The 56,736-nt window shown below is 62.3% G+C and carries 51 protein-coding genes, 1 other RNA gene and 1 pseudogene (1 of these 53 only partly in view); 15 read left to right on the top strand and 38 right to left on the bottom strand.

Going from position 1 to position 56,736, the window contains the following annotated elements; translation table 11 throughout:
- From H620_RS0109190 to H620_RS0109160, 7 genes are all read right to left on the bottom strand, one after another.
- Positions 1-679, bottom strand: partial view of an ABC transporter permease subunit gene (locus H620_RS0109190; RefSeq protein ID WP_023382944.1) — the 5' portion only. It extends 215 nt beyond the left edge of the window; 679 of the gene's 894 nt are visible here — the first part of the coding sequence; its start codon is at positions 677-679; its stop codon lies off the left edge, out of view.
- Positions 676-1,596 (bottom strand): ABC transporter permease subunit, encoded by a 921-nt coding sequence (locus H620_RS0109185; RefSeq protein WP_023382945.1) that lies wholly within the window; start codon positions 1,594-1,596, stop codon positions 676-678. The genes H620_RS0109190 and H620_RS0109185 overlap by 4 nt, the downstream gene beginning before the upstream one ends.
- Positions 1,593-2,735, bottom strand: coding sequence for a polyamine ABC transporter ATP-binding protein (gene potA, locus H620_RS0109180; RefSeq protein WP_023382946.1), 1,143 nt, complete (start codon positions 2,733-2,735; stop codon positions 1,593-1,595). The genes H620_RS0109185 and potA overlap by 4 nt, the downstream gene beginning before the upstream one ends.
- Positions 2,736-2,795: 60 nt before the next feature.
- Entirely contained in the window at positions 2,796-3,890 is a 1,095-nt protein-coding gene (locus tag H620_RS0109175) for a polyamine ABC transporter substrate-binding protein (RefSeq protein WP_023382947.1), read from the bottom strand.
- Positions 3,891-4,065: 175 nt separating this feature from the next.
- On the bottom strand, positions 4,066-5,163 hold the full coding sequence (locus H620_RS0109170) for a polyamine ABC transporter substrate-binding protein (RefSeq protein WP_027907214.1): 1,098 nt from the start codon (positions 5,161-5,163) through the stop codon (positions 4,066-4,068).
- A 169-nt stretch (positions 5,164-5,332) separates the two neighbouring features.
- Positions 5,333-6,694, bottom strand: a complete 1,362-nt coding sequence (locus H620_RS0109165; protein ID WP_023382949.1) for an aspartate aminotransferase family protein — start codon at positions 6,692-6,694, stop codon at positions 5,333-5,335.
- 48 nt (positions 6,695-6,742) lie between these two features.
- The gene (locus tag H620_RS0109160) at positions 6,743-8,101 is read right to left on the bottom strand and encodes a glutamine synthetase family protein (protein ID WP_023382950.1); all 1,359 of its coding nucleotides are present in this window, start codon (positions 8,099-8,101) and stop codon (positions 6,743-6,745) included.
- Between the two features lie 574 nt (positions 8,102-8,675).
- Between H620_RS0109160 and H620_RS0109155 the strand changes: the two genes are divergently transcribed.
- Positions 8,676-10,052, top strand: coding sequence for a glutamine synthetase family protein (locus H620_RS0109155; RefSeq protein ID WP_016712594.1), 1,377 nt, complete (start codon positions 8,676-8,678; stop codon positions 10,050-10,052).
- 64 nt (positions 10,053-10,116) lie between these two features.
- Here the strand turns inward: H620_RS0109155 and argA are convergent, their stop codons facing one another.
- Positions 10,117-11,415: an amino-acid N-acetyltransferase gene (gene argA, locus H620_RS0109150; RefSeq protein ID WP_023382951.1), complete on the bottom strand. Its 1,299-nt coding sequence runs from the start codon at positions 11,413-11,415 to the stop codon at positions 10,117-10,119.
- A gap of 125 nt (positions 11,416-11,540) precedes the next feature.
- On the bottom strand, positions 11,541-12,683 hold the full coding sequence (gene argE, locus H620_RS0109145; RefSeq protein WP_023382952.1) for an acetylornithine deacetylase: 1,143 nt from the start codon (positions 12,681-12,683) through the stop codon (positions 11,541-11,543).
- A gap of 180 nt (positions 12,684-12,863) precedes the next feature.
- On the opposite strand from argE, the gene H620_RS0109140 reads away from it, so the two are divergent.
- On the top strand, positions 12,864-14,231 hold the full coding sequence (locus tag H620_RS0109140; RefSeq protein ID WP_023382953.1) for a CYTH domain-containing protein: 1,368 nt from the start codon (positions 12,864-12,866) through the stop codon (positions 14,229-14,231).
- 69 nt (positions 14,232-14,300) lie between these two features.
- Here H620_RS0109140 and H620_RS0109135 read toward each other — a convergent pair whose 3' ends face one another.
- Positions 14,301-14,771 carry an Lrp/AsnC family transcriptional regulator gene (locus tag H620_RS0109135; protein ID WP_023382954.1) on the bottom strand — a complete coding sequence of 157 codons (471 nt, stop codon included), beginning with the start codon at positions 14,769-14,771 and terminating at the stop codon, positions 14,301-14,303.
- 126 nt (positions 14,772-14,897) lie between these two features.
- Here H620_RS0109135 and H620_RS0109130 point away from each other — a divergent pair, with 126 nt between their 5' ends.
- From H620_RS0109130 to H620_RS0109120, 3 genes are all read left to right on the top strand, one after another.
- Entirely contained in the window at positions 14,898-15,209 is a 312-nt protein-coding gene (locus H620_RS0109130; protein ID WP_023382955.1) for a hypothetical protein, read from the top strand.
- A gap of 122 nt (positions 15,210-15,331) precedes the next feature.
- A complete protein-coding gene (locus H620_RS0109125; RefSeq protein WP_027907213.1) occupies positions 15,332-17,017 on the top strand; it encodes a GspE/PulE family protein in 1,686 nt (561 codons plus the stop codon).
- 90 nt (positions 17,018-17,107) lie between these two features.
- Entirely contained in the window at positions 17,108-17,422 is a 315-nt protein-coding gene (locus H620_RS0109120) for a DUF2388 domain-containing protein (protein WP_027907212.1), read from the top strand.
- A gap of 30 nt (positions 17,423-17,452) precedes the next feature.
- Here the strand turns inward: H620_RS0109120 and gcvP are convergent, their stop codons facing one another.
- The 10 genes from gcvP to H620_RS0109070 form a co-directional block, all read right to left on the bottom strand.
- Positions 17,453-20,326 carry an aminomethyl-transferring glycine dehydrogenase gene (gene gcvP / locus H620_RS0109115; protein WP_023382958.1) on the bottom strand — a complete coding sequence of 958 codons (2,874 nt, stop codon included), beginning with the start codon at positions 20,324-20,326 and terminating at the stop codon, positions 17,453-17,455.
- Positions 20,327-20,465: 139 nt separating this feature from the next.
- The gene (gene gcvH, locus H620_RS0109110; RefSeq protein ID WP_027907211.1) at positions 20,466-20,849 is read right to left on the bottom strand and encodes a glycine cleavage system protein GcvH; all 384 of its coding nucleotides are present in this window, start codon (positions 20,847-20,849) and stop codon (positions 20,466-20,468) included.
- A 47-nt stretch (positions 20,850-20,896) separates the two neighbouring features.
- On the bottom strand, positions 20,897-21,979 hold the full coding sequence (gene gcvT, locus H620_RS0109105) for a glycine cleavage system aminomethyltransferase GcvT (protein WP_023382960.1): 1,083 nt from the start codon (positions 21,977-21,979) through the stop codon (positions 20,897-20,899).
- A 124-nt stretch (positions 21,980-22,103) separates the two neighbouring features.
- The gene (locus H620_RS0109100) at positions 22,104-23,684 is read right to left on the bottom strand and encodes an ABC transporter permease (protein WP_023382961.1); all 1,581 of its coding nucleotides are present in this window, start codon (positions 23,682-23,684) and stop codon (positions 22,104-22,106) included.
- A gap of 206 nt (positions 23,685-23,890) precedes the next feature.
- A complete protein-coding gene (locus H620_RS0109095; protein ID WP_027907209.1) occupies positions 23,891-24,892 on the bottom strand; it encodes an extracellular solute-binding protein in 1,002 nt (333 codons plus the stop codon).
- A gap of 151 nt (positions 24,893-25,043) precedes the next feature.
- Positions 25,044-26,261, bottom strand: a complete 1,218-nt coding sequence (locus H620_RS0109090) for a 2-octaprenyl-3-methyl-6-methoxy-1,4-benzoquinol hydroxylase (RefSeq protein WP_167332797.1) — start codon at positions 26,259-26,261, stop codon at positions 25,044-25,046.
- A 9-nt stretch (positions 26,262-26,270) separates the two neighbouring features.
- Complete coding sequence (locus H620_RS0109085) at positions 26,271-26,753, bottom strand: DUF4442 domain-containing protein (RefSeq protein WP_023382964.1); 483 nt, start codon at positions 26,751-26,753, stop codon at positions 26,271-26,273.
- The gene (ubiH, locus tag H620_RS0109080; RefSeq protein WP_023382965.1) at positions 26,750-27,949 is read right to left on the bottom strand and encodes a 2-octaprenyl-6-methoxyphenyl hydroxylase; all 1,200 of its coding nucleotides are present in this window, start codon (positions 27,947-27,949) and stop codon (positions 26,750-26,752) included. Before ubiH ends, H620_RS0109085 begins: the two co-directional genes overlap by 4 nt.
- Complete coding sequence (pepP, locus tag H620_RS0109075) at positions 27,946-29,280, bottom strand: Xaa-Pro aminopeptidase (RefSeq protein WP_023382966.1); 1,335 nt, start codon at positions 29,278-29,280, stop codon at positions 27,946-27,948. Before pepP ends, ubiH begins: the two co-directional genes overlap by 4 nt.
- Positions 29,281-29,309: 29 nt before the next feature.
- A complete protein-coding gene (locus H620_RS0109070; protein WP_023382967.1) occupies positions 29,310-29,864 on the bottom strand; it encodes a YecA/YgfB family protein in 555 nt (184 codons plus the stop codon).
- Positions 29,865-30,018: 154 nt separating this feature from the next.
- On the opposite strand from H620_RS0109070, the gene H620_RS0109065 reads away from it, so the two are divergent.
- From H620_RS0109065 to H620_RS0109055, 4 genes are all read left to right on the top strand, one after another.
- Positions 30,019-30,228, top strand: a complete 210-nt coding sequence (locus H620_RS0109065; RefSeq protein ID WP_023382968.1) for a TIGR02449 family protein — start codon at positions 30,019-30,021, stop codon at positions 30,226-30,228.
- Positions 30,225-30,542 carry a cell division protein ZapA gene (locus H620_RS0109060; RefSeq protein ID WP_023382969.1) on the top strand — a complete coding sequence of 106 codons (318 nt, stop codon included), beginning with the start codon at positions 30,225-30,227 and terminating at the stop codon, positions 30,540-30,542. The genes H620_RS0109065 and H620_RS0109060 overlap by 4 nt, the downstream gene beginning before the upstream one ends.
- A gap of 17 nt (positions 30,543-30,559) precedes the next feature.
- Positions 30,560-30,739: non-coding RNA, 6S RNA (gene ssrS / locus H620_RS26345), on the top strand.
- Positions 30,740-30,820: 81 nt separating this feature from the next.
- On the top strand, positions 30,821-31,429 hold the full coding sequence (locus tag H620_RS0109055) for a 5-formyltetrahydrofolate cyclo-ligase (protein WP_023382970.1): 609 nt from the start codon (positions 30,821-30,823) through the stop codon (positions 31,427-31,429).
- A gap of 18 nt (positions 31,430-31,447) precedes the next feature.
- On the opposite strand, the gene H620_RS27175 is transcribed toward H620_RS0109055, so the two are convergent.
- Positions 31,448-31,597, bottom strand: coding sequence for a hypothetical protein (locus tag H620_RS27175; protein WP_023382971.1), 150 nt, complete (start codon positions 31,595-31,597; stop codon positions 31,448-31,450).
- 177 nt (positions 31,598-31,774) lie between these two features.
- On the opposite strand from H620_RS27175, the gene H620_RS0109045 reads away from it, so the two are divergent.
- Positions 31,775-32,227, top strand: a complete 453-nt coding sequence (locus tag H620_RS0109045) for an EVE domain-containing protein (RefSeq protein WP_023382972.1) — start codon at positions 31,775-31,777, stop codon at positions 32,225-32,227.
- Positions 32,228-32,500: 273 nt separating this feature from the next.
- On the opposite strand, the gene H620_RS0109040 is transcribed toward H620_RS0109045, so the two are convergent.
- The gene (locus H620_RS0109040) at positions 32,501-32,905 is read right to left on the bottom strand and encodes a flagellar basal body-associated protein FliL (protein WP_023382973.1); all 405 of its coding nucleotides are present in this window, start codon (positions 32,903-32,905) and stop codon (positions 32,501-32,503) included.
- Between the two features lie 157 nt (positions 32,906-33,062).
- Between H620_RS0109040 and H620_RS0109035 the strand changes: the two genes are divergently transcribed.
- Positions 33,063-34,040, top strand: a complete 978-nt coding sequence (locus tag H620_RS0109035) for an NADPH:quinone oxidoreductase family protein (RefSeq protein WP_023382974.1) — start codon at positions 33,063-33,065, stop codon at positions 34,038-34,040.
- A gap of 91 nt (positions 34,041-34,131) precedes the next feature.
- Here H620_RS0109035 and H620_RS0109030 read toward each other — a convergent pair whose 3' ends face one another.
- From H620_RS0109030 to trxA, 5 genes are all read right to left on the bottom strand, one after another.
- Positions 34,132-34,782 (bottom strand): gamma-glutamylcyclotransferase, encoded by a 651-nt coding sequence (locus tag H620_RS0109030; RefSeq protein ID WP_027907207.1) that lies wholly within the window; start codon positions 34,780-34,782, stop codon positions 34,132-34,134.
- 279 nt (positions 34,783-35,061) lie between these two features.
- Positions 35,062-36,030: a CDP-6-deoxy-delta-3,4-glucoseen reductase gene (locus tag H620_RS0109025; RefSeq protein WP_023382976.1), complete on the bottom strand. Its 969-nt coding sequence runs from the start codon at positions 36,028-36,030 to the stop codon at positions 35,062-35,064.
- Entirely contained in the window at positions 36,030-37,496 is a 1,467-nt protein-coding gene (gene ubiD, locus H620_RS0109020; RefSeq protein ID WP_027907206.1) for a 4-hydroxy-3-polyprenylbenzoate decarboxylase, read from the bottom strand. The genes H620_RS0109025 and ubiD overlap by 1 nt, the downstream gene beginning before the upstream one ends.
- A 203-nt stretch (positions 37,497-37,699) precedes the next feature.
- Positions 37,700-38,959: a transcription termination factor Rho gene (gene rho / locus H620_RS0109015; RefSeq protein WP_023382978.1), complete on the bottom strand. Its 1,260-nt coding sequence runs from the start codon at positions 38,957-38,959 to the stop codon at positions 37,700-37,702.
- 328 nt (positions 38,960-39,287) lie between these two features.
- Complete coding sequence (trxA, locus tag H620_RS0109010) at positions 39,288-39,617, bottom strand: thioredoxin TrxA (protein ID WP_016392405.1); 330 nt, start codon at positions 39,615-39,617, stop codon at positions 39,288-39,290.
- A 243-nt stretch (positions 39,618-39,860) separates the two neighbouring features.
- On the opposite strand from trxA, the gene ppx reads away from it, so the two are divergent.
- A complete protein-coding gene (gene ppx, locus H620_RS0109005; protein WP_027907205.1) occupies positions 39,861-41,363 on the top strand; it encodes an exopolyphosphatase in 1,503 nt (500 codons plus the stop codon).
- Here the strand turns inward: ppx and ppk1 are convergent.
- Positions 41,350-43,584, bottom strand: coding sequence for a polyphosphate kinase 1 (gene ppk1, locus H620_RS0109000; protein WP_027907204.1), 2,235 nt, complete (start codon positions 43,582-43,584; stop codon positions 41,350-41,352). The genes ppx and ppk1 overlap by 14 nt on opposite strands.
- Positions 43,585-43,798: 214 nt before the next feature.
- On the opposite strand from ppk1, the gene H620_RS26340 reads away from it, so the two are divergent.
- On the top strand, positions 43,799-44,443 hold the full coding sequence (locus tag H620_RS26340; protein WP_162144444.1) for a DedA family protein: 645 nt from the start codon (positions 43,799-43,801) through the stop codon (positions 44,441-44,443).
- Between the two features lie 501 nt (positions 44,444-44,944).
- On the opposite strand, the pseudogene H620_RS27380 reads toward H620_RS26340, so the two are convergent.
- Positions 44,945-45,571, bottom strand: a pseudogene (locus tag H620_RS27380) (sterol desaturase family protein); the annotation flags it as partial.
- 112 nt (positions 45,572-45,683) lie between these two features.
- Here H620_RS27380 and elbB point away from each other — a divergent pair.
- A complete protein-coding gene (gene elbB / locus H620_RS0108985) occupies positions 45,684-46,352 on the top strand; it encodes an isoprenoid biosynthesis glyoxalase ElbB (protein WP_023382983.1) in 669 nt (222 codons plus the stop codon).
- A gap of 94 nt (positions 46,353-46,446) precedes the next feature.
- Here elbB and H620_RS0108980 read toward each other — a convergent pair whose 3' ends face one another.
- The 8 genes from H620_RS0108980 to H620_RS0108945 form a co-directional block, all read right to left on the bottom strand.
- Positions 46,447-46,899, bottom strand: a complete 453-nt coding sequence (locus H620_RS0108980; RefSeq protein WP_023382984.1) for a YaiI/YqxD family protein — start codon at positions 46,897-46,899, stop codon at positions 46,447-46,449.
- 86 nt (positions 46,900-46,985) lie between these two features.
- Positions 46,986-48,914, bottom strand: a complete 1,929-nt coding sequence (locus tag H620_RS0108975) for a cytochrome c/FTR1 family iron permease (RefSeq protein WP_027907202.1) — start codon at positions 48,912-48,914, stop codon at positions 46,986-46,988.
- 333 nt (positions 48,915-49,247) lie between these two features.
- Positions 49,248-50,666 (bottom strand): efflux transporter outer membrane subunit, encoded by a 1,419-nt coding sequence (locus H620_RS0108970; protein ID WP_027907201.1) that lies wholly within the window; start codon positions 50,664-50,666, stop codon positions 49,248-49,250.
- Positions 50,663-51,538 carry an efflux RND transporter periplasmic adaptor subunit gene (locus H620_RS0108965; protein ID WP_023382987.1) on the bottom strand — a complete coding sequence of 292 codons (876 nt, stop codon included), beginning with the start codon at positions 51,536-51,538 and terminating at the stop codon, positions 50,663-50,665. The genes H620_RS0108970 and H620_RS0108965 overlap by 4 nt, the downstream gene beginning before the upstream one ends.
- Positions 51,535-51,747, bottom strand: a complete 213-nt coding sequence (locus tag H620_RS0108960; RefSeq protein WP_023382988.1) for a DUF1656 domain-containing protein — start codon at positions 51,745-51,747, stop codon at positions 51,535-51,537. Before H620_RS0108960 ends, H620_RS0108965 begins: the two co-directional genes overlap by 4 nt.
- Positions 51,744-53,831, bottom strand: coding sequence for an FUSC family protein (locus H620_RS0108955; RefSeq protein WP_023382989.1), 2,088 nt, complete (start codon positions 53,829-53,831; stop codon positions 51,744-51,746). Before H620_RS0108955 ends, H620_RS0108960 begins: the two co-directional genes overlap by 4 nt.
- On the bottom strand, positions 53,828-54,280 hold the full coding sequence (locus tag H620_RS0108950) for a MarR family winged helix-turn-helix transcriptional regulator (RefSeq protein ID WP_023382990.1): 453 nt from the start codon (positions 54,278-54,280) through the stop codon (positions 53,828-53,830). Before H620_RS0108950 ends, H620_RS0108955 begins: the two co-directional genes overlap by 4 nt.
- Positions 54,281-54,435: 155 nt before the next feature.
- Positions 54,436-55,230 carry a tetratricopeptide repeat protein gene (locus H620_RS0108945; RefSeq protein WP_027907200.1) on the bottom strand — a complete coding sequence of 265 codons (795 nt, stop codon included), beginning with the start codon at positions 55,228-55,230 and terminating at the stop codon, positions 54,436-54,438.
- Positions 55,231-55,436: 206 nt separating this feature from the next.
- Between H620_RS0108945 and H620_RS0108940 the strand changes: the two genes are divergently transcribed.
- Positions 55,437-55,994 (top strand): WYL domain-containing protein, encoded by a 558-nt coding sequence (locus H620_RS0108940; RefSeq protein ID WP_023382992.1) that lies wholly within the window; start codon positions 55,437-55,439, stop codon positions 55,992-55,994.
- Between the two features lie 56 nt (positions 55,995-56,050).
- Here H620_RS0108940 and ycaC read toward each other — a convergent pair whose 3' ends face one another.
- The gene (gene ycaC / locus H620_RS0108935) at positions 56,051-56,680 is read right to left on the bottom strand and encodes an isochorismate family cysteine hydrolase YcaC (protein WP_023382993.1); all 630 of its coding nucleotides are present in this window, start codon (positions 56,678-56,680) and stop codon (positions 56,051-56,053) included.
- Positions 56,681-56,736: the final 56 nt, after the last annotated feature.

Below are 56,736 nucleotides of genomic sequence, written 5' to 3'. Positions count from 1 at the left end.
AGAACACTTCCATCGGCAAGGTGGTCGAACCGGGGCCGGACACGAAGCTGGCCAGCACCAGGTCATCCAGCGACAGGGCGAACGACATCATGCCGCCCGCCGCCAGCGAGGGCGCGATCATCGGGATGGTAATCAGGAAGAACACCTTCCACGGCTTGGCACCCAGGTCCATCGCCGCTTCCTCGATCGACAGGTCCAGCTCACGCAAGCGCGCCGACACCACTACCGCCACATAAGCCGCACAGAACGTGGTGTGGGCGATCCAGATGGTGACGATGCCACGCTCCTGCGGCCAGCCGATCATCTGCGCCATGGCCACGAACAGCAGCAACAGCGACAGACCGGTAATCACCTCAGGCATCACCAACGGCGCGGTCACCAGGCCACCGAACAGCGTGCGGCCCTTGAAGCGTGTCACACGGGTCAGCACGAAGGCCGCCAGGGTACCCAGCGCCACCGCTGCCACCGCCGTGTAGCAGGCGATCTCCAGCGAGCGCATCACCGAACCCATCAACTGGCTGTTGTCCAGCAGGCCAACGTACCACTTCACCGACCAGCCGCCCCACACCGTCACCAGCTTCGAGGCGTTGAACGAGTAGATCACCAGGATCAGCATCGGCAGGTAGATGAACAGCAAGCCGAGCACCAGCATCAGCTTGGAGAAACTGAAGCGCTTCATGCCCTGCCCTCCATTTCTTTGGCCTGGCTGCGGTTGAACAGCAGGATCGGCACGATCAGGATCGCCAGCATCACCACCGCCAAGGCAGATGCCACCGGCCAGTCACGGTTGTTGAAGAACTCCTGCCACAGCACCTTACCGATCATCAAGGTTTCCGGGCCACCCAGCAGTTCAGGAATCACGAACTCACCCACGACCGGGATGAACACCAGCATGCAGCCGGCGATGATGCCGTTCTTCGACAGCGGCACGGTGATCTTCCAGAAGCTGTTGAAGGTGCTCGAACCCAGGTCAGACGCGGCCTCCAACAAGCTCGGGTCGTGTTTGACCAGGTTCGCGTACAGAGGCAGGATCATGAACGGCAGGTACGAATAGACCACGCCGATATACACCGCCAGGTTGGTGTTGAGGATCTGCAGCGGCTGGTCGATCAACCCGGTCCACAGCAGGAAGCCATTGAGCAGGCCGTTGTTGCTGAGAATGCCCATCCAGGCATAGACGCGGATCAGGATCGCGGTCCAGGTCGGCATCATGATCAGCAGCAGCAGTACTGTCTGGGTTTCCTTCTTGGCGTTGGCAATCGCATACGCCATGGGATAGCCGATCAGCAGGCACAACAGCGTGCTGAAGAACGCCATCTTCAACGAACCCAGATAGGCCGAGATGTACAGCTCATCCTCGGTCAGCAGTCCGTAGTTGGCCAGGTTCAGCACCAGTTGAACCTTGTCTTCGACGTAGCTGTAGATCTCGGTGTACGGCGGGATCGCCACGTCGGCTTCGGCAAAGCTGATCTTCAGAACGATGAAGAACGGCAGCATGAAGAACAGGAACAGCCAGATGAAGGGCACGCCGATCACCAGATGCCGCCCCTCCGGGGTGATGCGCTTGAAGGCTCGCTTGAGCTTGCTCGGTTTCATGACCGCAGTACCACGCCGCTGTCGTCTTCCCACCATACGTACACTTCGTCGCCCCAGGTCGGGCGGGTACCCTGGCGCTCGGCGTTGGCAACGAACGACTGGACGACCTTGCCACTCGGCAGTTCGACGTAGAACACCGAATGGCCACCCAGGTAAGCGATGTCATGCACCTTGCCACGCGACCAGTTGTGCTCGCAGGTCGGCTGGGTGGTGGTGACCAGCAGCTTCTCCGGGCGCAACGCGTAGGTGATGTGCTTGTCTTCTACCGAGGTAGTGACACCGTGGCCGACATAGATTTTACGTTCGAGCTCCGGGCTTGCGATGATCGCGTGGCCTTCGGCGTCGTCGACCACCTCACCTTCGAACAGGTTGACGTTGCCGATGAACTCGCAGACCAGGCGGCTGGTCGGGGTCTCGTAGACGTCGATAGGGCTGCCGATCTGGGCGATCCAGCCCAGGTGCATGATGGCGATACGCTGGGCCATGGTCATGGCCTCTTCCTGGTCGTGGGTCACCATCACGCAGGTCACACCGACCCGCTCGATGATTTCGACCAGTTCAAGTTGCATCTGCGAGCGCAGCTTCTTGTCCAGAGCGCCCATCGGCTCGTCGAGCAGCAACAGTTTTGGGCGTTTGGCCAGCGAGCGGGCCAGTGCCACACGCTGACGCTGACCACCGGAAAGCTGGTGCGGCTTGCGCTTGGCGTACTGGGTCATGTGCACCAGCTTGAGCATCTCCGCCACGCGGGCTTCGATCTCGGCCTTGGGCATCTTGTCCTGCTGCAGGCCGAAGGCGATGTTCTGCGCCACGGTCATGTGCGGGAACAGCGCATAGGACTGGAACATCATGTTGATCGGCCGCTCGTAGGGCGGCATGTCGGTGATGTCGACGCCATCGAGGAAAATCCGCCCTTCGGTCGGACGCTCGAAGCCCGCCAGCATACGCAGGAGGGTCGATTTACCGGAACCGGAGCCTCCCAGCAGGGCGAAGATTTCACCCTTGCGGATTTCCAGGGACACATCGTCCACGGCTACCGTTTCGTCGAATTTTTTCGTGACCCGGTCGATCTTGACCAGCACCTGCTTGGGTTGCTGGCCACCCTCGAGGGCTTTTTTATAGGCACCGGAGGCAACTGCCATGAGTGAAACTCCCAACAAGATTTGTGTGCCCGCCCCGTCTGGCGCGGCAGGCCTGGATTGTTACTTGCCCGACTTGACCTTGGTCCAGCTGCGGGTCATCAAACGTTGCACCTTGGGTGGCAACTCACTGTTCACGAACATCTTGTCCAGCACTTCCTGCGGTGGGTAAACCGCAGCGTCAGTCCTCACGGCCTGGTCCATCAGGTCGCCAGCCTTGGGGTTCGGGTTGGCGTAACCGACGTAATCACTGACCTGGGCGATAACCTCAGGCTTCAGCAAATAGTTGATGAAGGCGTGGGCCTCTTTCACGTTCTTGGCGTCCTTGGGAATCGCCAGTACGTCGAACCAGAGGTTGCCGCCCTCCTTGGGAATCGCGTAGGCCAGGTTCACGCCTTTCTTCGCTTCTTCAGCGCGGGTCTTGGCCTGGAACACGTCACCGGAGAACCCTGCCGCGACGCAGATGTCGCCGTTGGCCAGGTCGGTGATGTACTTGGAGGAGTGGAAATACGTCACGTAGGGGCGTACCGCCAGCAGCTTCTTCTCAGCCTTGGCGTAGTCCTTGGCATCGGTGCTATTGGGGTTCAAACCCATGTAGTTGAGCACCGCCGGCAGCATTTCGTCCGCCGAGTCGAGGAAGGCCACACCGCACTTGGACAGTTTCTTCATGTTCTCGGGCTCGAACAGCACCGCCCACGAGTCGATGGTGTCCACGCCGAGCGCGGCCTTGACCTTGTCGACGTTGTAGCCGATTCCATTGGTGCCCCACAGGTACGGCACGGCGTACTGGTTGCCCGGATCGTTCTTTTCCAGGCGCTTCATCAGCGCCGGGTCCAGGTTGGAATAATCAGGCAGCAGGCTCTTGTCGAGCTTCTGGAACGCGCCCGCCTTGATCTGCTTGCCCAGGAAATGGTTGGACGGCACGACTACGTCGTAGCCGGTGTTACCGGCCAGCAGCTTGCCTTCCAAGGTTTCATTGGAGTCGAAGACGTCCTGCACCGGCTTGATACCGGTCGCTTTCTCGAAATCCGCGAGGGTGTTAGGGCCGATATAATCGGACCAGTTGTAGAAGTGCACCGTAGGCGCCGCTTGGACGCTGCATGCCAGCGTCAGGCCCGCTCCAGCCATCAAGGCCTTGCGTAAAACAGAAATAGACAAGTGGGTGGTCCTCACAATCAGTGCCTCGGTGACGGCTCGCTTCATGGGTACGAGCGCTGCCGCACACGTAAAACCGGCGCGCAACTTACCTTCGCAGCCTCGATGCCGCAATCATCAATTGCCTTTCACTGCCTCTGGGCCGGAAAGCCCCGGCCCAGAGGGTTCAGCATCAGGTTTACTTGCCCGACTTGATCTTGGTCCAGCTGCGAGTGATGACGCGCTGGGCGGCGGCTTCTGGAGCAGCAATCGCGTACAGCTGTTTCTTCACTTCGGCAGGCGGATAGATGCTTGGGTCGCTGGTGATGTCCTTGTCCACGAACTGGGTCGCGGCCTTGTTGCCATTCGGGAAGCGCACGGCGTTGGTGATCTCGGCCATGATCTCCGGCTGCATCAGGAAGTCCATGAACTTGTAGGCAGCGTCCTTGTGCTCGGCATCCTTCGGCATGGCGACCATGTCGTAGAAGGTACCGGCGCCTTCTTTCGGAATGACGTAGTCCAGCTTGACCTTGTCGCCCGCTTCATGGGCACGCGCCTTGGACTGCTCCAGGTCACCCGAGTAACCGACGGCGACGCAGATGTTGCCGTTGGCCAGGTCACCGATGTACTTGGACGAGTGGAAGTAGGTGATCGAAGGACGGATGCTCAGGAACAGGTCCTCGGCGGCCTTCAGGTCTTCCTTCTTGGTGCTGTTGGTCGGCTTGCCCAGGTAGTGCAGTGCGGCCGGCAGCATTTCGGTCGGCGCATCGAGGAAGCTCACGCCGCAGCTCTTGAGCTTGGCGATGTTCTCTGGCTTGAACACGGCGTCCCAGGAGTCGATCTTGTCGACGCCCAGCGCGGCCTTGACCTTCTCAGGGTTGTAGCCAATACCGATCGAACCCCACATGTAGGGGAAGGCGTATTTGTTACCCGGGTCGCTGGCATCGCCGACGGCCTTGAGCAGGTCTTCGTCGAGGTTTTTCCAGTTCGGCAGCTTGGAACGGTCCAGTTCCTGGTACACACCAGCCTTGATCTGCTTGGCCAGGAAGTTGTTGGACGGCACAACGATGTCGTAACCGGACTTGCCCGCCAGCAGCTTGGCTTCCAGGGTTTCGTTGCTGTCGAAGACGTCGTACTTGACCTTGATGCCAGTCTGCTTCTCGAACTTGGCGACCGTTTCCGGAGCGATGTAGTCCGACCAGTTGTAGACGTTCAGGACTTTGTCTTCAGCCTGCACAGCGGTGGCCATGGCACCCATCAGGGCTGCGGCCAGCAACGTCTTGCCCATTTTCTTCATGCGTCATGCTCCAGATTTTTTTGATTAGCCATCCGTTCAGCTGCCAGGTCCCGCAGTACACGCGTTGGGCGACTGAAACAGTCGCTAGTCTGGCAAGTTCCAAGGCGCTGTTTCAAGGAAAGCAGAGCCTTGTCCGCAACTAATGTCACAACGCTAGCCTAGCAGGCGCTCACTTGATCGCTTCATAGGTCAGGTCCAGGCACTTGCGCGCCTTCTCTACCAACTCGTCCACCTCTGCATGGCTGATGACCAGGGGCGGGGCGATGATCATGGTGTCGCCGACCGCACGCATGATCAGGCCGTTCTCGAAGCAGAAGTTGCGGCAGATCATGCCTACGCCCTTGCCTTCGTAACGGCTGCGGGTGGCTTTGTCCTTGACCAGCTCGATCGCACCGAGCAGGCCCAGGCCGCGCACTTCGCCAACCAGCGGGTGGTCTTGCAGCTCTCGCAGACGCTTTTGCAAGTAGGGTGCCACATCTGTGCGAGCCTTCTCGACGATCTTCTCGTCGCGCAGGATGCGCAGGTTTTCCAGGCCCACCGCCGCCGCAACCGGGTGGCCGGAGTAGGTGAAGCCGTGGTTGAAGTCACCACCTTCGCTGAGCACCTGGGCGACCGTGTCACGCACGATCACACCGCCCATGGGGATGTAACCGGAGGTCAGGCCCTTGGCGATGGTCATCAGGTCTGGCTTGAGGTCGTAGTAGTCCGAACCGAACCACTCGCCGGTACGGCCGAAACCGCAGATCACTTCGTCGGCGACGAACAGGATGTCGTACTTGGCAAGGATCTCCTTGACCTTCGGCCAGTAGGTCACTGGCGGAATGATCACGCCGCCAGCGCCCTGAATCGGCTCGGCGATGAAGGCCGCGACGTTGTCTTCGCCAACCTCCAGAATTTTCTTCTCCAGTTGCTCGGCAGCCCAAACCCCGAATTCATCAGGGGTCATGTCGCCGCCCTCGCCGAACCAGTACGGCTGAGGGATGTGCACGATGCCCGGGATCGGCAGGCCGCCCTGCTCGTGCATGCCGCTCATGCCACCCAGGCTTGCACCGGCGACAGTGGAGCCGTGGTAACCGTTGATGCGGCCGATGATGGTCTGTTTCTGCGGCTTGCCCTTGAGCGCCCAGTAATGACGGACCATGCGCAGCACGGTGTCATTGCCTTCGGAGCCGGAACCGGTGAAGAACACATGGGTCATGCCCTTCGGCGCCACGTCGGTAATGGCCTTGGCCAGCTCCAACGCAGGTGGGTGGGCGGTCTGGAAGAACAGGTTGTAGTACGGCAGTTCTCGCATCTGCTTTTCTGCCGCCTGCACCAGCTCTTCACGGCCATAGCCGACTGCAACGCACCACAGGCCAGCCATGCCGTCGAGGATCTTGTGCCCCTCGCTGTCCCACAAATGCACACCCTGCGCCTTGGTGATGATGCGCGGCCCTTTCTCCTTCAACTGCTTGTAGTCAGAGAAAGGTGCAAGGTGGTGCTCGCCGCTCAGGGTTTGCCATTCACGGGTTTGCGGGTTGTTGACGCTCATGTGCCTCTCCATTTTCCAGCGGCCGCCCTTGAGCGGCCTCAGGGTTGATCAGACAGCGAACAGCAGGAACTCACGTTCCCAGGAGCTGATGACGCGTTTGAAGTTTTCATGCTCGGCGCGCTTGGTGGCGACGTAGCCGGTGATGAATTTCTTGCCCAGGTACTGGGTCAGCGCGCGGCTGATTTCCATACGCTCAAGGGCATCCTCGATGGTCAGCGGCAGGCGCAGGTTACGCCGCTCATAGCCTCGGCCCACCACCGGTGCGCTGGCTTCGATACCTTCGACCATGCCGATGTAGCCGCACAGCAGGCTCGCCGCGATGGCCAGGTAGGGGTTCGCATCAGCACCGGGGAGGCGGTTTTCGACACGCCGGCTCTGTGGCCCGGCATCCGGCACCCGCAGGCCAACCGTGCGGTTCTCTTCGCCCCATTCGACGTTCACCGGCGCCGAGGTATCGGGCAGGAAACGACGGAACGAGTTGACGTTGGGAGCGAACAGCGGCAGCGCTTCGGGAATGAATCTCTGCAAGCCACCGATGTGGTGGAGGAACAGCTGACTCATGCTGCCGTCTTCATTGGAGAAGATGTTCTTGCCGGTGTGCACGTCAACCACGCTCTGGTGCAAGTGCATGGCACTGCCCGGCTCGCCGGTCATCGGCTTGGCCATGAAGGTCGCGGCCACATTGTGCTTGAGCGCCGCCTCGCGCATGGTGCGTTTGAACACCAGGATCTGGTCGGCCAGGTGCAGGGCGTCGCCATGACGGAAGTTGATCTCCATCTGCGCCGTGCCGTCTTCGTGGATCAGCGTGTCGAGGTCCAGCTGCTGCAGCTCGCACCAGTCGTAGACATCTTCGAACAGCGGGTCGAATTCGTTGGCTGCCTCGATGGAGAACGACTGCCGACCGGTTTCCGGGCGGCCCGAACGGCCCACCGGGGGCTGCAGCGGGAAGTCCGGGTCTTCGCTACGCTTGGTCAGGTAGAACTCCATCTCGGGCGCGACGATCGGCTGCCAGCCCTTGTCGGCATAGAGTTTGAGCACTTTTTTCAGGACGTTGCGCGGCGATAGTTCGACCGGGTTGCCCTTCTTGTCGTAGGTGTCGTGAATGACCTGGGCGGTTGGCTCGATGGCCCACGGCACCAGGAACACGGCGTTCTCGTCCGGGCGGCAGATCATGTCGATGTCGGCAGGATCGAGCAGTTCGTAATAGATGTCGTCGTCGACGTAGTCGCCGGTCACGGTTTGCAACAACACGCTCTCGGGCAGGCGCATGCCTTTTTCGGCGATGAACTTGTTGGTGGGCGATATCTTGCCGCGCGTGATGCCGGTCAAGTCGCTGATCAGGCACTCGACTTCGGTGATCTTGTGCTCTTTCAACCAATCGGTGAGCTGGTCGAGGTTGTTACTCATAAATACCTCAGGAGGTAAGGTGGTCCGCGCTCTGATTCTGGATGGAGTACATTGCTAAAGCAAAAACCCGCGCGCAGGACCGCAGTGGATACACTGGAAACAGGCGTATCCGTAATGAGTTCGATGGGCAGAAAGGCGAAAAGAGGTGCGATAGACCGCTACGGGGCGTGGTCCGCGAAGGCCAGGCGTCAATTATTGCGGCCAGTGCAGCCGACCAATCGTCGGGGCGCGCAAATAGGACGGAGATACCCGATGGTGCTGCACTGGCAGCACGTACAGGTCGCGACAAGCGGACCATGTGACCCTCGTATTATTGTGTTCTGGGTTGAGACCGAGCTTAGCCTTGTTCATTTTTTTACACAACACCTCCGTAAAAAATAAAACACGGCGTGTCGGAGATAGCCCTTCGCAGCGGAAATAGCGGATAATGGATTGCCCCGATATGCAGCAAATCTGCCGTCGATGTGCCATTTCAGGGCATCATGGGGTTGGCTTGACATCAGTATGTCTTTTCGATTGACTGGACCTGCAAGCCCCCCTTGATTGATATTTTTAACAACAAAGGTGTTGCATCATGTCGGTACCCCCGCGTGCCGTTCAGCTTAACGAAGCGAACGCGTTCCTTAAGGAACATCCTGAGGTTCTCTACGTTGACCTTCTGATTGCAGATATGAATGGTGTGGTTCGTGGCAAGCGAATCGAACGCACCAGCCTCCACAAGGTTTACGAGAAAGGCATCAACCTGCCGGCCTCCCTCTTCGCCCTGGATATCAACGGTTCCACCGTTGAAAGCACCGGGCTGGGCCTGGACATCGGCGATGCCGACCGCATCTGCTACCCGATTCCCGGCACCCTCTCCAACGAACCCTGGCAGAAGCGCCCCACCGCTCAGCTGCTGATGACCATGCACGAGCTCGAAGGCGAGCCGTTCTTCGCCGACCCGCGCGAAGTGCTGCGTCAGGTAGTGAGCAAATTCACCGAGATGGGCCTCACCATCTGCGCAGCCTTCGAGCTGGAGTTCTACCTGATCGACCAGGAGAACGTGAACGGCCGTCCACAGCCACCGCGTTCACCCATTTCGGGCAAGCGTCCGCAGTCGACCCAGGTGTACCTGATCGACGACCTCGACGAATACGCCGACTGCCTCCAGGACATCCTCGAAGGTGCCAAGGAGCAAGGTATTCCGGCCGACGCCATCGTCAAGGAAAGCGCCCCGGCGCAGTTCGAAGTCAACCTGCACCACGTCGCCGACCCGCTCAAGGCCTGCGACTATGCCGTGCTGCTCAAGCGCTTGATCAAGAACATCGCCTACGACCATGAAATGGACACCACCTTCATGGCCAAGCCCTACCCGGGCCAGGCAGGCAACGGCCTGCATGTACACATCTCCGTGCTGGACAAAGATGGCAACAACATCTTCACCAGCGAGGATCCCGAGCAGAACGCCGCGCTACGTCACGCTGTCGGCGGTGTGCTCGAGACCCTGCCCGCGTCCATGGCGTTCCTCTGCCCGAACGTCAACTCGTACCGCCGCTTCGGCGCCCAGTTCTACGTGCCGAACGCGCCGAGCTGGGGTCTGGACAACCGCACCGTGGCCCTGCGCGTGCCGACTGGCTCGCCAGATGCCGTGCGCATCGAGCATCGCGTTGCCGGTGCCGATGCCAACCCGTACCTGATGATGGCGGCCGTCCTGGCGGGCGTGCACCATGGCCTGACCAACAAAATCGAGCCAGGCGAGCCGATCGAAGGCAACTCGTACGAGCAGCTGGAACAGAGCCTGCCGAACAACCTGCGCGATGCCCTGCGCGAGCTGGACGACAGCGAGATCCTGAACAAGTACATCGATCCGAAGTACATCGACATCTTTGTCGCGTGCAAGGAAAGCGAGCTGGAGGAGTTCGAGCACTCGATCTCCGACCTCGAGTACAACTGGTACCTGCATACCGTGTAAACGAAAACGCCGCCCACAAGGGCGGCGTTTTTCATTGCGGGCCGCGAAGCCGGCAAGCACAGGCTTACAGGGATTTCTCGAAAATCTTCGAATTGCGCTGATAGTTGTACAGCGAAGCTCGCGCCGCCGGCAGCCGCTCGACCCCACTGGGCGCGAACCCACGCTCGCGGAACCAGTGCGCGGTACGCGTCGTCAACACGAACAAGGTATTCAACCCCAACTGCCGCGCCCGGCTCTCGATGCGCTCCAGCAACTCGTCCCCGCGCCCGCCATGGCGGTACTCTGGGTTGACCGCCAGGCACGCCAGTTCGCCCGCTTCGGAATCGGCTATCGGGTACAACGCCGCACAGGCGATGATCATGCCCTCACGCTCGACCACGCTGAACTGCTCGATCTCCCGCTCCAGCACCTCGCGCGAACGACGTACCAGAATGCCCTGCTCTTCCAGCGGACTGATCAACTCCAGCAAGCCGCCGACGTCGTCGATGGTAGCCTCGCGCACCACCTCGAACTGTTCCTGGGAAACCAGCGTACCGCCACCCTCACGGGTGAACAGCTCGGTCAACAGCGCGCCATCTTCGGCATAACTGACGATATGACTGCGCGCCACGCCCCCCTTGCACGCCTCGGCGGCAGCATCGAGCAACTCGCCCTGGTAATCGCTGCCCAGACGGGCCAAATGCGGTGCGACCTGTTGCGGGCGCAGCTCGCGCACCAGCTTGCCGTTCTCGTCCAGCAAACCCGGTTCGGCGCCGAACAACAGCAGCTTGTCAGCACCCAATTCGATGGCCGCCCGGGTGGCGACGTCTTCGCAGGCCAAATTGAAGATTTCACCCGTAGGCGAATACCCCAGGGGCGACAGCAGCACGATGGAGCGCTCGTCGAGCAAGCGGCTGATGCCCTTGCGGTCGATCCGACGCACTTCGCCGGTGTGGTGGAAATCGACCCCTTCGAGTACGCCGATCGGCCGTGCGGTGACCAGGTTGCCGCAGGCCACACGCAAGCGCGAGCCCTGCATCGGTGAGGCGGCGATATCCATCGACAGCCGCGCCTCGATGGCAAGACGCAAGGCGCCGACTGCATCGATCACGCAGTCCAGGGTGGCCGCGTCAGTGATGCGCAAGCCGCGGTGGTAGTGCGGCGTCAGCCCGCGAGCCGCCAGGCGGCTTTCGATTTGTGGACGCGAGCCATGCACCAGTACCAGCCGCACGCCAAGACTGTGCAGCAGTACCAGGTCATGGACGATATTGCCGAAGTTCGGGTGCTCCACACCATCGCCGGGGAGCATGACCACGAAGGTGCAATCGCGATGAGCATTGATGTACGGGGAGGCATGACGCAGCCAGTTGACGTATTCGGGCATGACAGGGCCTGTGGATAAAGTGGACGGAGAACGGTGGATCACACGGCGTTCAGGATCATCGTCGGAACAGGCTTGCGGTCACGCGCGGTCTCCTCTAGGCAAGAACGAATCAGCTCGATTGACGTTTAATTCAGGCAATAGTGCCGGATCAGGTCACGCAATAGACGCACGGTAGGCTCGATTCGTGACATTTCAAGGTATTCGCCCGGCTGGTGAGCACAGGCGATGTCACCGGGGCCGAGCACGATGGTCTGGCAACCCAGCTGCTGAAGATAAGGCGCTTCGGTGCCGAACGCCACCGCTTCGGCGCGATGCCCGGTCAGACGTTCGGCTACCTGTACCAGCTCGGCATCGGCGGCCTGCTCGAACGGTGGCACTTCCGGGAACAGCGGCGCGTAGTCGATACGCACCTCATGGCGCTCAGCCAGCGGCACCAACTTCTCGCGGATGGCCGCGCGCAACTGCTCCACGTCCATGCCAGGCAAAGGACGCAGGTCGAACTCCAGCGCGCACTGGCCACAGATGCGGTTAGGGTTGTCGCCACCGTGGATGCAGCCGAAGTTCATGGTCGGTGTCGGTACGGAGAACTGCGGGTTGCGGTAGGTTTCCTGCCATTGCCGGCGCAAGCCCATCAACTCGCCCATGACCGCATGCATGGCCTCCATGGCGCTGCGCCCCAGGCTTGGGTCGGAGGAGTGGCCGCTGCGCCCGAGGATGTCGATTCGGTCCATGAGAATGCCCTTGTGCATGCGAATCGGCCGCAGGCCCGTGGGCTCGCCAATCACCGCCGCACGCCCAAGAGGCTGCCCGGCTTCTGCCAGGGCGCGGGCCCCAGACATGGAGCTTTCTTCGTCGCAGGTGGCCAGGATCAGCAACGGCTGCTTGAAGTCGTGCTCCAGCAACGGCAGCACCGCTTCGATCACCAAGGCGAAAAAGCCCTTCATGTCGCAACTGCCAAGCCCGACCCAGCGACCATCGACCTCGGTCAGCTTGAGCGGATCACTCGCCCACAGCTGCGGGTCATAGGGCACCGTATCGCTGTGACCTGCCAGTACAAGGCCGCCAGGGCCGGTGCCACGACTGGCCAACAGGTTGAACTTGCCGGGGCTGACTGGCTGAATGTCGCACTTGAACCCCAGGTCGGCCAACCAGCCTGCCAGCAGGTCGATGACCTGGCGGTTGGACTGGTCCAGCGCGGGCTGGGTGCAACTGACCGAGGGCGCGGCAACCAAGGCGGCGAACTGGTCTTTGAGCGTCGGCAACGGCATGCGCATACTCCTCGAAAGCGTTGCCCATCATAGCAACGCATTCCTGCTCGCGGGCAACCCGCTGGCCCTGTGGAAGTCCCCTTGCGTCGCCAAAGCAGGGCAAAGCCCTGGCAAACTCAACAGTCCACAGCCGACTCCTGTAGACTCACCGCCAACCACGCCCCTCCCTTCGAGCCTGTGATGCACAAAGAAACCGAACTCAAGCTCCGCGCCAGCCGCGAGACCCTTGCCGCCCTGCGCGAGCACCCCCTGCTGAAGAAGCGCAACAAGTCCGGCTGGCAGACCCGCGAGCTGCTCAACCAGTACTTCGATACCCCCGAGCGCGACCTCTCGGCTGCCCGCGTCGCCCTGCGCCTGCGCCGTGACGGCGATGTGATCATCCAGACCCTCAAGTGCCGTGGCCAAAGCGTTGCCGGCCTGTCCGAGCGCAACGAATTCGAATGGCAGCTGGACAAGGTCAAGCTGGACCTGAAAAAGCTCGACGCCACCTGCTGGCCCGAGCAACTGGCCGACCTGGACAAGAAAACCATCAAGCCGCTGTTCACCACCGACTTCACCCGCGAATACGCTGAAATCGCCTGGGGTCGGGGCAAGAGCAAGGTGGTGATCGAAGCCGCGCTGGACCAGGGCTTCGTGATCGCCGGCAAACGCAAGGAAGAGATCTGCGAGCTGGAACTCGAACTGCGCGAAGGTGCCCCGGAGGCATTGCTCGAACTTGCCGCCGAGCTGGCCGCCAGCCTGCCACTGATGCCCTGCGACATCAGCAAGGCCGAGCGCGGCTACCGCCTGCTGGATCCCGACAGCTACGAGTTGGGCCTGCCCCACACCGAGCTGGACGCCGAAATGGCCGTGGACGATGCCTACGCCGCACTCGCCTGGCAACTGCTGGGCAGCAGCCAGCGCCTGGCTGAGCAATACCGCCACAACGGTCACTGGCGCTTGTTGCAGGAATGGGTCCTGTGCCTCAGCGAACTGCGCGCCCTGACCAGCAGCCTGGGCCAGGCCGCACCACGCCCGACTACTCGCGCCCTGCGCACCCGCCTGGACGCACTGCTGGAAGACTGGCGCCCGCTGGTTCAGGCCGGCAACGATGACGAAGACATCCGCCGCGCCGCGCCCGAGCAGTTCGCCGAAGAGCTGGAAGACATCCGTTGGGGCCAGTTCTCGCTGGAAACGTCTCGCTGGCTGCTAGCCCGTAGTTGGACTCTGGATCGTAAAGGCCGTGGCGAGCGCCAGGGCAAGGCGCAACTGGCCAGCTGGCTGGGCCACCTGCTGGGCGAGGAAGGCCGCGCCCTGAAGCTGCCGCTCTACACTCAGCGCCCAGAAGACCTGGCCGAGCAGTTGCCGCGTCTCGAACAGCTGCTGGCCTGGCTGCACCACGCACGCCAGGTGCTCGAAGCGCCGCAGATGGACCGCCTGTATGGCGACCTGAAGAAACTGCACGAGCTGGCCGAACAACCCCTGTCCGATGAGCTGCTCGAAGCGCGCATCGAGCAGGCCCGCGCGGTGGATCAGAGCCGCGGTTGGAAGTATCTGATCAAGGCTTGAGTCAGCGTAAACCCCGCCGGCTAGCCGCTCCTGCAGGGGCTGCGATGATTTGCGGATCATCGCAGTCACTCAACGCGCCAGCGGCAGGCTGGTCGTGGACTTGATCTCGGACAAGGCCACGATCGAATTGACCTCCTGGATCCCCGGCACATTCGACAGCTTCTCGAAGAAAAACCGTTCGTAGGCTTCGATGTCCGGCGTGACGATGCGCAACAGAAAGTCCACCGACCCCATCAGCACATAACACTCCAGCACTTCCGGAAAGCCGCGAATCGCCTCGGTGAACTCGGTAAAGTTGGAGCGCCCGTGAGCGTTGAGTTTCACCTCGGCGAAAATCTGCGTGTTGAGCCCGACTTTCTTGCGATCGAGCAAGGTCACCTGGCCCCGAATCACCCCCTCCTCCTTCAGGCGCTGAATGCGACGCCAGCACGGCGATTGCGAAAGCCCGACACGCTCGGCGATCTGTGCGCTGGACAGCGAGGCGTCCTCCTGCAGCAGCTCAAGAATGCGTCGATCGTAGGCGTCCAGCTCGCCATGCATTTTTAATTCTCTCATAGAGTGGTTTTTGAATTGATCAATTCGCCTCAACGGCGAAATCCACCCATCATAGCGAAAAAATGCCTTTGGAAACGTGCAAGAATTCTTCCCACTCTTGCGGAGAACAGCATGAACGCACAGCCCCGTACCGACGTCTGGGCGGCCAACAACGCCCACAGCACCGTCAACTATCGCCTGCAGGCCGAGGCCGAACCCGACAGCCTGTGCCGGGTACTCAACCTGTTTGCCCTGCAGTTCCTCACGCCACACAGCGTGCAGGTCAGCCAGCAGGATGACTGGTTGAATATCGAGGTGGGCATCGGTGGACTGAGCTGGCACCGGGCCGAGGTGATAGCGCAAAAACTGCGTAACCTGGTGTGTGTGGGTGAGGTGAGCCTGACCAACCAGCAGTGGCTCGTCAGGTCGTCACGATCACTGTAAGCGCCGTCTCGCCAATGACCGGGCAGTGACAGGCCCTGCAAGATCCAGAAACCCTTCATGTTCGGCAACCTCCCCCCGCCCGGCTAGCCTGAGCAGCACCTCCATCAGGCACGGACGCCTCCATGCATACCCAAGACAATCCGGCACTCGACCTCAGGCGCGTGCTCGAAGCCCTGCTCACCGACCAGCACCTGCACGCCAACGACACCCTGCAGGTGCTTAGGCACGCCGCCACCCAACCCGCCCGCCATCCGTTGGAACAAATCGCCGCCTGTGGCCTGCAAGATCGCCAGCAGCCAGGCCAACGCCTTGATCTGGACCGCCTCTGCCAATGGCTTGCGAACAAGGTCGGCCAGCCCTACATGCAAATCGACCCCATGCAGCTCGACCTGTCCCAGGTCACGGGTCTGGTTTCCCCAGCATTCGCTCAACGCCATGGCATCCTGGTCGTGCACGCCGATGCCCAGCGCGTCACCGTCGCCAGCGCCCAACCTTTTCAGGACAGTTGGCAGGCCGACCTGGCGCGCAGCCTGGGTAAACCCATTCGCCGCGTGCTGGCCAACCCGGTGCAACTCCGCCAGCTAGGCCAGTCGCTCTTTCGCCTGGCCCATTCGGTAAAGGGCGCGCAGCATCAGCAATCGGCCAGCCTGGGCGACCTGGAGCAGTTGCTGGAGCTGGGCAAGCGCCAGGCCGAAGCCTCGGCTGACGATGCCCATATCGTGCACATCGTCGATTGGCTGCTGCAGTACGCCGTCGAACAACGGGCCAGTGACATCCACCTGGAGCCCCGCCGCGACCAGGGCCGACTGCGCTACCGCATCGACGGCCTGCTGCACACGGTCTATGCCTTCCCTGCCGGCGTGACCCTGGCGGTCGTCAGCCGCCTCAAGCACCTAGGGCGCATGGATGTCGCGGAAAAACGCCGGCCTCAGGATGGTCGACTTAAGAGCCGTCTGCCTGGCGGCGAAGAAGTCGAGCTGCGCCTTTCGTCCCTCCCTACCCCGTTTGGCGAAAAACTGGTGCTGCGCCTGTTCGACCCGCAGCAATTGCATGAGCGCTTCGACAGCCTGGGTCTTGAAGGCGAACAGCTTGCCCTGTGGCAAGCACTGTTGCGTCGACGACAGGGCATCATCCTGGTCACCGGACCCACCGGCTCCGGCAAGACCAGCACCCTGTACGCGAGCCTTAAGTCGCTGGCCACGCCCGAGGTCAACCTGTGCACCATCGAAGACCCTGTCGAGCGCCTGGAGCCTGCGTTCAACCAGTTGCAAGTCCAACCAAGCCTTGACCTGAGCTTCGCCAACGGCGCCCGCGCCCTGCTGCGCCAAGACCCGGATATCATCATGATCGGTGAAATTCGCGACCGCGAAACGGCGCTGGTGGCGGTTCAGGCGGCCTTGACCGGGCATCTGGTGCTGTCCACGTTACACACCAACGACGCCTGTAGCGCCATCACTCGGCTGCAAGAGCTGGGCGTCGCCGATTACCTGATCAAGGCAACCCTTATCGGCGTCATGGCCCAGCGTCTGGTGCGCACCTTGTGCGACGAGTGCAATGGACGTCCGACGATGGGAGAAGGCCAGCCATGCCGCCGCTGCCGTGGCACTGGTTTCCAAGGCCGAACCGGTCTTTTCGAGCTGCTGACCCCAAGCGACGAGCTTCGCGCGCGGATAAGCCCGGGCACCGACCTTGCAGCATTGCGTGACCAGGCCAGGGAGGATGGACTAAAGGATCTTCGAAGCTGCGGGGAAGCGAAAGTGGCGCTGGGTCTGACCAGCCTCGAGGAGGTCCTGAGGGTCTGCACCTGAGCAAAAAAAGCCTTGTATTCAAGGAACTTGCGTCAGTGCGGCAGGATCAAAGCGGGCATCTTCAACCCCCACCCTTTGAGGTGTTTCATCATGCGTCTCAAAACCGCCATCGCAGCTGCTGCCTTGCTGTCGCTGCCGATTGGCTCCGCCATGGCCGATGAGTTCTTGCGTAACCTCATGACGACAGGTGCGACCACAGCGTCGAGCTACCTGACGTCCAGAGATCACAAGCTGGTATTGGCGGCACAGGATGATGCCGGCAGCTTCGTCGCCAGTGAAGGCGCCATTCGCGGACCTTTCCTGGAGGCAGCCCTGCACCAGGTACGCGCCGAGAACCCAGGGATTGAAGCCAGCGACATGGAACTGGCCAATGCCATTCTTGCCAAGAATGCAGTAGCCGAGTAAGCGTGGGGGGCTGCAACGCAGCCCCTTCTCTCAGCGGTAGGCCTCCACCGGCACACACGCACAGAACAGATTCCTGTCCCCATAGACATTGTCGACCCGGTTCACCGCTGGCCAATACTTGTGCTGGCGAACGTGGCCACTGGGGGCGACGCCTTGCTCCAGGCTGTACGGCCGATTCCACGGTGCGAGGACATCAGCCAGCGTATGCGGCGCGTGCTTGAGCGGGTTGTCCTCCGCCGGCCAATTACCCTCCTGCACCTCGCCGATCTCGGCGCGAATTGCCAGCATGGCATCGACAAAGCGATCCAGCTCCGCCTTCGACTCGCTTTCGGTCGGCTCCACCATCAACGTGCCAGGCACCGGGAACGACATGGTCGGGGCATGGAAACCGTAGTCCATCAGGCGCTTGGCCACGTCTTCCTCGGTGATGCCGGTCTGCGCCTTGAGCGGGCGCAGGTCGAGAATGCATTCGTGCGCCACCCGCTGGTTGCGGCCGCGATACAGCACGGGGAACGCGCCACTCAGCTGGCTGGCCAAATAGTTCGCCGAGAGGATCGCCACCTCGCTGGCGTCAGCCAGCTGCGGGCCCATCATGGCGATGTACATCCAGCTGATCGGCAAGATGCTCGCGCTGCCCCACGGCGCGGCGCTGACCGCGCTGTTGTTCGGGTCCAGCCCAGGCACCGGCACTACCGGGTGGCTGGCGACGAACGGCTTGAGGTGGGCGCGAATCCCAATTGGCCCCATGCCTGGGCCACCCCCGCCGTGGGGAATGCAAAACGTCTTGTGCAGGTTCATGTGCGAAACGTCTGCGCCGATGTCCGCCGGCCTGGTCAGGCCAACCTGGGCATTGAGGTTGGCGCCATCCATGTACACCTGGCCGCCGTGCTGGTGGATCACGTCGCAAATCTCGCGAATACCCTCCTCGTACACCCCATGGGTGGACGGGTAGGTGATCATCAGGCAGGACAGCCGGTCGCCAGCCGCTCGGGCTTTGGCCTTGAGGTCGTCGAGGTCGACGTTGCCCTCGTCATCGCATTCGACGATCACCACCTCCATCCCCGCCATCTGCGCCGAAGCCGGGTTGGTGCCGTGGGCCGATGAGGGTATCAGGCACAAGGTGCGGTGGGGCTGATGACGGCTGTGATGATATCGGGTGATGGCCATGAGCCCGGCATATTCACCCTGGGCGCCCGAGTTGGGCTGCATGCAGATGGCGTCGAAGCCGGTAATGGCGCACAACCAAGCCTCCAGCTCGTCGATCATCGCCTTGTAGCCCGTCACCTGGGCGGCCGGCGCGAAGGGGTGGATGTTGGCAAAGCCCGGCCAGGTGATGGGAATCATCTCGCTGGTGGCGTTGAGCTTCATGGTGCATGAGCCCAGTGGGATCATCGACTGGTTCAGCGCCAGGTCCTTGTTCTCCAGGTGCTTGAGGTAACGCAACATCTCGGTCTCGCTGTGGTGCAGGTTGAACACCGGGTGAGCGAGCAAGGGCGTGCGCCGTACCAACGCGGCAGGAATACCCTCGGGCAAGGCATGCTTGTCGAGTTCAGCGATGTCCAGGCCATGGTCCACACCGAGGAAGATGTCGAACAGCCGCAGTACCGTCGCTTCGTTGCAGGTCTCGTCCAGGCTCACGCCCAGGTGCCCGCGTCCAAGAATTCGCAGGTTGATCCGGGCATGTTCGGCACTTTCGATGATCGCGGCCTGGGCGCCACCGACATCCAGTGTAAGGGTGTCGAAGAAATGCTGGTTGAGGCGCTTTATACCCTTGGCCTCAAGCCCTGCTGCCAGGATAAACGTCAACCGATGGACCCGCTGGGCGATGCGCTGCAGGCCTTCCGGGCCGTGGTAGACGGCATAGAAACCGGCGATGTTGGCCAGCAGCACCTGGGCCGTGCAGATGTTGGAGTTGGCCTTCTCACGGCGAATGTGCTGCTCGCGGGTCTGCAGCGCCATGCGCAGCGCGGTGTTGCCGCGGGCATCGCGGGAGACACCGATGATGCGCCCCGGCATGGCGCGCTTGTAATCATCGCGGCAGGCGAAATAGGCCGCATGGGGGCCGCCGTAGCCCATGGGCACGCCAAAGCGCTGGGTCGAACCCAGCACTACGTCCGCACCCCACTCGCCGGGCGGTGCCAGCACCACCAGGCTCAACAGGTCGGCCGCTACACAGGCCAATGCCTGCTGGCTGTGGAGCTGGTCGACCAGCGGACGCAAGTCGCGCACCTCGCCGTGGGTATCCGGGTATTGCAGCAGCGCGCCGAATACCGAGTGCTTGGCGAGGTTATCCACGCAGTCCACGATCAGCTCGAAGCCAAACCCTTCGGCGCGGGTTTTCAGCACCGAGAGGGTTTGCGGGTGGCAATGCTCATCAGCGAAGAACGCGTTGCTCTTGCTGCGCGCCACACGCTTGGCCAAGGCCATGGCTTCGGCGGCAGCGGTGGCCTCGTCGAGCAACGACGCATTGGCCAGGGCCAGCCCGGTCAGGTCGATGATCATCTGCTGGAAGTTCAACAGCGCCTCCAGCCGGCCTTGGGCGATTTCCGGCTGATAGGGCGTGTAGGCGGTGTACCAGCCGGGGTTCTCCAACACGTTTCGCAGGATCACCGTCGGCGTGACCGTGCCGTGATAGCCCATGCCGATCAGACTGGTCCATACCTGGTTCTGCTCGGCATAGCCAGCGAGCTTGGCCAGTGCAGCCTGTTCATCCAGGGCCGGCGGAAGGTCGAGCGGACGGTTCAGTCGGATTCCAGGGGGGACAGTCTGCTCGATCAGCTCACTGCGGCTGGCAACGCCCAACGTGGTGAGCATGGCCTGCTGCTCCGAGGCATCAGGCCCCAGGTGGCGACGCAGGAAAGGGTTGAGCTCTTGCAGTTGATGCAGGGATGGCGACTGGGACATGACGACGCTCTCTTCCTAGACCAGGCCTCATGGAGACTTATAAGTCTAGGAAGGATTGCCGATTCTGCGGGAATTCTTGGGGTTGCAGTACCGGGCTCCTGCAGGAGGGTGCCTGCTGCAGGAGCCAGCGACCAGGCGATTACTCGCCGATGGCAGCCTTGTAGCCGGCGGCATCCAGCAGCTTGTCCAGCTCGGACGTGTCGCTTGGCTTGAGCTTGAAGATCCACGACTCGTAAGGTTTTTCGTTGAGCAGCTCGGGGCTGTCGGCCAGTTCTTCGTTGACGGCGATGACTTCGCCACCGACCGGGGCGTAGATGTCGGAAGCGGCCTTGACCGACTCCACAACGCCGGCAGCGTCGCCAGCGGCGAACACCTTGCCGACTTCCGCCAGCTCTACGAACACCACATCACCCAGGGCTGCCTGGGCGTGATCGCTGATGCCCACGGTGACGGTCCCGTCAGTTTCCAGGCGTGCCCATTCATGGCTTTCGGCATAACGCAGGTCGGCGGGGATATTGCTCATGTCTTGTATTCCTCGATTGGCTCAGCGGTCGGTCCGCCGTTGATTGTTCAGATCAGAATCTTGCCGTGGCGCACGAAAGTGGGTTTTACCACACGCACCGGGTACCACTTGCCGCGAATTTCGACTTCGGCGCGGTCGCCAGTGGCCATGGGCACGCGCGCCAAGGCGATGGACTTGCTCAGCGTAGGCGAGAAACTACCACTGGTGATCTCTCCTTCGCCAATGCCAGCGACACGTACCACCTGATGGGCACGCAACACGCCACGTTCTTCGAGCACCAGCCCAACCAGTTTTTCCTTCACGCCACTCTTGATCTCGTCCTGCAGCGCAGTGCGGCCAATGAAGTCGCGCTCGGCAGGTTCCCAGGCAATGCTCCAGCCCAGGTTGGAGGTGAGCGGCGTGTGGTTTTCGTCGATGTCCTGGCCGTACAGGTTCATGCCGGCTTCCAGTCGCAGGGTATCGCGGGCGCCAAGGCCGCTGGGGGCGATGCCGGCACCGACCAGGTCGTTGAAGAATGCAGGGGCCTGATGACCGGGCAAGATGATCTCGAGGCCGTCTTCACCGGTGTAACCGGTTCGGGCGATGAACCAGTCACCTTCGGCCATGCCTTCGAACGGGCGCAATTCGCGGATCAGCGCGGCACGCGAGGCACTGACCAGCGCGGCGACCTTCTCGCGGGCGTGGGGGCCCTGAATGGCAAGGATGGCCAGGTCGGAACGCTCATCCACACCCACCTCGAAACCCGCGCTGCGTGTCGTCAGCCAGGACAGCACGCTGGCTCGGGTCGCGGCATTGGTCACCAGGCGGTAGCCGTCCTCGGTGCGATAGACGATCAGGTCATCGATGACCCCGCCTGCGTGGTTCAGCAGCGGGCTGTACAGGGCTTTGCCGGGGCTGTCCAGGCGAGCGACATCGTTGGCCAGCAGCTGTTGCAGCCAAGGCGTGGCGGCCCTGCCATCGATGTCGATGACGGTCATGTGGGACACGTCGAAAACCCCGCAGTCGCTACGCACCTGGTGGTGCTCTTCGACTTGCGAGCCATAGTGCAGGGGCATATCCCAACCGCCGAAATCGACCGTCTTGGCGCCGAGCGCCAGGTGCAGGTCATACAAAGGCGTGCGCTGTCCCATGGGTTTCTCCTTCCGGGCTTGGCGAAGCGGCAGCGGGCGATGACGTTTGGTCGTCAACTCTTGTTATAGGACCCGCCGCTGCGAATGCCGCGCATTGTAGCCGCAAGGGCGCGGGCTGGCATCCTTACTGACTGTGACCGGGACGTCTGGCCGAACGGCGGATCAAGCCGATGACCGGTAGCAGCCCAACCAGCACAAGGGTCAGCGCGGGTAACGAAGCACGCGCCCACTCCCCTTCGCTGGTCATCTCGAACACCCGCACCGCCAACGTATCCCAGCCGAAAGGACGCATCAGCAAGGTTGCCGGCATTTCCTTGAGCACATCGACAAATACCAGCAAGGCCGCGCTGAGAGCACCTGGAACCAGTAATGGCAGATACACCTTGCAAAACAATCTCGCGCCACCGACACCCAGGCTGCGCGATGCCTCCGGCAGCGAAGGCCGGATACGCTCCAGGCTGCTTTCCAAGGGTCCGTAAGCCACTGCGATGAAACGCACCAGATACGCCAGCAGCAGCGCCGCCAGGCTGCCCAGCAACAGTGGCTTGCCTGCGCCCCCCAGCCACTGGGACAGCGGCACCACCAACTGGTTATCCAGATAGCTGAAGGCCAGCATGATGGACACCGCCAACACCGACCCCGGCAACGCGTAACCCACGTTGGCCAGGCTCACGCCAGCACGGATGACGTGCGTCGGCGCCTGACGTCGGGCAAAGGCCAGCACCAACGCCACGCCAACGGTGATCAGCGCCGCCATGGCGCCCAGATACAGGGTGTGCAGTACCAGGCTGACGTATCGCTCATCCAGGTCATACCGCCCGCGCTGCCAGAACCACGCCAGCAATTGCAGCAGCGGAATGACGAAGGCACAGGCGAATACGAGCAGGCACCAGCCACTGGCCAGCAGCGCCTTGCCGCCGCGTAAATGGTAAAGCGCCCGCCCTCGTGGCCGCTCGTTGCCATGGTGACTGGCACCCCGGGCACGACGCTCGCCATACAGCACCAGCATCACCGCCAGCAGCAGCAGGCTGGCCAACTGCGCCGCGCTGGAGAGGCTGAAGAAACCGTACCAGGTCTTGTAGATGGCCGTGGTGAAGGTGTCGAAGTTGAATACCGCAACTGCGCCGAAGTCGGCCAGTGTCTCCATCAACGCCAAGGCAATACCCGCACCGATGGCGGGTCGGGCCATTGGCAACGCGACCCGCCAGAACGCTTGCAGCGGCGACAGCCCCAGCACCCGCGCCGCTTCCATCAGGCCCTTGCCCTGGGCGAGGAACGCCGTGCGCGCCAGCAGGTAGACGTAGGGGTAGAACACCAGCACCAGCACGACGATCACCCCGCCCGTGGAGCGCACACGGGGCAAGCGCATCGGCCCAAACATTTCGCGCAGGGCAGTCTGCACCGGGCCGGAGAAATCCAGCAGGCCGACGAAGACGAAGGCCAGCACATACGCCGGAATGGCGAATGGCAGCATCAACGCCCAGTCCAGCCAGCGTCGGCCGGGGAATTCACAGAGGCTGGTGAGCCAGGCCAGGCTGACGCCTAACACGGTGACCCCGACGCCGACCCCGAGTACCAGGGTGGCCGTGTTGCCCAGCAAGCGGCTCATCTGGGTATCGAGCAGGTGCGACCATATTTGCGGGTCGATCGACTGCCACGACAGCAACAGCACGCTCAGGGGCAAGAGCACCAGGGCGGCGGTCATCAAGACCGGGAGGTACCAACGGCGTTGGGGCGTGTGCGGCAAGTTGACTGTCTCTGAGGCTGAATTGCGACCGCTTTGGGGTCATTCGCGGGTAAACCCGCTCCCACAGGGTGCGGCGCCGCTCTTGATGACGGCGAAATACCTGGGGGAGCGGGTTCACCCGCGAAAGGGCCTTCGCAGGCCCCCGAAAGGATAAGGCCTGGGGCTTAGTTCCAGCCAGCCCGGTCCATCAAGCGAATCGCTTCGGCCTGGCGCTTGCCGGCGACTTCAACCGGAATGCTGTCGGCCTTGAAGCTACCCCAGGCCGCCACCTCGTCCGATGGCTTGACCTTTGGGTTGGCCGGGAATTCCTGGTTGATATCGGCGAACAGCTTTTGCGCTTGCTCGCCGGTCATCCACTCGACCAGCTTCTTCGCCGCTTCAGGATGCGGCGCATGCTTGGTCAGGCCGATACCCGAGAGATTGACGTGCACGCCTCGGTCGCCCTGGTTTGGCCAGAAGATCTTCACCGGCAGTTGTGGATTCTGATTGTGCAGACGCCCGTAGTAGTAGGTGTTGACCACCCCCACATCGCACTGGCCTGCCGCGATGGCCTGGATCACCGCGTTGTCGTCGGAGAACACGTCCGTGGACAGGTTATTGACCCAGCCTTTGATGATTTGCTCGGTCTTGGCCTCACCGTGTGTCTCGATCATCGTGGCGGTCAGCGACTGGTTATAGACCTTCTTCGCCGTCCGCAGGCACAGGCGGCCTTCCCACTGCTTGTCGGCCAGAGCTTCGTAGGTGCTCAACTCTTCAGGCTTGACCCGCTCGGTGGAGTAGATGATGGTCCGCGCACGCAGGCTCAGGCCGGTCCAGTCATGGGACGACGCGCGATACTGCGGGGGGATGTTCTTGTCGATGATGTCCGACTTGATCGGCTGCAGGATGCCCATCTGCTCGGCTTGCCACAGGTTGCCGGCATCGACGGTAAGCAGCAGGTCGGCCACACCATTCTCGCCCTCGGCCTTGATGCGCTGCATCAGCGGGGCTTCCTTGTCGGTGATGAACTTGATCTGGGTGCCGGTCTTGGCGGTATAGGCGTCGAAAACTGGCTTGATCAGCTCGTCGATGCGCGAGGAGTACACCACCACTTCGTCCGCTGCCTGGGCAGTGCCGCCCAGCAGGGTCAAGGCCAGAACGGCCAGTAGGGGCTTGCGTGGCAACATGAAAAGCACTCCTCGAATGGTATGAGAGGTGCAAATGGTAGTGAATCCCATTTTGCAGCTCATCCTCGGAGCCGTTACCGGATGTTGCAAAGCCCCAGCACCACCAGAAGCCGGCTTGCCGGCAATGAGGCCGCCAAGCGGCACCCACGCATCAGGCCTTGGCCAACTCAGGCAGATCCCCACTCAAGCCCAACGCCTGGCGCACGAACACCGCCTTGGCCTCCGGCATCTGCTCCACCAGCTTCAAGCCGGTGTTACGCAGCCAGCGCAACGGCAGCGGATTGGCCTGGAACAGCCGCTCGAAGGCCTCCATGGCCGCCATCAGCGCCAGGTTGTGCGGCATACGCCGGCGCTCGTATCGGCTCAGCACCTTCACATCCGCCAACCGCTCACCACGCTCACAGGCATTGACCAACACCTCGGCCAGCACGGCGGCGTCGAGGAACCCCAGGTTGACGCCCTGCCCGGCCAACGGATGAATGGTGTGCGCGGCATCGCCAATCAGCACCAGGCCTTCATCCACGTAGCGCTTGGCATGGCGTTGGCGCAGCGGCACGCAAACACGCGGGTCGGCCTCCAGCACATCGCCCAGTCGCCCCTCGAAGGCTTCCTGCAGCGCCCTGCGGAAGGCGTCGTCCTCCAACGCCATGATCTGCTCGGCTTGTTCAGGCGTGGTCGACCATACGATCGAGCACCACTGCTGGTTGCCATCGCGCGATAAAGGCAGAAACGCCAGCGGCCCTTCGTCGGTAAAACGCTGCCAGGCGGTGGCTCGATGCGCCGCGCTGCAGCGCACACTGGTCACGATAGCGTGGTGCAGGTAATCCCATTCACGGGTCTGGCAACCCGCCAGGCGTCTCACCGCCGAATTGGCGCCGTCGGCGGCCACCACCAGAGGAGCTCGCAGGCTGCGACCGTCGGCCAAGGTCAGCAGCCACTCGTCACCGGAGCGGCGCAGCTGCTCCAGGCGTGCATTGGGCAAGAGGCCGATATCGCTGTCGTGCAGGCGCTCCAGCAACCCATCCTGCACCACCCGGTTCTCGACGATGTGGCCAAGTACCTGGGCATGCACGCTGGCCGCCGAGAAATGAATCTGGCCGGTGCCGCTTCCGTCCCAGACCTGCATGTCCGAATAGGGCGACACGCGTCGCCCAGCGATGCCTTCCCAGGCCCCCAGGCGCTCCAGAATTCGCTGGCTCGCTGCGGACAAGGCGCTCACCCTGGGCTCGAACGGCGCCTGGGCATCGAAGGGTTTGACCGACAGCGGGCTGCCGTCGAGCAGGAGAATATCCAGGCCACTGTGGCGCAAGGCCAGGGCCAGGGCGCTACCGACCATACCGGCACCGACAATCAGTACATCTGCGCGCATTTCCATGCTTTACGCCTGCCTCGCTTGCGGCTTGAGCCGCACGTATAGGGTTTTATCGACCCGCGCCACCAGCTCGCCGGCGCCATCGCGTACATCCACCTGCAAACGCGGCAGGTACTTCTTGCCGGAAGCGGTTTGCTGGCGAATGTCGTCCAGCAACGCATCGTCGAGGTGGAACTCGGCGTACACCGGTCCTTTGCCCGGGGCGATGAAGTCGATGCTGGCAGCCTTGTCCCAGACGATGTACTCGCGGCCCAGCTGTTCGATCAGCAGCAACATGTAGAACGGATCGACCATCGAGTACAGACTGCCACCGAACTGGGTACCGACGTAGTTGCGGTTCCAGCGGGTCAGTTTCATGCGGACCTTGGCGCTGCGCATGTCCGGGCTGATGTGCTGCACGCGGATACCGGCGCCGAGGTAGGGAGGGTACAGGTTCAGCAACCAACGCAGCATGCGAGCCCGGCGAGCCAGGCGGCGTGAATCGCTCATGCCTGGCCCCGCGCGTCAGGGCGGGTGCCCAGGCCCATGGCCTGGCGCGCGAACCAACTTTTCGCCGGCGGCAGCAGGTCAAGCCCGAGCAATCCGATGTTTCGCCCTGCCGCCAGCAATGGCTGGCTGCTGCCGAACAGGCGGGTCACCTGGTCGGAAAAGCCGATGGTCAGCGCCTGGTCGAGTCGCTGGCGCTGGTGATAGGCCTGCAGTGTCGCAAGGTCGCCCGGATGTTGCGGGCCAGCCAACAGCGCGTCGGTCAGTGCCTGCACATCGCGCAATGAAAGGTTGAAGCCCTGGCCGGCTATCGGGTGCAGGCTGTGCGCAGCATTGCCCAGTACCACCAGGTGCGGTCGCACCTGTTCCTCGGCCTCCACCAGCGCCAGCGGATAAAGGTGCCGCGCCCCCACCTGACGCAGGGCGCCGAGGCGATAGCCAAAGGCGTCCTGCAGCTCACGCAGGAAATGGCGCTCGTTGATATCCGCCAGGCGCTGGGCGTCCATTCCCTGGCGGGTCCAGACGAGCGCGCAGCGATTGTCCGGCAATGGCAGCAGGGCCATCGGACCTTGTTCGGTGAAACGCTCGAAGGCTTGCCCGCGATGGGCCTCACCCGGTGTGATATTGGCGATCAGTGCACTTTGTTCGTAGGGCCTGCGACGCACATGGATGCCCAATTGCTCACGCAGACCCGAGCGGCCGCCGTCGGCCAGAATCGCCAGGTCGCATTCCAGGCTGGTGTCATCGTCCAGTCGCAATCGGTATCCACCGTCGATGGCCTGCATCGACCGGACCTCCGCCGGACAGCGCCAGCTCACCACCTCGCTGTCCAACCCTTGCCACAGGCACTGGCCAAGCCAGGCGTTCTCCACCACGTAGCCCAGTGCCGGCACACCTTCTTGCGAAGCATCCAGGCGTGTTGCGCCAAAGCGTCCACGGTCGGAGACCTGGATCTGCAGGATGGGTTCGGCACGTCGGCTGATGGTCGGCCACAGGCCCAGGTGATGGTAGATCTGTTGGGTACCAAACGACAGCGCGGATGAACGTGCGTCATAACTGGGCTGGAAGCTATCACCCGGGGCAAACGGCTCGATCAGCAGAATCTTCCAGCCTCGTGCCTTGGCACCTGCCTGCAGGGCCAAGGCCAGGCTTGCACCGACGAGGCCACCGCCGATGATCGCCAGGTTGACCCGGCTCATGCTGCATCCCTGCGCGCGGCCGCCATCAGTGCCTCGATTTCAGCGACTGTCTTGGGCACATCCGACGTCAGAATTTCACAGCCCTGCCTGGTCACCACTACATCGTCCTCGATTCGCACACCAATGCCACGCCACTTCTTCGCCACCGTCTGATTGTCGGCAGCAATGTAGATACCTGGCTCTACCGTAAGCGCCATGCCGGGCTCGAGCACCCGCCACTGGCCACCGACCTTGTACTCGCCCACATCGTGCACATCCATGCCCAGCCAATGTCCGGCTCGGTGCATGTAGAAGGCGCGATAGGCCTCGCTTTCGATCAACGCCTGCACCTGGCCCTTGAGCAGCCCCAGTTCCACCAGGCCCTCGGTGATGACCCGCACGGTCGCCTCGTGGGCGTGATTCCAGTGCTTGCCCGGAGCGATCTCGGCGAACGCGGCCTCCTGGGCCTTGAGCACCAGTTCGTAGATCGCCTTCTGCTCGGGGGAAAAGCGTCCACTGACCGGGAAGGTGCGGGTAATGTCGCTGGCATAGCAGTCGATCTCACAGCCAGCGTCGATCAGCACCAGGTCGCCATCCTTGAGCAGGGCGTCATTTTGCTGGTAATGCAGAATGCAGCCATTGCGCCCGGCCGCGACGATCGAGCCGTAGGCCGGCATTTTGGCGCCACCTTTGCGGAATTCGTAATCCAACTCGGCTTCCAGGCTGTACTCGTGCAGCCCCGCCCGGCAGACCTGCATGGCCCGCACATGGGCGCGCGCGGAGATTTGCGCGGCAGCACGCATGACCTTCACCTCCGCCGCCGATTTATACAGGCGCATGTCATGCAGCAGATGATCCAGCGCAACGAACTCGTTCGGTGGCTGGGCGCCCAGACGGGCCTTGGAACGGATCACGTTGATCCAGTCCATGAGCCGGCGATCGAACTCGGGGTTACTGCCCATGGCGCTGTACACCCGCTCGCGCCCTTCGATCAGGCCCGGGAGGATCTCGTCGATGTCGGTGATCGGAAAGGCGTCATCGGCTGCAAAGTCGCGAATCGCCCCTTCCTGGCCGGCCCGCACACCGTCCCACTGCTCACGCTCGGGGTTGCGCTCACGGCAGAACAACACGTACTCACCGTGCTCGCGCCCAGGAATGAGCGCAATCACGGCTTCAGGCTCGGGGAAGCCGCTGAGGTACTGGAAGTCGCTGTCCTGGCGGTACACATGCTCGACGTCGCGGTTGCGAATGGCGACTGCAGCGGCAGGCAGGATGGCGATGCTGTTGGGAACCATCTGCGCCATCAGCGCCTTGCGCCGACGGGCATACTCGGCCTTGGGTATGTGGCTCATGGACAAGACTTCCCCCCAGGGTGATCGAATCAGTGCAGCGATGGCTTGGGTGCGGGTGCGGCGGGTGCGGCCAGCTCCGTATAGAGCAGCAGCGGCGCGACACGCAGATACTCCATCACTTCCATGTAGTCGCTTTCGCCATCCTCGGACTCTTCCAAGGCTTCCTGGACTTGAGAAATGGCGACCAGGTCCTGCAGAACCTCTTTCGCATCGGTGGACAGGTCCTTGCCGCCAGCGTTCAGACCAAAGCCGGTAATGAAACCTTGGCACCATTGGCCCAGCGCGGTGGCGCGCTCGGTCAGCGGGGCTTCGTCGCCTGGCAGCAGCAGGACGATGGCGATGTCCTCGCCAGTGAGTTCGGCCTTGACCATTTCCTGCAGGCCAACCAAGGCATTGCGCACGGAGTCCGCGGGCTCGCTTTCCAGCGCGCCTGCGGCATCGGCCAGCCAGGCTTCGGGGTCGAAGCCCGCGCCAGCGCAGCTGCGGCCGATCAGCAGACCATGCAGTTCGGCGGGAGATACAGGGTGACCGTTGCTCGAAAGCAGCGAGGCGAAAGCGGTGTAAGGCGATTGAGTATTAGGCATGGGCAGCTAGGCGCCAGGCGGCGCAATGACTAGAATGAAGACCTTGTATCCTAGCACCGGCAGGCGCGCCAAGACCATCGGCACTGGCCGCCATTGCCCAGGGAGAGGCATCATCGCCAGGTGAGTCAACGACGGAGCGAATCGAGTGCAACCCATGCAAGAGAAAGACCTGCAAGCGCTGATGAGCCGGTTCGAGTTGCTGATCGAACGTGTCGAGCAACTTAAACGGCAAAATGCACTCCTAATTGCTCAGGAAAAATCCTGGCGCGAGGAACGCGCCCACCTCATCGAAAAGAACGAAATCGCCAAGCGCAAGATCGAGTCGATGATTTTACGCCTGAAGGCCCTGGAGCAAGACTCATGAGTTCAAGCAATAGCGTTACCGTGCAGATCCTCGACAAGGAGTACTCGATCATCTGCCCTCCGGAAGAACGCAACAACCTGGTCAGCGCCGCACGCTATCTGGACAGCAAGATGCGCGAGATCCGCAGCAGCGGCAAGGTCATCGGTGCCGACCGCATCGCCGTCATGGCGGCCCTGAACATCACCCACGAGCTGCTGCACCGCCAGGACACCCCGGAAACGGCCAGCACAGGCACTACCCGTGAACAGGTACGCGACCTGCTGGAACGGGTCGACCAAGCGCTGTCCGACGACGCGGATACCAAAATCGGCTGAGATTGGTATACTGGCGCCACTCCCTGGGGGATGCGCCAGTCGGTTATGTCCCTGAGCCGATACGCACAACCACGGGGGTTGCACGCTGGGGCCGGTGTGCATGTCCGCCCGACGGAAAGCCTTAACGCCCCCTGCAATCTCCACCTTGAACTTTCGGGTTCAAGGGCTACACCGATAGCGGTCTTATCGGGGAGCCTGAATTCGCTTGCCCGCCTCCTCTGGCGGGCAATTCGTTTTGGCCGGCCCAGTCGGCCAGCACACCTGGGAACGCCCGTGCCATGACCGACACCGCGCCGCTCACCCGCCCCCAGCTTCGTCGCCTGCTTCGCGATGCCCGCCGCGCCCTGACGCCGGCACAGCAACATCGAGCCGCACGTGGCCTGTATCGCCAACTGGCGCAGCACCCGCTGTTCCGCCGTGCCCGGCACATTGCCCTATACCTGCCCAACGATGGCGAAATCGACCCGCAGTTGCTACTGCGCGAAGCCCAGCGTCGTGGCAAGCGCACCTACCTGCCAGTGCTGCACGCCTGGCCGCGCACGCGCATGGTGTTCCAACGCTTCGAGCACGGCGAAAAACTCAAACGCAATCGGTTTCGCATTCCAGAACCGGTCACCGACCGCAAGCGTCAGCGTCCGATCTGGTCGCTGGATCTGATCCTGCTGCCACTGGTGGGGTTCGATGAGGTCGGCGGACGCCTGGGCATGGGCGGCGGTTTCTATGATCGCAGCCTCGCCTACCAGGCTCGTCGTCAAACCTGGAAAAAGCCACTGCTGCTGGGGCTGGCCCATGAGTGCCAGAAAGTGGAGCGACTGGCTCAGGCCAGCTGGGATGTACCGCTACAAGGCACGGTCTCGGACCGCGGCTGGTACATGGCGCCGAACTGATCGGCGCCAGCGGGGGAATCAGCGCTGCTGCTGGCCGGCGTCGACTGGCGCCTGGTAAGCGGCATCGAGCTTGCGCTCCCAGATACCCTGCGCATAACCGGTGGTGACCACGCCAAGTCCAAAGATGAATACCAGGATCCAAAGCAGATCTGGTTTACGTTGGTTCATCGAAAATTGCCCCCCTAGGCAATGGTCAGGCTCGGCGACCTTCTTGGTGTCGCCGGAGCGTCTAGCGTTAAAATCGGCGCATTTTCCGACAACCTGAGTCGACACGCAAACGTTGACGCCAACCGACTGTCGGTTTCATGCAACAGGTTATTTCAAACTTTTTCAGGAGCAGCATCCATGGCCTATTGGCTGATGAAATCCGAGCCCGACGAGCTCTCGATCGAAGGCCTAGGCCGGCTGGGGGAAGCGCGCTGGGATGGTGTGCGCAACTACCAGGCACGTAATTTCATGCGCGCCATGAGTGTCGGAGACGAGTTCTTTTTCTACCATTCCAGCTGCCCGCAGCCGGGAATCGCCGGCATTGCCAGAGTCGTCAACGCAGCTTACCCGGACCCGACTGCGCTGGATCCGCTAAGCCACTATTTCGACGCAAAGGCCACTACCGATAAGAACCCCTGGAGCGCAGTGGACGTGGCGCACGTAAAAACGTTCAGCCAGGTGCTGGGGCTGGGCTTGCTCAAGCAGCAGAGTGCATTGGAGGCGTTGCCGTTGGTGCAGAAGGGCACGCGGCTGTCGGTGATGCCCGTGACCGATGAGCAGTGGGCGGCGATTATTGCCTTGGCCCGGTGAATTCGAGTGGTCCGTCTGGCGTTGTTCAGCGCCGTCACCATCGAGCGCCGCCCGCGCGGCGCATCGCGAGCAAGGCTCGCTCCTACGTCTATTCCGGGCCAATTATTCCTGTGGGAAATGCGCGCGAGTGCACACAAGGCGGTCGCGTGCGTTGGCACAGACATGACTGGCCAGAAACAAACGTAGGAGCGAGCCTTGCTCGCGATGCGCCGCGCGGGCGGCGCGCGATCTCAACCGCACCACACAATTACCGGCGAGCCTATCGAGGCAGCATCACTGCACGATCAAATTGTTGAACAGCAGGTCCTCGACGATCGGCTTGCCTTCCTCGGCCTCCATTACCTGCTGCACCTGTTTCAGCGCTTCCTGGCGCAGCTTTTCCTTGGCCTCTACATTGCTCATGTTATCCACACCCTGCTGGGTGAACAGCGCCACCAGCTGATTGCGAATCAACGGCTCATGGTGTTTGACCGCAGCAGCGGCGGCATCGCCCGTCACACGCAGGGCCACATCGGCTTTGTACACGCGCAGCTTAGGGCCACCATCGAGGGCATAGTTGCCGACGAAGGGCGGGCTCAGGCTGATGTAGGAGACCTTGGGCTCTCCTTCCTTGGCTTCTTCGGCCATGGCCGCCGCTGGCAGCATCAGGGCCAGTACCATCAAGATCCACGCTTTCACGAATTAGCTCCTCAATACAGTTGGCGCCAGCTTACCCAGCACGCCGCTCAAACCCAAGCTCCGGCTTATGCCAGCCCATCAGGCCGGGGCATGCTCGTTGACCGGGCAGGCGGCACTCCTACACTTATCGGCCACCACACGCAAAGGAATAGCCCCGATGAAAGCTGTGTTGTGCAAAACCCTGGGCCCTGCCAGCAACCTGGTAGTGGAGGAAGTGGCCAGCCCGGTGCCGAAGAAGAACGAGATCCTGCTCGACGTACACGCGGCCGGGGTGAATTTCCCTGACACCCTGATCATCGAAGGCAAATACCAGTTCCAACCACCACTGCCCTTCTCTCCCGGTGGTGAGGCGGCTGGTGTGGTGGCGGCGGTAGGCGAGAAGGCCGGCGCTTTCAAGGTCGGTGACCGGGTCATGGCGCTGACCGGCTGGGGCGCCTTCGCCGAACACGTGGCGGTGCCCTTCTACAACGTGATGCCGATCCCGCAGGGTATGGATTTCGCCACCGCCGCTGCCTTCGGCATGACCTACGGCACTTCGATGCATGCGCTCAAACAGCGCGGCCAACTGAAGCCTGGCGAAACCCTGCTGGTACTGGGTGCATCCGGGGGCGTCGGCCTGGCGGCTGTGGAAATTGGCAAGGCCATGGGCGCCAAGGTGATCGCTGCAGCCAGCAGCGCGGAAAAACTCGCCGTGGCCAAGGCTGCGGGTGCCGATGAAGTGATCGATTACAGCAAGGCCAGCCTGAAGGATGAGATCAAGCGACTGACCGGCGGCCAGGGCGTGGATGTGATCTACGACCCAGTGGGAGGCGAGCTGTTCGAACAGGCAGTGCGCGGGCTGGCCTGGAATGGTCGGTTGCTGGTGGTGGGGTTTGCCAGCGGCACCATCCCTCAGCTGGCGGCGAACCTGGTGCTGCTCAAGGGCGCAGCGGTGCTCGGGGTGTTTTGGGGAGCATTCGCCCAGCGCCAGCCAGAGGACAATGCCGCCAACTTCCAACAGCTGTTCGTCTGGCATGGCCAGGGCAAGCTGAAACCGCTGGTCTCGCAGACTTATCCACTGGCCGAAGCTGGGGCGGCTATCGATCGACTGGGGCAGCGGCAAGCTGTGGGTAAGTTGGTGGTGCTGGCCAAGTAGGGCTGGAAGCGTTCATTGCCTGTACCCGCCCTATCGCCGGCCAGGCGTCTGCTGAAGGGGGATGCTTGGGAAGGTACAGGCAGTGGGGAACTCAAACCTCGCGCAGGTTATGGCAGCGCCTGAAACGCGCCTCGAGGTTGCGATCCGGCATCTGGTGGCTGCGCAAGGCATTCAAGGTCTGCTCGACATAATCGCGCGTAGTGCCATAGCGCCCCTTGGCACTGGCCAGGATCTGGCTGAGCAAGGTATCCGGCAGGTTCCCTGCGTAACAGGGCAAATGCCGCTCCAACACGAACCCCAGGGCCTGGACCTTGCTCCCATCGCTGAGCCGGCAGCTCAACCAGTGCGGCCGATACGCCGGGTAAGGCATTTCGCGCTGCCACAGGGCCATCAGCGAGTCGTCCAGGTTGCTTTCATCAAGCCGGTAGGCAAAACCGCTGCAAGAGCCACCCCGATCCAGGCCAAACACCAGGCCGGGCGTTTCAGGCGTGCCACGGTGCTCATGCGACCACAAGTACAACCCACGGTGGTAACCATGCACCCGCGCGCGTTGGCGCTCCACGGAGTTGCATTCCGGGCGCCAGATCAAGGAACCATAGGCGAACAGCCAGACCGGGCCGCCCTGGTGCCGTGACATGGTCGTCTGCATGGAGTTGTACAGTTGCTCACGGGTCAGTTGTTGCCCGAAGTCAAGCGAGGGTGGATATGAAACTTTCCAGGATGAACTTTCAAGTGCCGACATAAGCTGCCGCCATGATTCCCTGTGAATAGCGCTTGTAGCGGAAAAGACGATTCAAGGCAGATCTTACTCTGCTGCCCATGCCAGCCAAATCGCCGGCTGGCCGGCTCCCGTGGAGGCGTCATGTCTAACTTAAGACAGCCACCGCCTTAGCTCAAGTATATGTCGAAATTTTCATGGGGCCTTCCGACGATTGGGAATTATTATTCCGAAAAACGCGAAAGTTATTAACCAAGGCGGTAATAGTTACCGCCTTATACCGACGCTTTCAAACTTCGGTTATTAACTGCGGGGGGCGTAGGCAAACACATCGGCACGCATACGGTGCGCGTCCATACCAGCCTCGACCAATGCATCGAGCGTGGCATAGACCATGTTGGGCGAGCCACTGGCGTAAACATGCACGGCATTCAGGTCGTCCATGTCTTCGCAGACCGCTTCATGCAGCATGCCGCAGCGCCCTTCCCAATCGCACAGGTCGCTGACGACCTTGTGCAAGTACAGATTGGGCAGGCGCTCCCACTCGTCCCAATGCTCGATGGCATAGAAATCTTCGGGGCGCCGCACTCCCCAGTACAGGTGGACCGGGTGCTTGAAACCTTGAGCGCGGCAATGTTCGACCAGGCTGTGCATCTGCCCCATACCCGTGCCCGCAGCGATCAATACCAACGGCCCGTCGGGCAGCTCGGCCAGGTGGGCATCGCCAAATGGCATTTCGATGCGCGCCACGCCATCACGCTGCAGTTGCTCGATCAATTGTCGGGCGCTGTCTTCGCGGACCAACACATGCAGCTCCAGGTCCCGCCCGCAATGGGGGGCTGAAGCCAGCGAGAAGGCCGCCTGCTTGCCACCCTTGCGCTCGATCATCAGGTACTGCCCGGCGTGGTAGCGCGGCGGCTTTCCGGCCGGCGCACGCAGACGCACGCGCCAGACATCGCCACCTACCTCGGCGCATTCGCTCACGGTGCAAGCCAGTTTACGCACCGGCAGCTCGCCCAACGCCAGCACACCATCCCACAGCAAGACACAGTCCTCCAGTGGCTCGGCAATGCAGGTGAACAGCTCGCCATGGTCACGGACTTCGCCATCCTGGCGCACCCGCCCCTCCACCAACAACGCGGCGCAGACATGGCAATTGCCATTGCGGCAGCTGTTCGGGCAGTCATAGCCCAGTCGCCGCGCCCCATCCAGGATCCGTTCCCCGGGTTCGAGCGCCAGCACTGCCCCGGACGGCTGCAACGTTACCTGCATCAATCTATTCCCAACTGATCCCACAGCTCATCGATACGGCGGGTGACCGCCTCGTCCTTGACGATGGCACGGCCCCATTCCCGCGTAGTCTCGCCTGGCCACTTGTGGGTGGCATCCAGGCCCATCTTCGACCCAAGCCCCGATACCGGCGACGCGAAATCCAGGTAGTCAATCGGCGTATTGTCGATCATCACCGTATCACGCTTGGGGTCCATGCGCGTGGTGATCGCCCAGATCACATCGTTCCAGTCGCGGGCGTTGATGTCATCGTCGGTAACGATAACGAACTTGGTGTACATGAACTGTCGCAGGAACGACCACACGCCCAGCATTACGCGCTTGGCGTGCCCTGGATACTGCTTCTTCATGGTCACCACCGCCATGCGGTACGAGCAACCTTCCGGAGGCAGGTAGAAGTCCACGATTTCCGGGAACTGCTTCTGCAGGATCGGCACGAACACTTCATTCAGCGCCACACCGAGGATCGCCGGCTCATCCGGTGGACGGCCGGTGTAGGTGCTGTGGTAGATCGGCTTCTGGCGGTGGGTGATGCGCTCCACGGTGAACACCGGGAAGCTGTCGACCTCGTTGTAGTAGCCGGTGTGGTCGCCATAGGGGCCTTCCGGGGCCATTTCACCCGGATGGATCACACCTTCGAGAATGATCTCGGCGGTTGCCGGGACCTGCAGGTCGCTGCCACGGCATTTGACCAGCTCGGTACGGTTGCCGCGCAGCAGGCCGGCGAAGGCATACTCGGACAAGGTGTCAGGCACAGGCGTGACCGCGCCAAGGATGGTCGCCGGGTCCGCCCCAAGCGCCACTGCGACCGGGAAAGGCTGGCCTGGGTGCTTCTCGCACCACTCACGGTAGTCCAGCGCGCCACCACGGTGGCTCAACCAACGCATGATGACCTTGTTGCGACCAATCAGCTGCTGGCGGTAGATGCCCAGGTTCTGGCGGTCCTTGTTGGGGCCGCGGGTGACGGTCAGACCCCAGGTGATCAGCGGAGCCACGTCGCCCGGCCAGCAATGCTGGATCGGCAGCTGGGTAAGGTCGACATCCTCGCCCTCGACCACCACTTCCTGACAGACCGCGTCCTTGACCACTTTCGGCGCCATGGACACGACTTTCTTGAAGATCGGCAGCTTGGACCAGGCGTCCTTCAAGCCCTTGGGCGGCTCGGGTTCCTTGAGGAAGGCCAACAGCTTGCCGATTTCGCGCAGTTCGTCGACCGACTCGGCGCCCATGCCCATGGCCACCCGCTCCGGGGTGCCGAACAGGTTGCCCAGCACCGGCATATCGAAGCCGGTGGGCTTTTCGAACAGCAAAGCTGGGCCCTTGGCGCGCAGGGTACGGTCACAGACCTCGGTCATTTCCAGGACTGGGGAGATCGGAACCTGGATGCGCTTGAGTTCACCGCGCTGCTCCAGGCCACGGATGAAGTCGCGCAAGTCGCGATGCTGCATGCATGAGCCTCGTATTGGCCGTATCGGTCGGGGTGCAGAGTGTAGCGCCGTTCAGGCCTTTATTGGGGGCAAAAATGATGTGGGGCCGCTTCGCGCCCCTTTCGCGAGCAAGCCCGCTCCCACAAGATCACACTGACCCTGTGGAAGCGGGCTTGCCCGCGAAGAGGCGCGAAGCGGCCCCAATCAATTCCAGCTTGAAGTGCTTACTTGCGCTTCATCGACAGGAAGAACTCATCGTTGGTCTTGGTCTGCTTGAGCTTGTCGACCAGGAACTCGATGGCAGCGACTTCGTCCATCGGGTGCAGCAGCTTGCGCAGAATCCACATGCGCTGCAACTCGTCGTCGGCGGTCAGCAGCTCTTCGCGACGGGTACCGGAGCGGTTGATGTTGATGGCAGGGAACACACGTTTCTCGGCGATACGACGGTCCAGGGGCAGCTCCATGTTGCCGGTACCCTTGAACTCTTCGTAGATCACCTCGTCCATCTTCGAACCGGTTTCTACCAGCGCGGTGGCGATGATGGTCAGCGAACCACCTTCCTCGATGTTACGGGCGGCACCGAAGAAGCGCTTCGGCTTCTCAAGGGCATGTGCGTCGACACCACCGGTCAGCACCTTGCCGGAGCTCGGGATCACGGTGTTGTAGGCACGGGCCAGACGGGTGATGGAGTCGAGCAGAATGACCACGTCCTTCTTGTGCTCGACCAGGCGCTTGGCCTTCTCGATGACCATCTCGGCCACCTGCACGTGACGGGTTGGCGGCTCGTCGAAGGTCGAGGCGACCACTTCGCCGCGCACGGTGCGCTGCATCTCGGTCACTTCTTCCGGGCGCTCGTCGATCAGCAGGACGATCAGGTGGCACTCGGGGTTGTTACGGGTGATGTTGGCCGCGATGTTCTGCAGCATGATCGTCTTACCCGCTTTCGGCGGAGCGACGATCAGGCCACGCTGGCCTTTACCGATCGGGGCGCACAGGTCGATGACACGGCCGGTGAGGTCTTCGGTGGAACCGTTGCCGGCTTCCATCTTAAGGCGCTCGTTGGGGAACAGCGGCGTCAGGTTCTCGAACAGAATCTTGTTCTTCGCGTTTTCCGGACGGTCGAAGTTGATGGTATCGACCTTCAGCAGCGCGAAGTAACGCTCCCCTTCCTTCGGTGGACGGATCTTGCCGACGATGGTGTCGCCGGTACGCAGGTTGAAACGGCGGATCTGGCTAGGCGAGACGTAGATGTCATCGGGGCCGGCCAGGTAGGACGCATCAGCCGAACGCAGGAAACCGAAACCATCCTGGAGAATCTCCAGCACGCCGTCACCCGAGATCTCTTCGCCGCTTTTCGCGTGCTTTTTCAGCAGGGCGAAAATCACGTCCTGTTTGCGCGAACGGGCCATGTTTTCGATGCCCATCTGTTCGGCCATTTCCAAAAGATCGGTAATCGGCTTTTGCTTGAGTTCAGTCAGGTTCATAAGGGGAGTGACGTAATCATGTAAGAAGGGAGAATTAAGCTTTGGCTTAATGAGGCCGCGCCGCTAGATGGCGACAGGATCGCGTACTGATTCGAATTAGGGATGCTTCGGCGACGGCGTGCAGAGGGCACTGAAGAAGCAGTGCGAGGCCGAATGTAACACTTGCATTTTTCGACGTCTAGTGGTTTTGACGAGGGAAATCGAACCTTTTGGGACCGGATTTAGCTGCGAAGGCATCGACCGGCTGAACCTTGGATTCGCGGGGGATCCCGCTCCCACAGGGTCGTCGAGCAAAAGAAAAGCCCCGCATTCGCGGGGCTTTTTCACATCACAGATGGGCGTCGAGGAACGCAGCCAGCTGGGATTTGGACAGAGCGCCGACCTTGGTAGCTTCGACGTTGCCGTTCTTGAACAGCATCAGGGTCGGGATGCCACGCACGCCATGCTTGGCCGGGGTTTCCTGGTTGTCGTCGATGTTCAGCTTGGCGACGGTCAGTTTACCTTCGTAGGTGGCGGCTATGTCGTCCAGAACCGGAGCGATCATCTTGCATGGACCGCACCATTCAGCCCAGTAGTCGACCAGCACCGGGCCTTGAGCCTGCAGGACTTCGGCTTCGAAGGTGGCGTCGGTGACGTGTTTGATCAGATCGCTGCTCATGGATATCTCCAGGGTCGTAAGCAAAAAACGTGGCCCATCATAGCCGCACAGGCTGCCTACAGGAAGTCACGGACGATTGAGTGTAACTATAGTTGTGCAAGACGCCGCGAATCGAAACCGTCACATAAGTGTCATAGCATCGAATGGCACATTGCCTTGCATCAAACCTTGGCGTGCCCCGCGTTGGCGACAGCCACGTATCGTGGCACGATTGCCAGGTTAACGACCGAGAACACTCAGATCATGCCGCAAACAACCGCGAAGAACCTGTCTCTGATCGCCGCCATCGACCTTGGCTCCAACAGTTTTCACATGGTCGTGGCCAAGGCTCACCACACCGAGATCCGTATTCTTGAACGGCTTGGCGAGAAGGTTCAGCTGGCCGCCGGCATCGGCGAGGATCGTCTGCTGAGCGAAGAAGCCATGCAACGGGGGCTCGAATGCCTCAAGCGCTTCGCTCAACTGATCAACGGTATGCCTTCCGGCGCCGTGCGCATCGTCGGCACCAACGCCCTGCGCGAAGCGCGCAACCGCAATGAGTTCATCCAGCGCGCGGAGGCCATTCTGGGCCACCCAGTGGAGGTGATCTCCGGCCGCGAAGAGGCTCGCCTCATCTACCTCGGTGTCTCCCATACCCTGGCCGACACCCCCGGCAAACGCCTGGTGGCCGACATTGGCGGCGGCAGCACCGAGTTCATCATTGGCCAGCGATTCGAACCGCTACTGCGCGAAAGCCTGCAAATGGGCTGCGTGAGCTTCACCCAGCGCTATTTCCGCGATGGCAAGATCACCCCGGCGCGCTATGCACAGGCCTACACGGCGGCGCGCCTGGAGCTGATGAGCATCGAGAATGCCCTGCACCGACTGACCTGGGATGAAGCCATCGGCTCGTCCGGCACCATTCGCGCCATCGGCGCCGCGATCAAGGCCTGCAACCTGGGCAACGGCGAAGTCAACGCCGAAGGCCTGGCCTGGGTCAAACGCAAACTGTTCAAGCTCGGCGACGTCGACAAGATCGACTTTGAAGGGGTCAAACCGGACCGCCGCGCCATCTTCCCGGCCGGCCTTGCGATTCTCGAAGCCATCTTCGACGCCCTGGAACTGCAACGCATGGACCATTGCGACGGTGCCCTGCGTGAAGGCGTGCTGTTCGACCTGCTCGGCCGCCATCACCACGAAGATGTGCGCGAGCGCACACTCAATTCGTTGATGGAGCGTTACCACGTCGACCAGGGCCAAGCTGCTCGCGTGGAGCGCAAGGCACTGCATGCCTTCGACCAAGTGGCCAAGGCGTGGGACCTGGAAGACGGTAACTGGCGCGATCTACTGGGATGGGCAGCCAAAATCCATGAAATTGGCCTGGATATCGCTCACTACCATTACCACAAGCATGGCGCCTACCTGGTCGAGCACTCCGACCTTGCCGGCTTCTCGCGCGAAGACCAGCAGATGATGGCCCTGCTGGTGCGTGGCCATCGGCGCAACATCCCCAAGGACAAGTTCGCCGAACTGGGCGAGGAAGGTGTGAAGCTGCTGCGTCTGTGCGTGCTGCTGCGTTTCGCCATTCTGTTCCACCACATCCGTGGCACCCAACAGATGCCCACCGTGTCACTGCAGGCTGGCGAGCAATCGCTGGATGTGGCCTTCCCCAATGGTTGGCTGGAGCAAAACCAGCTGACCCAGGCCGACTTCGCCAACGAAGCGGAGTGGCTGACCCGGGTCGGCTTCGTCCTCAGCGTACGTTGAGGACCGGGTTGCTCAGGCGCTCCAGCAGAGCGGCCTGGGCACTGCGAGGGTTCTGGTTACCGGTCGGGGCGGTGCGCACGTAGCGGCCGTCCGATTGCAGGACCCAGGCATGGGTGTTGTCGGTCAGGTAACCTTCCAGCTCCTTCTTAACCCGCAGCAGCAACTTCTTGCCTTCTACCGGGAAGCAGGTCTCCACACGCTTGTCGAGGTTTCGCTCCATCCAGTCGGCACTGGACAGGTAGATCTGCTCTTCGCCTCCATTGAGGAAGTAGAACACCCGGGTGTGCTCCAGGAAGCGGCCGATGATCGAACGTACCTGGATGTTGTGCGACACCCCGGGAATGCCCGGCCGCAGGCAGCACATGCCACGCACCACCAGGTCGATTTTCACGCCAGACTGGCTGGCCTTGTACAGCGCCTTGATGACCTTCGCATCGGTCAGCGAGTTGAACTTGGCGATGATGTGCGCCGGCTTGCCTTCGAGGGCGAACTGCGTCTCGCGGGCAATCATGTCGAGCATGCCCTTCTTCAACGTGAACGGCGCATGCAGCAGCTTTTTCATGCGCAGTGTCTTGCCCATGCCAATCAGCTGGCTGAACAGCTTGCCCACGTCCTCGGTCAGGGCATCGTCGGAGGTGAGCAGGCTGTAGTCGGTGTACAACCGGGCGTTGCCGGCATGGTAGTTACCAGTACCCAGATGTGCATAACGGACGATCTCTCCCTGCTCGCGGCGCAGGATCAGCATCATCTTGGCGTGGGTCTTGAAGCCCACCACGCCATAGATCACCACCGCGCCAGCTGCCTGCAGACGGCTGGCCATTTGCAGGTTGGACTCTTCATCGAAGCGCGCACGCAACTCGATCACCGCGGTGACCTCCTTGCCGTTGCGCGCTGCGTCCACCAACGCATCGACGATCTCCGAGTTGGCGCCGGAGCGGTACAGCGTCTGGCGCACGGCAAGCACATGCGGGTCCTTGGCAGCCTGTCGCAGCAGGTCGATCACCGGGGTGAACGACTCGAACGGGTGCATCAGCAGTACATCCTGCTTGCCGATCACGCTGAAGATGTTGTCGGCGTTCTGCAGCAGCTTGGGAATCGCCGGGGTGAACGGGGTGTACTGCAGTTCAGGATGGCTATCCAGGCCTGTGATGCTGAACAGGCGGGTCAGGTTGACCGGACCATTGACTTGATACAGCTCGCTCTCGCTGAGGCTGAACTGCTTGAGCAGGTAGTCGGACAGGTGCTTCGGGCAGGTGTCGGCCACTTCCAGACGCACGGCGTCGCCGTAACGACGCGAAAACAGTTCACCGCGCAAAGCACGGGCCAGGTCGTCGACCTCTTCGGAGTCCAGCGCGAGGTCAGCGTTTCGCGTCAGGCGGAACTGGTAGCAGCCCTTGACCTTCATGCCCTGGAACAAGTCGTCGGCGTGAGCGTGGATCATCGACGACAGGAACACATAGTTGTCGCCTGCCCCCCCCACGTCCTCAGGTACGCGAATGACCCGTGGCAGCAACCGCGGGGCCGGGATGATCGCCAGGCCCGAGTCGCGGCCGAAGGCGTCGACACCTTCGAGCTCGACGATGAAGTTGAGGCTCTTGTTCACCAGCAACGGGAACGGGTGCGTCGGGTCGAGGCCAATGGGGGTGATGATCGGCGCGATCTCGTCGCGGAAGTAACGACGCACCCAGGTCTTGAGCTTGGGCGTCCAGTAACGGCGGCGGATGAAGCGGATCTGGTGTTTTTCCAGCTCCGGCAACAGCACATCGTTGAGGATCGCGTATTGACGGTCCACCTCGCCGTGCACCAGCTCGCTGATCCGTGCCAGCGCCTGGTGCGGCTGCAGGCCATCGGCACCGGCTTGTTCCCGGGCAAAGTTGATCTGCTTCTTCAGGCCGGCAACACGGATTTCGAAGAATTCGTCCAGGTTGCTGGAGAAGATCAGCAAGAACTTGAGGCGTTCGAGCAGCGGATAGGACTCATCCAGCGCCTGCTCCAGCACTCGGATATTGAATTGCAGCTGCGAAAGCTCGCGATGAATGTACAGGCTGCTGTCGTCCAGGCTCGGAATGGCGATTGCCGGTGCTGGCGCGGGGGCTGGCGTGGCAGTGGCCTCGACCACAGGTTCCGGTGCCTCTGGCAGGTCCGGCGGGGTCTGCACCATTTCTTCGGGAAGAGCCTGGGCGTCCTTGATCGCGACAGGGGTTAGCACTTCATTATTCATCTGGCGTTCCTGGAGGACGTTAACGCCCTATCATCAATTGAGCGGCACGATAAGCGGCCATTATGACGCCTGTGTTACATACCAAGGCAAGTCGCGACTTATGGCCGCAGGCATTGTCCGCACAGGGATTGTTCACGTCGAGACACATTTGGACACTTTCACGAATGCGCGCGAAGGGGTAGGCTGCGCGTTCATTTCGCCAGCACCTCAGAAAATGCTTCAACAATTCCTGCAGGATTTCGGCTACTTCGCCCTCTTTCTTGGCACCTTCTTCGAAGGCGAGACCATCCTGGTGCTTGCGGGATTCCTTGCGTTCCGCGGTTACATGGACATCAACCTGGTCGTGCTGACCGCGTTCTTCGGCAGCTACGCTGGCGACCAGCTGTGGTACTTCATGGGCCGTCGCCACGGCCGCAAGATTCTGGCGCGCAAGCCCCGCTGGCAGGCCATGGGCGACCGAGCGCTGGACCACATTCGCCGACATCCCGACATCTGGGTGCTGAGCTTCCGCTTCGTGTATGGCCTGCGTACGGTCATGCCGGTAGCGATCGGGCTGTCCGGCTACCCGCCGCGCCGCTACTTGCTGCTCAACGGCATCGGTGCTGCGGTCTGGGCCCTGGCATTGGGCGCGGCCGCCTATCACTTCGGCGCCATCCTCGAAGGCCTGCTGGGCAATGTGAAGAAGTACGAGCTATGGGTGCTTGGCGGCCTTCTGGTGCTGGGCGGCCTGTTGTGGCTGCGCCGACGGTTCCGCACCCTGCGTGCCGAGCGCAAGGCGGCGGCAAATGGCCAGGGCCCAGAGGCAGGCCAAGCTGTAGGCCAGGAGCAAGCCCCAGACCAGCACCGTGACCGGCGCTAAGCCCAGCACGCCAGCCAGGTAGAGCGCCGGTACGTTGCAGACCAGGCGCGCCAGTTCCAGACGCGGCGCCCAGCGGCGGTTTTCCAGCATCGCGCCCAGCACGAACAAACCAAACGCCATTACCGACCAGCCCAGCACCAGGGCGCCAGTCGTCACCTGCTCTGCCACCCCCATCAAGTAACTGCCCAACGCGACGTGCACCGCAAACTGCGCCACCACGTAGCGCTGTTGCGCACGCCCGATGACCACGTCGAACTTGCGAAACGACGCCAGGTCCTGCTTGGCCTGTGGATAACCAGCCGCGACATCGGCCGGCCGCCAGCCAGTGGGCATGAACCAGATGCGCAGCTTGTCCCAAAAGCGATGGGTGCGACATGCATCGTGCCAAAGCTGGGCGTAGAACTGCAGGTTGGCCCACAACGGATTCCAGCTGGCCAGTGGCGTGGTCACGCCGAACACCACGGGCTCGGCCGGGTCTTCCTCCTTGAAGGTACCGAACAAGCGGTCCCAGAGAATGAACACGCCGCCATAGTTACGATCCAAGTAAGCAGGATTCTGCGCATGGTGGACGCGATGGTTGGATGGCGTGATCAGCACCCACTCGAGCCAACCCAGTTTAGGTATGTGCCGGGTGTGCACCCAGAACTGGTACAGCAAATTCAGCGACGCTACGGTGATGAACACCACCGGCGGGACGCCGACCAAGGCCAGAGGCAGGTAGAAGACCCACGAAAAAATGAAACCGCTGCTGGTCTGGCGCAGGGCGGTGGTGAGGTTGTATTCCTCACTCTGGTGATGCACCGAATGGGCCGCCCACAGCACGTTGCGCTCGTGCCCCAGGCGGTGCAGCCAGTAGTAGCACAGGTCATACAGCACGAATGCCAGCAGCCATACCCACCCGGCCTGCTCTGGCAAACGCAGCAACGCCAGGTGCTCCCAGGCCACGGCGTAGGTCACCAGCCCAACCCCTTTGGTCAGCAGCCCGGTGCTGGTCGACAGCACCCCCGTGCTCAGGCTGTTGATCGAGTCGGCCACGGTGAAATTGCGTTGGCCACGCACCAGGTCAGCCACCAGTTCGACAGCGATCAGCACAAAGAAGAACGGCACGGCCAGCAGAATCAGGTCCATGGGCAACGGCTCCGGCATGATCTGAAGAGATTAGGCCGCGGCCACAGGAAACCCTATGGCGACATCTGCCAAACTAGAGGACATTTAGCGCCTCGACACTGGAGTAATGAGCATGACGAAAAAAGTAGCGGTGATTCTTTCCGGCTGTGGCGTTTACGACGGCGCCGAAATCCATGAAAGCGTGATCACCCTGCTGCGCCTCGACCAGCGCGGAGCGCAGGTGCAGTGCTTCGCGCCGAACATTGCGCAGATGCATGTGATCAACCACCTGACTGGCGAGGCAATGCCCGAGTCACGCAATGTGCTGGTTGAGTCGGCGCGCATCGCACGTGGTGAGGTGAAGGACATCCGCGAAGCCAAGGTCGAAGACTTCGACGCGCTGATCGTACCGGGCGGTTTCGGCGCGGCGAAGAACCTCTCGAACTTTGCCGTCGAGGGCGCCAACTGCTCCGTCAATCCGGACGTGCTGGCCCTGGCCGAAGCCTTTGCCGACGCCTGCAAACCGGTTGGCCTGATCTGCATTTCGCCCGCCCTGGCGGCCAAGATCTATGGCCCTGGCGTGGTCTGCACCATTGGCAACGATGCCGGCACCGCTGCGGCGGTGGCGAAGATGGGCGGGACCCATGAAGAGTGCGATGTGCACGACATCGTCGAAGACACCCAGCGCAAGCTGGTGACCACCCCGGCCTACATGCTGGCCCAATCGATCAGCGAAGCGGCGGGCGGTATCTACAAGCTGGTGGACCGGGTGCTGGAGCTGACCCACGAAGGCGAGCAGTAAGCGCCTTGCGCCTGCTTCACAGGCGATCGCCAGTGCGCCGGCCCCTCCACCGTTGCGGTGACTGCAGGGGCCGGCTCGCCGGCCATTGGCCCCACTACCCTTTCGACAAACGCGTCAAAATCCGGTCCAGCGCATTGGCAAATGCCTGCTTTTCCTTCTCGCCGTAGGGCGCTTGCCCGCCCCCTACCTGTCCTTGCTCACGCAACTCGGTAAACAGGTTGCGCACTGCCAGCCGCTCGCCCATGTTGCGCTCATCGAACTCGCGCCCCCTGGGGTCGAGCGCGGCCACGCCCTTCTTGATCAAGCGGTCGGCCAACGGCACATCACTGCAGATGACCAGTTCCCCGGGCACGGCATTCTCGACCAGATAGTCGTCCGCCGCATCCATACCGCTTGGCACCACGATCAGCCGCACCAGGGCGAAGGCCGGCTTGGCCACGGCCTGGCCAGCCACCATCACCACCTCGATCTTGCGCTTGAGGGCGAATTTGACGATCAGGTCCTTGGCTGCCTTGGGGCAGGCGTCGGCATCGATCCATACACGCATGCAACTTGTCCCATCTTCTGTGAGGTCGGCATTGTGTCAGGTCCGGCCCTTTCCTGGGTAAACCCGCGAAGCGGCCCACACTGTAGTCAGCTCGCCGCGGCCCGGCGCTTCTCGGCCAGGCGACTGCGCCCATACAACACAACGATAGCCATCACCGCCACCACCTGCGCCGCCAGCGAATAGGCATCGGCATGAATCCCCAGCCAATCGAACTCGAAGAACGACACTGGCCGTGTGCCCAGCACGCCAGCCTCTTGCAGCGCCTTCACGCCATGCCCGGCGAACACCACCGACAGCGCGCACAACAGCGCGGCGTTGATACTGAAGAACAGCGACAGCGGCAGCTTCGCCGAACCTCGCAGAATCACCCAGGCCAACCCCATCAGCAACACCAGTGCCGTGGCGCCACCGGCCAGCACTGCCTGGTGACCCGCCGGGCCTGCCTGCAACCACAGGGTTTCATAGAACAGGATCACTTCGAACAGCTCGCGGTACACCGAGAAGAACGCCAGCACCGCGAAACCAAACCGCCCACCGCCACTGACCAGCGAGCTCTTGATGTAGTTCTGCCATGCGGCGGCGTGGCGGCGGTCATGCATCCACACACCAAGCCACAACACCATGACACTGGCGAACAGCGCCGTACTGCCTTCGAGCAGCTCGCGCTGTGCGCCGCCTACGTCGATCACATACGCTGCCAACGCCCAGGTCGCGAAGCCCGCGGCCAACGCCAGGCCCCAACCGACGTTGACGCTGCGCACCGCCGACTGCTGGCCGGTGTTGCGCAGGAAAGCGAGGATCGCCGCCAGCACCAGAATCGCCTCGATGCCCTCACGCAGCAGAATCAGCAACCCGGAGATATAGCTCAACGACCAGCTCAGGCCATCGCTGCCCAGCAGCTTGGCGGCCTGGTCGAGCTTGGTCTTGGCCTCGACCAGACGCTGTTCGGCCTGGGCCACCGGTACGCCATCCTGCAACGACTGACGGTAGGCCATCAGGGCTTTTTCGGTCTCCTTGCGCGCTTGGCTATCGATGTTGTCCAGCGAGCTTTCCACCAGCTCGAAGCCTTCCAGGTAGGCAGCGACCGACAGGTCATAGGCCTGATCGTGATCACCTTCGCGGTAAGCCGCCAGGCTCTTGTCCAGCGTGCTGGCGGTGTACTCGAGCAACTGCGCCGGGCCACGCTTGACCTGTGGTGGTTGGGCACGCTGGGCACGGAACGCCGCGACGGCGTCGCTACCCTGGCTGGCCGCGACTTCCGCTGGCGTCTGGCGGGCCAGATCGGCCAGGTTCCAGGTCTTCCCGCCCTTGGCAGCCTGCGGGTCGGCGGTGAAGCTGGCGACGTACGCAGCCACATCCCAGCGCTGACGGTCATCGAGCTGGTCGGCGAAGGAGGGCATCTCGGTGCCGTCGATACCCAGTGCTAGCGTGTTGTAAAGGTCGAACAGGCTCAACCGATCCAGGCGCTCGGCGCTGCGCAGGTTGGCGGGAGGTGGCTCCAGTCCCACCCCGGCCGGACCATCGCCCGCGCCGGTGTCACCGTGGCAGATCGAGCAGTTCTGCGCGTACAGCGATGCGCCACGTGCAGGGTCCGGGGTAATCACCGGAGCTTGGCTGACCTCATAGGCAACAGCCAGGCGAGCGCCCAGCTGACGCGCTTGCTTGGCGACCACCGCCCCATCCTGGCGCTGGTCGATGGCCTGGCGCAGGGTCTGTACACCCTGCGCCAATGCGGCCTGCTCGGCATTGGCCGGCAAACCTTTGACCAGCTCCGCCAGCACCGCGCTGAACTCCTGTTGCTCGCGGTATTCACTCTCGTCGACCACGTTGCCGTCGCGCACGGTCGGCGGGTAGTCAGCGCTCAGGTAGTCGAGCAGATGCATGGCCTTGCTCGCCTCGGCGGGCGCACCGGCCAATACCAAGGTGCTGCACAGCGCCAGCACCGGCCACGAGAGCCAGGCAAGCAGACGGGAATGTTTCATGGGCAGTCTCGAAGGGAATGCGAAAGAGAACATTGTTCACTTCCACTCTATTTCACTCAAGGTTTCTCGGCGGATTTCATGAAAAATCTTGTGACAACTCTGTAAGACCGACAGGCGGCGATAGCTCATTGCGCGATCAATTCGTCGCATGCTTCCAGAGGCGGTGGGGAATGCCCTGCCCTTCCTCTTCGTCCCATGGATTGGAGTGGCAGTCATGCACGAAGTGAGACCCGAGGTACAGTAGACCCGGCCAGACAGCAGCCTGCCCGCGCGCGACCGCCATGAAGCGGCGTAACCTGTAGCCACATGAATCTCGCCAGCTTGTAGAAATTGACCAAGGCAGTGCGCCTACAAGTGGTCAAGCCATTACTGTTTGCCGGTATCCTTCCATCCACCACCCAACGCCAGGAACACCCCAATCTGCCCCAACACCACCTGGCTGTTGGCTGCCGCCAACTGCGCCCGCATGTCGGTGTAGGTCCGTGTCGCCTGCAAATCCGCCAGGAACGACTCACGTCCAGCCAGGTAATACCGGTGCGTCTGTTCAGCCGCTTCCTTGGCCGACTTTTCAGCCTCGGCCAGGGCATCTCGACGATCAAGCAGCGCGCTGTACTGGGCCAACCGCGTCTGGGTCTCGCGGATAGCGTTCAACACCACGCCATCGAAGTGCGCCAGTGCCGCCTGGGTCGAGGCTTCGGCCATGCGGATGCGGGCGCGGGTGCCGTTGGTGGGAATGGTCCAGCTGACCTGTGGCCCGAAGCCCCAGCGGTTGGTTGCAGGTTCGCCAAGATTCTCAAGAATGCCGATGGTGCCGACCTGGGCGCCGATGCTGATGTCCGGGTACAACGCGCCGGTGGCCACGCCGATGTTGGCCGTTGCAGCAGCCAGCTGACGTTCCGCCTGACGCACGTCGGGGCGGCGTTTGAGCAGTGCGGCGACGTCACCCACCGGCACCCGCTGGGCAAGGTGCGGCAATTCCGCGCAATCGGCCGTCCCGGCCGGCAGTTGGTCGACCGGCTTGGCCAGCAGCGCCGCCAAGGTGTACAAGCCCGTCTCCCGCTCGGCCGTGAAGCGCGGCAACTCGGCGCGCAACGACTTGAACTGGGTTTGCGAACGGGTCACCTGGGTTTCGTCACCCCGGCCAGCATCGCGCAGGCGCTGGTTCAGCTCGACGCTCTGCTGCTGCAAATCCAGCGACTCACGGGCAATGTGGTACTCCTCGTTAGCCGAGCACACCTGGGTATAGGCCTTGACCACATCGGCCACCAGCGTGATACGGGCGGTATCGGCAGCGGCCTGCACGGCGTCGGCATTGGCCTTGGCCGCTTCGGTACCTCGCTTGAAGGTACCCCACAGGTCGAACTGGTAGGACGCGCTGATGATCGCTTCGCCGATGTTGGCCACCGGCACTTTTTCACTCAGCAGGAACGCTTCGCCGGACTCCTGCAAGCGCTGCGCGCCGAGCTTCACCCCCCCATTGAAACCACCCTGCGATTCAGCCACTTCAACCTGGGCACGGGCCTTGGCGATGTTGGCCGCCGCCACGCGCAGCTCGGTGTTGGCACTCAACGCCTGGCGCACCAACGCATTGAGCCGCTGATCCTGATACAGCTGCCACCAGTCCTCGGGCACCGGCGCCGATACCACGCTGTCGGCATCCTGGCGCAACGGGCCGTTGAGGTCGCGGCGCTGCAGTGCCGCGTCCTTCGGCACGTCATAGTCCGGGCCAACCATCATGCAGGCACCCAGAGACAGGCACAAACCGGCCAGGATCAACTGTTTCATGGGCGCTGGCCCTCGATGATCGAGACGGTCGCGGTGCGACCGGCGATCATGCGGAAGTCTTCCGGCACTTCGTCGAAGGCGATACGCACCGGAATCCGTTGGGCCAGGCGTACCCAGCTGAACGCAGGGTTGACGTTAGGCAGCAGGTTGGCACCGCTGCTGCGGTCGCGGTCTTCGATGGCGGCGGCGAAGCTCTGCACATGGCCGCGAAGACGGGTGTTGTCGCCCATCACGCGAATGTCCACGGCATCGCCGATGTGGATGCCACCGAGCTTGGTTTCCTCGAAGTAACCATCGACGTGGTACGAGGCACTGTCGACCACCGACAGCACTGGGCGGCCAGCAGTGACGAACTCATGATTTCGCGGCGCACGGTCGTTGAGGTACCCGTCCACAGGGCTGCGAACCACGGAGCGATCGAGGTTGAGCTGGGCGCTGTCGACCGCCACCTGGGCCTCGTTCACCGCCGAGCGGGCACGGGCCTCGCGGGACTGGCTTTCTTCCAACTGCTCGGCCGCCACCAGGTTGCCCAACTTGCGGTTACGCTGCGCCTCGCGGGAGGCCTGGGCCAGGGTTTCCGAACGCTCGGCCAGGGTCGCCTTGGCCTGGCGCAAGGCCAGGGTAAAGCGGTCCTGATCGATGGTGAACAGCACGTCGCCGCGCTTGACCACCTGGTTGTCGCGCACCTCGACCTTCTGGATCAACCCCGATACATCTGGGGCGATCTGGATCACGTCGGCGCGGATATGGCCGTCGCGGGTCCAGGGGGCGAACAGGTAGTACACCACCATCTGCCACACGAGCACGGCGGCGAAGCTCACTACCAGCAAGGTCAGGACCACGCGGCCCAGGGTCAGCAAAGGTTTTTTCATGGCAGCATCAGGTTTCGGCAAAAGTGGTCGACCGCGCCCAGCAGCACGGCATACAGGGCAACGTTGAACAACGCCCGGTGCCAGACCAGGCGGTAGAAATGCAGGCGCACCAGCACGGCGTGCACGCCCAGGAACAGCAAGTAGGTGAACACCATCATCACCAGCAGCGTGGGCAGGAATACCCCGCTGATATCCAGATCACCGATCACAGGGGCGCTCCATCGATGCCTTGGGGCAGTTGCGGTTGTTCGGTTGGTTCGAGCATGACCTCCACACCCGGCAACAAGGCCAGGCGCAGGCCGCTCAGGGCGTGCAGCAGATGCACGCGGGCATCGCCACGGTCGTTGTTCTCGTCCAGCGCCAGGCCCTGGCGGGCGTACTCCATGCTGCGCAGCAGTTCTGCTGGCGCATGCAGGCGGCGGTTGGCGCGCAGGCAGGCGGCGTAATGGGCACCGACTTCGTGGATCACCGTCTCAAGCCGCTCGCGGGCCTGTGGGCCGACACGGGGCATGTAGGCCAGCAGGTCGAGCAGGTTCAGGCCCACGCGCAGGTCACGCAGCGCCACGCCGCTGTCCTGTCCGGTCTGCGACAGGCGCGGCAGGTGCTGCATCAGGCGGTCGAGCATCTGCACGCCGACCTGGCGGTGTTCGGCCAAGGTCGCCGACTGGGTCATCTCGACAATGTCGCGCCAGGCGAACCGGGTCATGCGCTTGGCGGCCAGTTCCACGCCGAACGGACGCAGCAGCAGGGTCCAGATGAAGGCGAACAGCAAGCCAACGGGGCCGGCCAGGTTGGCGTTGATGAAGGTCAGGAAGTCCGCGTCGTAGGCGCCCTGGATGCTGATGAAGGTCGCGGTGTTGACGATGGTCAGCAAGGTGCCGAGATAGAAGCGCGGCTGCACCGTCAGCGTGCCGACGCAGATGAACGGAACGGCAAAGGCCAGTACCAACATCGGGAAGTCGTGCAGATTGGGCAGCACCAGGAACAGGTAGACACTGGAGAAAATCACCGACATCAGCGTCCAGAAGAAGAACCGGTAGATCTGCGGCGCGGGGTCGTCCATGGCGGCGAAGAAGCTGCAGGCAACGGCAGCAAGGATCACCGCGCTGCCACCATCGTTCCAGCCCAGCAGAATCCACAGGCCGCTGGCGACGATGATCGCGGTCACGGTGGAGAACACCGAATAGAGCATCAGGCCACGGTCGAAGAACGGGGTCAGGCGACCCAGGCGCCAATGACGGTAGGTGGCACGCCAAGGCGTGGCGTCATCCAGACGCAGGGCATGCTGCAGGGCGCAGCAATCCTGCCAGAGGTCGACCCACTCGGTCAGGCGATACAGCGCGTTGGACAGCAGCAACTCGGCGCGCTGATCCAGCGCCGCTGCGCTGGGTTGTAGGCGATCTATCTGTTCATGCAAGACGGTCCAGCGGGCCAGCGAGGCGTCCTTGGCGGTCCCTTCGAGCCACTGGCGGGCCGCGCCGAGCACCGGCTGCAATTGAGCGAACTGTGCCGGGGCCCGACCTTCGAGGGCGACCAGGGCATCGTCCAGGGCATCGATCACAGGCAGCAGGTGGATCATCCGCCCACGCAATTCACGCGCGTTCTTCAGGGTGTGAGGCCCGGCGCCTTCGTGGCCGAGCTGGCCGATCATCATTTCCAGGGTGTTGAAAGTCGCCACCATGGAAGCCCGCATGCCGCCTACCTTGTCGGCGGCGGCTTCGCGCGCCAGGTAAGTATCGCTGTAGCGGATCGCTTCGTTGAACCAATTGCCGGTCGAGCCGACCACCACCGGTGCCAGGCGGCGAGGCCAGAAGATTGCGCCCACCACCGCTGCACAGACGATACCCAGGCAGATTTCCTGTGCCCGTGAAGAGGCCACGTCGAACACCGCCGTAGGGTTGTCGACCACCGCCAGGGCGATCATCGGCAAGGTGTAGCCGGCCAGCATCAGCACATAGTTGTTGGCGGTGCGCAGGTTCAGCGAGAGGAACAGCAGGGTGCCGGTCCACAGCGCGATAGCGGTGCTCAACAGCAAGGGCGACTGGACCAGCGGCGGCACCAGAAAGATTGCCCCGCCCGCCCCAAGCAGGGTACCCAAGGCACGGTACAGCGCCTTGGAACTGGTCGGACCGACGAAGGGACTGGAGACGATGTAGACCGTGGCCATGGCCCAGTAGGGGCGTGGCAGCTCCATGTAGAGAGCGATGTACAGTGCGATCATCGACGCGGCAAAGGTACGCACGCCGTAGAACCAGTCGCGGGCCGGGGGCACTGAGCTGAAGAAACCGTTCATGCCACCCCGCCGACCGTGCCCAGACCAGCAGCCTCGAACGCGCCCAACACCCGCAGGGTGGCTTCAAGATCTGCCTGGTCGATGCCGTGCAGTACGTCGCGACGCAGACGCACCAGCTCGGTTTCGATGGCCTCGGCCAGTGCGCGACCTTCAGCCGTGAGGCTCAAGGCCTTGGCGCGACGGTCCAGAGGGTCTTCGCTGCGGCACACCAGGCCGGCCTTGCACAGCTGGTCGAGCAGGCGCACCAGCGACGGGCTTTCCAGGCCCGCAGCCTGAGCCACCGCCACCTGGTGCACCCCATCGCCCAGGCGCACGATCATCAGCAAAGGCGCGGCACAGGCCTCGGAAATGCCGTAGCTGGTCAGCGCGGCATGGCAGATCCGCCGCCAATGGCGGGCGGCCACGACCATACCGCTACTGACTTTCAGGTGCAGTGCATCGAGCGTCATGAGAGAAACCGAACATATTCATAGTTTGCTAACTATCAATATACGCTTCGCCCTCCCCCTGTCGTCAACCGTGGGCGACGGACAGCCTGGATGAATTGTTTTTTATTCGACAGTTCCCCGGGCCTGCTCGGGATATCGCCGCCAAGCCGGGCGGATCAGGTCTGTACCTGGTCCTCCAGCTTCATCGCCAGCGCCAGGCTACTGCCCAATCGCACCGCTCGGTCGCGCCAGTCGAGGTAACGCGCACTGTCGCTGCGGCTGAAATGTACGGCCAGCTCCTCGGCTGCTTGCATCACCCCCGCCGCCGCCGCCAGCTCCAGCCAGTACAAGGCCGCCTTCACATCGCGCGCCACCGTCAAGCCATGCAGCAGCCGGTACCCCACCTCGAACCGACAGCGCGCCTCACCCTGCTCGGCCCCCCGAAGAAACCACTGGTAGGCCTGGGGAAAGTCGACCTGCCAGGCCAACTGCTCATCGCAGACCTCTTCCTCGTACAGATCGGCCAGCGCAGCGGCAGCCTGCAAAACGCCGCGCTCGAACGCCTGTCGATAGCACTCGGCTGCTTGCACGTAGGAGGTCGCGACGCCCTTGCCGAAATAATGCTGCTGCCCGAGGTTGAACCAGGCCACCGGATGCCCCTGCAATGCCGACATGCGCAGCAAGTGTCCGGCCAGATCGGTATCGGCGTGCCAGTACTTGCCGTTGAGCCAGATCCAGCCCAGGTCATTGAGTGCGGCAACATTCCCTTGCAATGCCTGACGCCGGAGATCGTCGTACACCACTTGCACGTCGACCGCTTCGTCCAGACGGCGGACCAGTAACGCCCGTTGGCTGGGCATCCCAACGCCTGCGAACTGACGGAGCCGCCTCTGGGCGGGGATTGGAGACGAGAAGACCCGCTCAGGCAGAAGACGGGCGAGCAGCGAATGGATATTGCTGGCAGCAGACATGTTCATCCTCATTGAACGACCCACAGTCCCGACCTCGGCTGTGATGAGGCGTGATTCTGCGCGACACCACGACAGAACCTGTCGCGAACGATTCAAGCACAGGCAACCAAATGCACGATCGTTGATCTGATCAATCAATGGCCAATTGCCATGCCGCGCCCGTGCCGCCATCCTAGTGCGGCAAGCCTAGACAAGGACGTTATCTTTTGCCGTTCGCCACCACCCGCGCCACCCTTAGCCGTCAGTGGGCGCTGCTGCGCCAGCTACCCAGCCGCTCCCCCGGAACCACCAGCGCCGAACTGGTCTGGCGCCTGCGTGATGTAGGCTTCAATGTCAGCAAGCGCACGGTCGAGCGCGACCTTAACGAGCTGTCGCTGATCTTCCCGCTTGAGCGCAATGACAAGAGCATTCCGTTCGGTTGGCATTGGTCGGCCAATCCCGTGGGCGACCTGCGCGGCAACTTCGATCTGCAAGGGTACCTGCGTGGCGATGCCTTGCAGCCGCCACAGGGCGATGGCCTGGAAGTGCAACTATGGATCAGCGACACGCTGGCACGCCAACTGCGTGAGTCCCCGCTGTGTGCCGACATGCGACTGACAGCCCTCGACCAGGGGCACCGGCTGCAGGCCACCTTAAGTGATGGCTGGCCGCTGCGATGGTGGCTGTTGAGCCAGGGCGACCAGATCGAAGTGGAGCTGCCGATCGAATTGCGGCAGGAAGTTGCCAACACCTTGAACAAGGCAGCAGCGCGCTACCAGGGCTGAACGAAAAAGCCGGCCCCTGCGACAGGGGCCGGCCTCATCCTTCAAGCGCTTTGGCGTTATTTGCCGGCGGTGAGGGCGTTGTAGGTGGTGATCAGGTTGCGGTAGTCCGGGATGTGGTTCGAGCACAGTGCCGCCAGGCCTTCGATGTCGTTGCGCCAGTCGCGGTGCAGCTCACAGGCCACGCCGAACCAGGTCATCATTTGCGCACCCGCCTGGCTCATGCGGTTGTGGGCAGCATCGCGGGTCATCTCGTTGAAGGTGCCCGAAGCGTCGGTCACCACGAACACATCGAATTCTTCCTCCAGGGCCGACAGTGCCGGGAACGCCACGCACACTTCGGTCACCACGCCAGCGATGATCAGTTGCTTCTTGCCGGTGGCCTTCACCGCCTTGACGAAGTCTTCGTTGTCCCAGGCGTTGATCTGACCAGGGCGGGCAATGTACGGGGCATCCGGGAACAGCGCCTTGAGTTCCGGTACCAGTGGGCCGTTGGGGCCTTGCTCGAAGCTGGTGGTGAGAATGGTCGGCAGGTTGAAGAACTTGGCCAGGTCCGCCAGGGCCAGTACGTTGTTCTTGAACGTGTCCGGCTCGATGTCGCGCACCAGGGACAGCAGGCCAGCCTGGTGGTCGACCAGCAGCACGGCAGCGTCGTCTTTGTTCAGGCGGTTGTATTTGAACTGGGTCATGGTCGTCGCTCCTAAGGGGTTCTGATCTTCAGTAAGTGGGGTGTTTCGCGTTGATG

The organism is Pseudomonas taiwanensis DSM 21245 (genome assembly GCF_000425785.1).
GTDB lineage: Bacteria > Pseudomonadota > Gammaproteobacteria > Pseudomonadales > Pseudomonadaceae > Aquipseudomonas > Aquipseudomonas taiwanensis.
Note: the sequence above shows the minus strand (reverse complement) of the source record. Positions and strands in the feature narration are given on the sequence as shown.

What these genes read in the sequence shown, in the direction of transcription:
- H620_RS0109140 (WP_023382953.1), top strand. Translation starts at nt 12,864, where the DNA reads ATGCACAAAGAAACCGAACTCAAGCTCCGCGCCAGCCGCGAGACCCTT.
- elbB (WP_023382983.1), top strand. Translation starts at nt 45,684, where the DNA reads ATGACGAAAAAAGTAGCGGTGATTCTTTCCGGCTGTGGCGTTTACGAC.
- pepP (WP_023382966.1), bottom strand. Translation starts at nt 29,280, where the DNA reads ATGAGCCACATACCCAAGGCCGAGTATGCCCGTCGGCGCAAGGCGCTG.
- H620_RS0108965 (WP_023382987.1), bottom strand. Translation starts at nt 51,538, where the DNA reads ATGAAAAAACCTTTGCTGACCCTGGGCCGCGTGGTCCTGACCTTGCTG.
- H620_RS26340 (WP_162144444.1), top strand. Translation starts at nt 43,799, where the DNA reads ATGCTTCAACAATTCCTGCAGGATTTCGGCTACTTCGCCCTCTTTCTT.
- H620_RS0109090 (WP_167332797.1), bottom strand. Translation starts at nt 26,261, where the DNA reads ATGCGCGCAGATGTACTGATTGTCGGTGCCGGTATGGTCGGTAGCGCC.
- ubiD (WP_027907206.1), bottom strand. Translation starts at nt 37,496, where the DNA reads ATGCAGCATCGCGACTTGCGCGACTTCATCCGTGGCCTGGAGCAGCGC.
- H620_RS0109070 (WP_023382967.1), bottom strand. Translation starts at nt 29,864, where the DNA reads ATGCCTAATACTCAATCGCCTTACACCGCTTTCGCCTCGCTGCTTTCG.
- H620_RS0109025 (WP_023382976.1), bottom strand. Translation starts at nt 36,030, where the DNA reads ATGCAGGTAACGTTGCAGCCGTCCGGGGCAGTGCTGGCGCTCGAACCC.
- ycaC (WP_023382993.1), bottom strand. Translation starts at nt 56,680, where the DNA reads ATGACCCAGTTCAAATACAACCGCCTGAACAAAGACGACGCTGCCGTG.
- H620_RS0109085 (WP_023382964.1), bottom strand. Translation starts at nt 26,753, where the DNA reads ATGAGCGATTCACGCCGCCTGGCTCGCCGGGCTCGCATGCTGCGTTGG.
- H620_RS0109120 (WP_027907212.1), top strand. Translation starts at nt 17,108, where the DNA reads ATGCGTCTCAAAACCGCCATCGCAGCTGCTGCCTTGCTGTCGCTGCCG.
- H620_RS0109165 (WP_023382949.1), bottom strand. Translation starts at nt 6,694, where the DNA reads ATGAGCGTCAACAACCCGCAAACCCGTGAATGGCAAACCCTGAGCGGC.
- H620_RS0109135 (WP_023382954.1), bottom strand. Translation starts at nt 14,771, where the DNA reads ATGCATGGCGAGCTGGACGCCTACGATCGACGCATTCTTGAGCTGCTG.
- H620_RS0109030 (WP_027907207.1), bottom strand. Translation starts at nt 34,782, where the DNA reads ATGTCGGCACTTGAAAGTTCATCCTGGAAAGTTTCATATCCACCCTCG.
- H620_RS0108980 (WP_023382984.1), bottom strand. Translation starts at nt 46,899, where the DNA reads ATGCGTGTATGGATCGATGCCGACGCCTGCCCCAAGGCAGCCAAGGAC.
- ppk1 (WP_027907204.1), bottom strand. Translation starts at nt 43,584, where the DNA reads ATGAATAATGAAGTGCTAACCCCTGTCGCGATCAAGGACGCCCAGGCT.
- H620_RS0108975 (WP_027907202.1), bottom strand. Translation starts at nt 48,914, where the DNA reads ATGTTCTCTTTCGCATTCCCTTCGAGACTGCCCATGAAACATTCCCGT.
- H620_RS0109170 (WP_027907214.1), bottom strand. Translation starts at nt 5,163, where the DNA reads ATGAAGAAAATGGGCAAGACGTTGCTGGCCGCAGCCCTGATGGGTGCC.
- H620_RS0108970 (WP_027907201.1), bottom strand. Translation starts at nt 50,666, where the DNA reads ATGAAACAGTTGATCCTGGCCGGTTTGTGCCTGTCTCTGGGTGCCTGC.
- H620_RS0109185 (WP_023382945.1), bottom strand. Translation starts at nt 1,596, where the DNA reads ATGAAACCGAGCAAGCTCAAGCGAGCCTTCAAGCGCATCACCCCGGAG.
- H620_RS0109045 (WP_023382972.1), top strand. Translation starts at nt 31,775, where the DNA reads ATGGCCTATTGGCTGATGAAATCCGAGCCCGACGAGCTCTCGATCGAA.
- H620_RS0109035 (WP_023382974.1), top strand. Translation starts at nt 33,063, where the DNA reads ATGAAAGCTGTGTTGTGCAAAACCCTGGGCCCTGCCAGCAACCTGGTA.
- gcvH (WP_027907211.1), bottom strand. Translation starts at nt 20,849, where the DNA reads ATGAGCAATATCCCCGCCGACCTGCGTTATGCCGAAAGCCATGAATGG.
- H620_RS0108955 (WP_023382989.1), bottom strand. Translation starts at nt 53,831, where the DNA reads ATGAACGGTTTCTTCAGCTCAGTGCCCCCGGCCCGCGACTGGTTCTAC.
- argE (WP_023382952.1), bottom strand. Translation starts at nt 12,683, where the DNA reads ATGCCGTTGCCGACGCTCAAAGACCAGTTCGCCGCCTTGGTTGCCGCG.
- ppx (WP_027907205.1), top strand. Translation starts at nt 39,861, where the DNA reads ATGCCGCAAACAACCGCGAAGAACCTGTCTCTGATCGCCGCCATCGAC.
- H620_RS27175 (WP_023382971.1), bottom strand. Translation starts at nt 31,597, where the DNA reads ATGAACCAACGTAAACCAGATCTGCTTTGGATCCTGGTATTCATCTTT.
- trxA (WP_016392405.1), bottom strand. Translation starts at nt 39,617, where the DNA reads ATGAGCAGCGATCTGATCAAACACGTCACCGACGCCACCTTCGAAGCC.
- H620_RS0109055 (WP_023382970.1), top strand. Translation starts at nt 30,821, where the DNA reads ATGACCGACACCGCGCCGCTCACCCGCCCCCAGCTTCGTCGCCTGCTT.
- H620_RS0109060 (WP_023382969.1), top strand. Translation starts at nt 30,225, where the DNA reads ATGAGTTCAAGCAATAGCGTTACCGTGCAGATCCTCGACAAGGAGTAC.
- potA (WP_023382946.1), bottom strand. Translation starts at nt 2,735, where the DNA reads ATGGCAGTTGCCTCCGGTGCCTATAAAAAAGCCCTCGAGGGTGGCCAG.
- gcvT (WP_023382960.1), bottom strand. Translation starts at nt 21,979, where the DNA reads ATGGGACAGCGCACGCCTTTGTATGACCTGCACCTGGCGCTCGGCGCC.
- H620_RS0109125 (WP_027907213.1), top strand. Translation starts at nt 15,332, where the DNA reads ATGCATACCCAAGACAATCCGGCACTCGACCTCAGGCGCGTGCTCGAA.
- gcvP (WP_023382958.1), bottom strand. Translation starts at nt 20,326, where the DNA reads ATGTCCCAGTCGCCATCCCTGCATCAACTGCAAGAGCTCAACCCTTTC.
- H620_RS0109095 (WP_027907209.1), bottom strand. Translation starts at nt 24,892, where the DNA reads ATGTTGCCACGCAAGCCCCTACTGGCCGTTCTGGCCTTGACCCTGCTG.
- H620_RS0109065 (WP_023382968.1), top strand. Translation starts at nt 30,019, where the DNA reads ATGCAAGAGAAAGACCTGCAAGCGCTGATGAGCCGGTTCGAGTTGCTG.
- H620_RS0109160 (WP_023382950.1), bottom strand. Translation starts at nt 8,101, where the DNA reads ATGAGTAACAACCTCGACCAGCTCACCGATTGGTTGAAAGAGCACAAG.
- H620_RS0109130 (WP_023382955.1), top strand. Translation starts at nt 14,898, where the DNA reads ATGAACGCACAGCCCCGTACCGACGTCTGGGCGGCCAACAACGCCCAC.
- H620_RS0108950 (WP_023382990.1), bottom strand. Translation starts at nt 54,280, where the DNA reads ATGACGCTCGATGCACTGCACCTGAAAGTCAGTAGCGGTATGGTCGTG.
- argA (WP_023382951.1), bottom strand. Translation starts at nt 11,415, where the DNA reads ATGCCCGAATACGTCAACTGGCTGCGTCATGCCTCCCCGTACATCAAT.
- rho (WP_023382978.1), bottom strand. Translation starts at nt 38,959, where the DNA reads ATGAACCTGACTGAACTCAAGCAAAAGCCGATTACCGATCTTTTGGAA.
- H620_RS0109100 (WP_023382961.1), bottom strand. Translation starts at nt 23,684, where the DNA reads ATGACCGCCGCCCTGGTGCTCTTGCCCCTGAGCGTGCTGTTGCTGTCG.
- H620_RS0109155 (WP_016712594.1), top strand. Translation starts at nt 8,676, where the DNA reads ATGTCGGTACCCCCGCGTGCCGTTCAGCTTAACGAAGCGAACGCGTTC.
- H620_RS0108945 (WP_027907200.1), bottom strand. Translation starts at nt 55,230, where the DNA reads ATGTCTGCTGCCAGCAATATCCATTCGCTGCTCGCCCGTCTTCTGCCT.
- ubiH (WP_023382965.1), bottom strand. Translation starts at nt 27,949, where the DNA reads ATGAGCCGGGTCAACCTGGCGATCATCGGCGGTGGCCTCGTCGGTGCA.